The following is a 56580-nucleotide window of genomic DNA, read 5'->3' on the forward strand; positions in this document are numbered from 1 at the left end:
TAGGAAAACAAGATCTTGAAGACAAGATTGCCAAATTAGAAGCAAAATTAAGTGAACTTTCTACTAAGTTAGAGGAAAAGCCAGCTGAGGTAAAGCCAGCTGAGGTAAAGCCAGCTGAGGTAAAGCCTGCAACAACAAAACCAAAAGGTGTTCTACCAAAAGGATTTGAAAAATCAGCAGAAGCTCCTAAACCACAGGAGGCACCAAAGCCAGCAGAAAAACCAGCTGAGGTAAAGCCTGCAACAACAAAACCAAAAGGTGTTCTACCAAAAGGATTTGAAAAATCAGCAGAAGCTCCTAAACCACAGGAGGCACCAAAGCCAGCAGAAAAACCAGCTGAGGTAAAGCCTGCAACAACAAAACCAAAAGGTGTTCTACCAAAAGGATTTGAAAAATCAGCAGAAGCTCCTAAACCACAGGAGGCACCAAAGCCAGCTGAGACTACGTCACAACTTCCCGTAACAGTACAAGCAGCATTAGAAAATGCATACATGAATGCTCCAATGACTTCTTTCCATGATTACAGAGCAAAAGTAACTGGTTATTCTCCAGCTCCTAACAGATACTTTGTTAGATTACATGCTCCTGTAGGAAAAGTTCCAACTAAAAATTGGAATGATCAAAAAGTAACAGTAACTGGTTACACAGCAGCATCAAACCAATACTTTGCAACAAGAGCTAGAATGGCATATCATCCTGCTGACAAAAGATTTGGAAGTTTTAGTGGGGTAAACATGAGTGTTGAAGGGGTTGCTGCACAAGCACAACAGGCACCAGAACCACCAAAGCCACAGGAAGCACCAAAGCCTAAAAAAGGAACACTTCCAAAAGGTTTCTAATTCAATTATATTCTTTATTTTCTATTTTTAGTAATACTATTTTATGATATTTTTTTACATTGTTTATGCCACCAAAAATTCCATGTCCTAACTGTATGCAAAAAGAATGGCTTGAAAATCCTGAATTGAATTACCTCCCAAGAGTAACTAGATTAGAAAATGGCAAATATGTGGCCGATACAGACAACGGGATTCACGTTAAATTGTGGAGATGTAATAATTGCATGTATGTAATGCAATTTTGGGAACATGACTAATTCAAAATGTACTAGTTTAGAGAGTAATTTAAAAATTCAAATTTTTACAGATTCCGCTTTAATTTTATGAATTATTTTAATTTGGAATTTGTTTTGAACAAAATGTAAATAAACAATGCAATATCAACTCTAAAGAGATGGTAGAAAAACGAAAAGCAAATACAAAGAAAGATCTTGAAGACAAGATTGCCAAATTAGAAGCAAAACTAAATCAACTTTCTACTAAGTTAGCGGAAAAGCCTGCGGAGGTAAAGCCAGCTGAGGTAAAGCCAGCTGAGGTAAAGCCAGCTGAGGTAAAGCCAGCTGAGGTAAAGCCTGCGGAGGTAAAGCCTGCAACAACAAAACCAAAAGGTGTTCTACCAAAAGGATTTGAAAAATCAGCAGAAGCTCCTAAACCACAGGAGGCACCAAAGCCAGCTGAGACTACGTCACAACTTCCCGTAACAGTACAAGCAGCATTAGAAAATGCATACATGAATGCTCCAATGACTTCTTTCCATGATTACAGAGCAAAAGTAACTGGTTATTCTCCAGCTCCTAACAGATACTTTGTTAGATTACATGCTCCTGTAGGAAAAGTTCCAACTAAAAATTGGAATGATCAAAAAGTAACAGTAACTGGTTACACAGCAGCATCAAACCAATACTTTGCAACAAGAGCTAGAATGGCATATCATCCTGCTGACAAAAGATTTGGAAGTTTTAGTGGGGTAAACATGAGTGTTGAAGGGGTTGCTGCACAAGCACAACAGGCACCAGAACCACCAAAGCCACAGGAAGCACCAAAGCCTAAAAAAGGAACACTTCCAAAAAATACAGAACAAACACCACCTCCACAACAAAATACATCCAGTAAAGATGAAGGCAAATCAAGAAAACAACAACTCGAAGAATATGAAAAGGAATATTTGCAAAGAATTGAACAACAACAGACTGAAGAAGAGGAAGCATATCAAGAAGTTATTGAAGCAGAAGCAAAACCTAGATCTCAGCAAACCCGTGGTAGTTTACCAAAAGGGTTTGAACCAAAACCAAAACCTGAGCAACCAAAACAATCTAGAGGTACACTGCCAAAAGGTTTCTAATTTTTCAACAATCTTTTTCTTATTTTTAATTTGAATTTAAAAAATCATTTAGCACTTCTTGTGAATGTCCCTTAGGTTTTACTTTTGGATATATTTTGAAAATTTTTCCTTTCTCATTTACTAAGAATGTAGATCTATTCACTCCCATGTATTCTCGACCCATGAATTTTTTTTTACCCCAAACCCCAAACATTTTTGAGATTTCTTTATCAGTATCTGCTAATAAAGGGAATGTGATTCCCATTTTATCACAGAATTTCTTATGAGATTCAACATCATCGGGACTAATACCAATAATTTCAATTCCTTCCTTTTGGAATTTTTTGTAATCTTTTGAAAATTCATCAGCTTCTGTAGTACATCCAGGTGTGAAGTCTTTCGGATAAAAGTAAATCACATGTTTTTTACCCTTAAAGTCATTAGATTTTACTTTGTTACCATTAGCATCATGTACCTCAAATTTTGGAACAGAGTCACCTTCAGAAACCATATACAAACAAATGGTTTTACCTATAATTAATTACTTTTTGAGATCTTTTGAGCCAAAATATAGTTCGAATCTTTTATATGGATACAGGATTGGTTTTGCTTAATGGTTAATCCACGAGCATACCTTGCTGAAGCAATTGCAACTTATGGATTAGTATTCTTTGGTCCACTTTCAGTGATTTTGGCAATTGCATCATTTGGAGAAGAATTAACAACACAATCAGTATTGTTTATTTCTCTTGGACATGGAGGGGCCATCGCTTTGATGGTTTATGCATTTGGACATGTCTCAGGTGCTCATATCAACCCTGCAGTTACTATTCCAATGATGATTACAAAGAAAATTGGAATTGTTGATGGAATTGGATATATCGTTTCACAGCTTATTGGTGCTGTAGCAGCAGCAGCAACACTTTGGGTAATTTTACCTGATCTTGGAGCTAAAGTTAACTTTGCAACTCAAGGTGGTCCAAGTGATTTAATCAATAATAGTATTGCATCTGGATTTGCAATAGAGGCAATTTTGACATTCTTCTTAGTTACAGTAATTTTTATGACTGCAGTTCACAAAAAAGCATCTCCTGGATGGCATGGTTTTACAATTGGAGGAATGGTTTTCCTAATTCACCTAATCGCAGTGCCTCTAACTGGTGCATCAGTTAATCCTGCAAGAACATTTGGTCCGGCATTAATCTCTGGGTTCTGGGAATTCCATTGGATGTATTGGGCAGCACCAATTTTGGGTGGTATTATTGCAGGTCTAATCATGAACTATGTCTTTGTCAAAAAGGCAGAGCAAGAAGCATAATCCTAACATTTTTAAAAATTTGAATTTTAGTTTTTCAGTATGAGTTCAGATAAAGATATTTCGCAAATGTTTCATTCTGAATCTCTCAAACTTCATAACCTAATTGATATTGCAAATACCAAAACAGATATGGATATTCATGAGATTGTTGAAACATATTATCAAGTCATGAATGTTTCTTCTATTGCAACTATGCTAAAACAACAGACTGAATCTGAAGAATTATTAAACAAAATCCGAGAAACTGAAAAAATAATTTCTGAAAAATTTAACTCTAATATTCATCCTAAAATTCTGACAAGTTTATCTACCTCAATTCAAGAAACAACTAAAACTTTACAATCTGAAAACGTTAATAAAAAATCAAAAGAACAAATTGAAAATGATGCGAAACTGTTTGAAGAATTACGCCAAAAAATGAGCACTAAAGAATTTGTTCAACAATATGATACTGGAATTACTCATGATTGAAGAACTTGCAAAAAAAATAGTTGAACTAAAAAATGAATTTGCAAAATCTTATGACGGAAAAAGCCAAATTCAGGAAATTATTCCAAAATCAAGTTCAGAGACATTCCCAATTATGGACCATCATTTGGAATTACTGCATCAATTTGCGACAAAAAATCCAATCTATTATAATTTTTTTGAGAAAAAAATAGGTTCAGTGGATTGTATTGTGTATGAAGGAGACATTAACAAATTTTGGCTCAACAGCATTCAACATAGCTCAAGTAAAGCTCCTTTTTCACCCACATGGATAGTGTCAGGATACATTATCACATTACTTGCAAAAGAATTGGGGTATTCTGAAGTAATCGATATTGGTTCAGGTGATGGCCGTATCGCATTTTGTGCAAAAATATTGGATATGGAATCTTACAGTATCGAATTAGATGAAATACTAGTAGACTTGCAAAAACTTTTGAGCGACAAACTTGATTTTCACCCATACTGCTCTGACGCTTTAAAGTTTGATTATGATTCATTAAATTTTAAACATCCAATTTTTTTCATCGGAGGTCTTGCTCAAATGGGAGGGACTGCTTTAGCTGCAGGAGTATTACAAAAGATAAATTCAATTTCTCATCTTAAGAACAATTCTGGTTGGGTCTTTGCAGGTACATTTTCTCAAAAATATGCATCAGATCCAAAGAATGAAGGTGGGTGGGGGACATTTATTGAAAAAAATAATCTTAGATCAATTAAGATTATTTCTTTGCCTACTGCATGGACTTTTCACGAATCTGATCCAACTCCCTACATATTTTCTCAATCAATTTGACTGATAGCAATCCAAATTAAGCGGAAATCTCCCAAACTTTTTGGACTCGTTGCATAGCTTGGATAGTGCGAACGCTTGCGGAGCGTTAGGTCGCCGGTTCAAGTCCGGTCGGGTCCGTTTTAATACTGTTCATTTATTGTTCCATGGATTTTTTTTTGAATTAAACTTGTAATGGCATTATAATCTTCAAAACAATTGGTTACTTTGTTGTTAATTTACAAGAAATTTCTGTATTGAGATACAAACCATAACAGATTCGAACCATGATTTAATTTATTGTCAAAGATACTTGGGGATTATTTGAAACCGTGAAAAATGTAGTCATAGTAGATCTAACAATAAAAAGAAGTTCAAATTAAGTAGGAGCACAATGTGTATGGGGATATAGTTAAGACATTAGAAACAATACCCACGTGTAAATATGAATCTCAGAAAATAGAAGTTCTATGATATGATGATGTTTCTTAATTCATCTAGCGAGTTAACCAAAAAATCAGGATTTTCTTCTATCAGTGCATCTTTAGTGTTATACCCCACAATGTAACTATGATCAATACGAGATAGACTATTTCAAAATGTTAATCAAATATTTGTAAATTATTTTCCAATTTCTCGGGCACATTGTGATGAGCACGTTGAGTTATTATACAAACTTTCATATTCTCTATTGCAATGAATGCAGGTTCTAAAAGTCATGTATTCTTTACACATTCATGGTATAAAAGATAAATCATTAGTAAATGAATATGTCTATTTGTATTTCCATAAGAATAAGCAAAAATACTGTTGTTATTATATTATATTCCAATTGAATTTCTTAAATTCATTATTAAAATTTGTAGAGGCAATAAAATTATTTTTAATTAAATGAATTCATCGATAATATAATACAGAACAATTTAGAAAAACATTAATTCTTAAAATTGGAAAAATATATTTTTAATTTTGACATTATGTTAAGTAAGATTACATTTAATCCCTGTAAAAAGAGGGGTTGTTAGCCTATTTCTCTGTTTTAGATGCTTCTTCTTTTTTAGGTTCTTCTTTTTTATCGTCGTTAGCGACTATTGTTGTTTTTGTTTCTTTATTTTCCATACTATATAGTATATCATAGTGAATATATACTAACGTATTCAAATTTATAGTTAATCAAAAAATATATAGAAATTTAGGCGTAAAATTACGCAATTAAGCCGGTATATATCCATGTCAAGTCCAGTAGAACCATGTTCGAAAAAATAATTAAAAAATTGAAAGGTGGTTCTTGTGAAACCAAAGTAGCAGATGATGTAAATGCATTCGGAGAATCTGAAAAGACAAAAGAGGATACAACAAAATGAAATACCAATGCAGAGATTGCAGTTTTAACTGGCAAGGTTACTCAGATACTTTTGATAAAGTACTCATACATGAAAAAACTCATTTGAAAAAATAAGTGAGCATTCACTTTGATATTTGCATAATTCTAAATAAAATGTCATGTAGATGTGAAGTTTGCAGTACTCCAAAGGCTACAAATATTGATCAAATAAATTGTGATGACAAGTTAAAATCTAAAACATATAGTAATTTACTGTGTGCATAAAGTTGGGTCATCTAATCATAAATAATTTAACAATCATCATGATTCTAAATGATGATGATCAGGATGATACTTAGTGTATACTAATTTTACGTATCTTTAATACAAAGAATGCTTCAGTACACACATGAGAAATAACTCTTGCAGAAAATGCGGTTATAAAATGGACGTACATCAGAATTGCCATGAATGTAAAAAACCAATTGAGTTTATTTGCCACAAATGCAACACCCATACAGATAAAGAAATTCATTCTGATTGCATAATTCAAAAGGTACTTGTAAAGGCGTAAGAAAGTTTTTGACAATTTTACAAAATATTGAAGAGATAAAATTAATCTGCCGTAATTGCAATGCATTAAGATTTGTAACTGATGAGATAACAGGTGAAATCACTTGTTCTAGATGCGGTTGTGTATTTACAGAAAATTCTGAAGATAGAGGAATGGAACGCAGAAACTTTTCAGACATTACTGACAATACAAGAACAGGGCCAGGCATATCACTAAAAAGACATGACAAGGGTCTTTTTACAATAATCGGGGCACAAAACAAGGATTCTGTTGTAAAATCACTTTCAGCAAAGACATCTCAAACATTTGGAAGATTGCGAAAATGGGACAGTAGGTCACAGACAAAAAATTCCGCAGACAGGAACCTGTTACTTGCACTTCAAGAACTAGACAAAACACAATCAAAATTAGCCCTTTCAGATACGGTGATTGAAAGAGCAGCCCTCTTTTACAGAAAGGCCTCTGAGAAGAATCTCATTCGTGGAAGAACTGTAAAATCAATTACTGCAGCATGCCTGTATGCGTCATGCAGGGATTTAGAACATAATAGAACCCTTACAGAAATTGCCGAAATGTTTGCAGTATCTAGAAAAGAGATTGCAAGATCATATCGTATACTGTTTAGAGAACTAGGCTTTGTGACATCCATAGCAGATCCAATAAAATCCATCACCAAGATAGCAAGCAAGATTGGAATAAAGGAAAAAACAATACGAAAAGCAGTACAGATTTTAGATGCAGCCCAAGATGCAGGAATCGTAGCCGGTAAAAATCCTGAAATTATTGCGGCAACTGCAATTTATGCTGCATGTGTCATAACAGGAGATGCAAAATCACAAATTGCAATATCTGAAGCTGCAGGTACTAGTACAGTTTCAATTAGAACCAGAGTTTCAGAATTTAAAACAAAACTAGGTCTGTTTTCCACGCTAAACTAATAGTCAAAAATTATGATGAAAAAATTTACAGTGCACCGTAATAATTTCCAGAAAATCATATCATACACAAAATGACTAGTATGAGAATATCCCCCAATGGTACTAACATTCCAGGTCACTATCGAGAATGTGAAGAAGGAAGTTGTTCGCGGTTGATACCATGTCCACATATTAGATGCCAGGAGCATCGAACTGATATGGCAATAAAAGATTGGACTGTACAACATATTGAATCATGAAAAATATGTCAATTAATGATCAATTAATGAAAAAGGATTCTAAAATAAAATTATCAGAAGATGATTTTGTTTTGGTTGGAATGAACTACAATTATTATATGATTCCAAGACTTGCATATCACAAAGATGATCTTGTAGGCCTAAAAGAGCAGATCCTCAAAAATCAAAAATTGAATGAGGAACTAAGGGCAGTTTGGAATGATGGAATGCATGGGATATTTGCTGATGAAATTGCAGTGATAATGGAGAAATATTTTGGCAAAAGAACAGAATAGTGATAAATCTAGTACATCAAAAGATGCAGAATTTAAGATATCTCTCTCAAGTGAAGATATTGATAAAATTGATGAAAAAATCAGGAACGGAGATGATGATGATGAAACACAAAAGTGTAGCCTTGTTAGTGGAGTGGTTTTGATTAATACATGTACAAATTGCGGCAATAAATTCAAACCCGTAAACAGTATGATTTGGGAATCATTATGTGATTTGTGTCTGGGAAAAAAATAAAACCTGATTGAGAATGAGACACTTATCTCAGAATTAAGGTAACTTTTGATTTGATTTTAAATAAAATATATCTAATTTTTAAAAAAATTATATTTGTGTGCTTGATGAACCTGAAAAATGAACGCTATTGTAACAAGTCTGATCGAATCAGTCTAAGTCTATTAGTCCTAAAATAATTTCGGCACATAAATCCCAAGATAACTTAATCCAGAACAACAATAGATTTTTTGTAGAGAAAAGTTAGCAATATAATCAGGTTAGGGTATTTTTTAAAATATCATAGTTTAAAAAAAACTAGTAGCCTTCTTCCCCAGGAAAAAGAAGACACCAATAGTTTGCATTAGTTTTTGCAGATTTCTTTTGGCCCACTTTGCAGGGTCCAAAGACATTTCCACTATCTAATTCTGATTGATAGTTGGGAACTCTTTGAATCTGTTTGACTATTGCAGGTGTTACAAAAAAGGAATGTACTTGTTGATTGTTCACATCAAATGTCTCTACAGTATCTATGACATTATAGTCTGTCATTCCGTCTTCTCCAATTGCATCCTTTGGAGTGTATGGTGACGGCTTGCCTCTGTTAGTTCGAAAGTCCTTGATGTTGATGATTTTGCCTAAAATCTTTCCGATTCCTATTGCTTTGGTTTGTTCCTGTGGTTTGTTGTAATCACCCAAGTTGATTTGAGTTTGTGTCGTTTTGTTCATTTGTGATTCTACTTGTAATGTGAAGAAATTCTAAATGAGTTATCTCTTTCATGAATTGATGACGTCAGGTCAATGACAATTCCACATATTACTATGACTTTACAATTGCTCTACCAGTACGAGAGTGACTGCCAATAATACTAGAATAGAAGAGACAGTTAATTGTTATCGCAAACACTTGTTTCTTTGATTTTCATTCATGAAAATTGCCTTGTTTTTTTTATTACTGAGAGAATAAGCAGAATTATGAAAATTGCCAAAGACTATCTTAATACCCCACGAACTATCAAATCTAATTCAAATCTGGATGAGGTTTTAAAAAAGATCATAGATGAGAAAAAAAGTCGTCTTTTAATCACCGATAATGGAAAAATCACGGGGATTGTAACTGAAAAGGATTTAGGGTTATTCCTACTCAGCGACAACAGTGAACGAAGACTAGATGAAATTCCTTTATCTGAAATTGCGATAAAAATAATTTCAGTGGACGAAAAAACAGAGCTTGATGAATGTGCTAGTGTTATGTTGAAAAAGGGAATCGGTTCATTGGTTATTACATCAAATAATAATATTGTTGGAATTTTGACAAAAACAGATCTCGTAAGATATTTCACTAAAACTCATTCTGGAAAAAAAATTGTAGGTGAATACATGTCTCCATACTATGCTTGGCAATATTCTGACACTCCTTTGTATAAAGTAGTGTTGAAAATGATCAATGAAAAAATTTCACGAGTTATAATACGAAATCATGATGAAATACCAGTTGGAATCGTAACGTTTAGAGATTTATTCAAACTTGCACTTAGATTAGGTGAACAAGACGACATACTTGATAACACTGATCCTGTAATCTCGGTAATTTTTCCAAGAAAGGGTTTCATATCTAATTCTGGTTTTGGTGGAGCTACCAAGATTGATGAAATAATGAATACTGACATTATTTCAGTAGATTACGATGATGATTTAGCAAAAACAGGTAAATTAATGTTAGAGAAAAATATCAATGGTGTTGGTGTTTTATCTGGACATGGAAATATCATTGGAATTATCAGTAAAACAGATATTATGAAAGCTCTAGCTTTTCTAAAATGATCATATTTTGGTTTTTATGCTAAATGGAATTAGCATATTTAAAATAATATTTTAAGTGTGCCTAACTTGTCTGCTAAAAATCACAAAACTATCTAAAACTCTAATAATTCCACATATAGTAAGGAAGCATTGGATTACGAAAAATTTTGTTCGCAAATTTTAGAGGCAGAACCTAAAATTCGATTTGCGACTGTTTATGATGAATGGGCCGCTCATGTAGGTGGAGGTATGCGAAAAGGTTTAAAGAATTTACTTTCAGAGCATGCAGAAAATGAATTAGTCAATCTATCTGTTCTAGATTGGAAGGCAAGAAAGGACATGGCAAAATGGCTTGGTAAAACCATCTACACTTTGGCAGAATATGATAAGGTAAAGCGATTTTCATTTTATTTGGGAGATGAACATTTACTTCTTGTTAGTACTGAAAGAGATTGTAATACCAACGACATAGTTGAGAAAGTGATTCAACTATATTATGAAAACCAAGAATAACTAATTAATTTTTAGTTGATTTTAATTGATGTTCCATCAATTTTTTTTGGAATTTTAATTTCTAATCTTCCTTTTTCAAACTTGGAGGTGATTTTTTTACTGTCTATTTTGCCAGGTAACGAAACTGATTTTTTAAAATACTCAAATTTTGTAATTTTACCTAGTTTTTCTTCTGAATATGTCTCTTTTAGCTTTGCCTCTACGGTGATAGTATTTTGATTAAAAATAACATTAATGTTTTCGCTACCAACCATCGGAAGATCAAATTCCACCATCCAGTAATTCTCATACTCCCTTAGAGATGAAAGTGGTGAAAGACTTCTTTGTTCAATATCATCTAGTATTGGCGTCATAAATGGTAGTGTCATTTTAAATTCAAAATCATTGTTCCTCATATTATCACCTGTAGATTTGAGGGGCCCTCGTACCTTGTTCTTGATTATGCTGTAGTGTTCTAATTGTTTCTTCCATTAAATTCCTATATTGAATTCGAAGCTTGTCCATGCGGTTTTGAATATCTTGTGTTTCTATTTGTACATCTAAAATTTTTGCAAGTGTTTCTATTGCAATAATTGATGCTTCCGGATCTGGAAAGAATGGATGGCATTCTGCATAGAGTATTAGTACGGGGATCTTTAACTTTCTGAAAACTGAAATTATGGCAGCATCCACTCCAAAAATATTCCCTTCTAAAAATTTTGGAATTTCGTTGTTGTATAGGATATTTTCCAGTATTTGATCAGTAACAAGACCGTATAGTTTCAGAGTCTCTTTTGATTGATTTATTGAACCCATTCCACTAACAATTATTATTTTTTTTATTCCATTTTTTTGGCAAAACTTATGAGCAGCATAAGCAAATCCTTCTGCTAAATATTGATTAAATGGTACTTCTGATATGACAATGAAGATATTTTTCTTATTGTAAACTCTTATGGGTCCAAGAATCTTTCCTTCCTCTACAAACAAAGCTGCCGGAAGATCTTTGACGTCAATTTCTCCAACATACTTCATTTTTAGATGATGAATAAGATAAGATATTGAAAAAGTGCCAACTAGGCCATTACTTGGAAAACCTACAAGTAACGTATTTTCTTGAGGATCCGGTTTTGTAATATTCATTAGATTTTCCTCAACAGATGTTGGTAATAAAAAAGACATCCATTCTCAAAAATGAGATCAACTAAAACAATATAATTAATTCTATAATAATTAGGTAATATCATGATAAATCCAGAGTTGATAAAACTACTTGAAACAAATAATATTTTAGACATTCTTAGAGAATCTGTTGTATATCAATTACAAAAAATTCACAGTGTTGAAAAAACAAATGAGGGGCGTGATTGGTATCAAGAACTACCTGCAATCGTAAGAACAAAATTTGATTGCTACAAAGCCGATTATGAGAATCTTTCAAGAATTCTCAACTCAGAATATGATCAAATGATGACTGAAATGAACAAGGGGTACTATTATTGGAGATTAGTACGTTCAGCATGTAATACATATCAAAATGATTTGGTAGAATACGATCAACAATTAAATCAAGAATTCAACATGCAAAAGACTGAGGCAATTTCAGACAACACTGTACTTCATGAATGCATTGGTGTTTTAGATCAACATGCAATTGATAAATAGAATTATCTTAAATGAATTCTGCATAGTCAGTGGATTAATTCACGGTTGAATCTTTTTATGAGATTATATTAAATGAAACATGTGGAAGTAAAATCAGAAAAATCAATCAAGGAGTATCTAAGAGCCCTTCCTGATGATACCATAATCAAATACTATCTTGATGTAGAGTATAGTCCATTTCCTATTTTACTAATGGAAGAATATACAAGAAGATTCAAGCGTAAGACTAAAGGTCAGATCATCAAGGATCTAAAGTTACAAACACGTCTTGCACAAAAGAAAACCCAGGATTTAGGCAAAATGGCAAAAAAATACAAGATTTTAGATGATATTACTAGAGAAAAGTCTGAAGAAGTAATTCAACATGCAAAAAAAAGTGGGTATCACATTAGCAAAACAATTGCCAAAAAGGGTTCTATCATAGGATCAAAACTAAAAAAGAAAACAAGATCTGGTATAAGATCTGGCATAAATGCCGGAAAGAATCTTCAAGATTCTTCACAAAAGGAATTGGATTTATTAAAAAAACTCGGAGATTTGAAAAAATCTGGAATTATAACAAATAAAGAGTTCCAAGAAAAAAAGAAAAAAATTCTTGCCAAGGTATAGACTTGCAAATCCTTCCGGGTGACAGGTTCTACTGATGAATCAAAAGACGAATAGAATGAAATTAGTAAATTTAGAATATACTTGAGTGGATTAAATGAATATTTTACAAATTTCTTAAATATCATTATTTTGAAGGTAAACAATGAGTCGTGAAGATTTCAATAAATCCTCTATCCTAGTCAAAGACATTATGACAAAGGCTTTGATCTCAGTGAATTTGAGTACTATCTCATTTCAAATTGCTAAAATGATGCAACAAGGAGGAATAGGAGCAATAATTGTCAAGGAAAATGAAAATCCTGTTGGCGTTGTAACAGATAGAGATTTTGCTACAAGAATTGCAGCAAACAAGCTCCCCTTTGAAACTCCAGCAGAAAAGATAATGTCTTCGCCGCTAATTTCAATTAATCATGATAGTACAATATCTGAAGCAGCGGAAATGATGAATAGTAAGAAAATCAGAAAACTTGCAGTTACTGAAAATAATAAAATCATTGGAATTATCACATCAACTGACTTGGTAAATCAGCTTGCAAAATAACTAAAATGTTCTAGTCTTTCTAAGAAACACGGTTACTGACACCATATAGCAAACTGTTGCAATTATTTCAGAAATTATTGATGCAAGATACGGTTCTATTCCAATTTCAAGAAAATAATACAGTGTTGGCCATCTTATCACAAGATATACTATCTCACCTAGCCCAAAAGATGAGATTAATGCAAATAATTCTTTTTTGATTAAATTAGATTTCATTCCCCTGTATCGTTCAATATTATCCCAATAAAACAAACTAGAGAAAATTCCAAAGTATACGACATAACCAACAATGATGGTAATTGTTGCAGTAAGATAATTATCGTAATCAGATAATAATTGCGCAGTTACTGCGGATATAGATGCCGATACAACAAAGCAAATTAGAAAATTCCTATTAATTTTGAGTAAGTGTTGATTTAATTTCATGAATATTTTTTGAAAGTACTAATATTTTGTGTTAACGATGAGGTTAGTAATGAAAAATAGATGTGAATGGGCAAAAGATGAGCCTAACATAACATACCACGACAAAGAATGGGGTGTACCGCAACATGATGATACAAAACTCTTTGAATTTCTAATTCTAGAAGGAGCCCAAGCTGGTCTGTCTTGGAGTACTATTCTTAAGCGAAGAGATGGTTATAGAAAGGCATTTTCTAATTTTGATATACTCAAAGTTTCAAAATACAATAAAACACAGGTGGAAAAACTACTCAAAAATGAATCAATTATTCGAAATAAACTGAAAATTAATTCTGCTATTAATAATGCAAAACAGTTTCTCAAGATTCAAAAAGAATATGGCTCATTTGATAATTATCTATGGAGTTTTGTAAATCACAGACCAATCAAAAATAAATACAAAAAACTCTCAGATATTCCTGCATCTAATGAAATTTCAGAGAAGATAAGTAAGGATCTTAAAAAAAATGGGTTTAGTTTTGTTGGACCTACCATTTGTTATGCATTAATGCAGGCAATAGGAATGGTAGATGATCATATTGTTAGCTGTTTTAGGTACCAAAAATAATTTAACCCAGATAAATTACTCTATTTCATGGTAAACGGAAAATTTGCTACATCCATTACATGTATGGATGGACGAATACAGATTCCAATTATTGAATGGATTAAAAAAAACTATGATGTAGATTTTGTTGATACAATTACTGAGCCGGGGGTTGACAAGAAAATCTCAGAAGATTCTGTTTTTAAATCCATAAAAACAAAAGCTGAAATTTCAATTAATGCCCACAAATCTAGCATGATTTTTATCTCAGGACATTATGATTGCGCAGGAAATCCAGTATCTAATGACGAACATAAATTGCATATCAAAAAAGGTGTTGAAATGATCAAAAAATGGAATTCTGAAATTTCAGTGGTAGGTCTCTGGATAAATGACAAGTGGGCTGTTGAAACTGTATGATCTTCTAATTGTTTGTATTACTTTAATTTGTTTTCCAAGAACTAGTAACGTAATGGCATGTCAATTTGAAAAATTTTAGATTATATGCACGAATTTTGCGTGCTTTTTGAGTATGATTAATGAAAGATTATCTGCATTTTCAAAGACTGCAGGGCCAGGAATTTTATTTGCCTGCACTGCAATTGGTGTCTCTCATTTGGTACAGTCAACTAGGGCAGGTGCTGATTTTGGTTTAATGATAGTAGGATTTGTAATCTTGGTAAATTTGTTGAAATATCCTTTCTTTGAATATGGTTCTCGTTATGCAAACGCTACACAAACAAGTATCATTGACGGTTACAGTCAACTTGGCAAACCTGCACTATGGTTATATTTTCTATTAACAATTCTTTCAATGTTTTTTGTAACAGGAGCTGTAGGATTTGTTACTGCAGGGTTTTTTGAGAATCTTTTTGGCATTGATTTTCTTGGAGAGTGGACCATAGTAATTTTGTTTGTAGTTTGTGTAGGAATATTGATAATTGGAAAATACAATATTCTTGATAGTTTAATTAAAGTAATTGCAATTGTATTATTGGTTTCTACAGTTGCTGCTTTTCTGTTTTCCATATACAATGGTCCAATAGAACAGGTGTCAGGATTTGAACCAAAACAACTATTAGATATTTCTGGAATATTTTTTCTGCTTGCCTTAATGGGATGGATGCCTACTGCAGTTGATCTTTCAAGTTGGAATAGTCTGTGGACCTTGGAGCGAATGAAACAAACAAAATACAAACCACATCTAAAAGAAACTCTTTTTGAATTTAGATTGGGTTATTTTATAACAAGTGTTCTTGCAGTAATGTTTGTCATACTTGGAACTTTTATCTTCTATGGTTCAGGCGAGGAATTACCAAACAATAATTCAGATTTTGCACATAAAGTAGTAACGCTATACACTAAGACAATTGGTGATTGGAGTTACATCATAATTGCAGCTTCAGCATTTTCCGTAATGTTTGGAACAATCATTGCGGTATTTGATGGATACTCCAGGTCCTTGCAACGAACTATTGAATTAATTTTTTTCAAAAAAGGGGATAAAATACGCATGAAATTTCGTACATTTTACACTGCATTATTAATAATTATTGCATCTGGTTCTTTTTTGGTAATATCTCAATTTGGAGATAATCTCAAAGAACTAGTTGACTTTGCAACTGTTTTATCATTTGTAATTGCTCCTATAATTGCCATTTTTAATGTTAAACTCGTAAATGGCAAGTTTCTTGATAAAAAGTACCAACCATCAGTTTTCTTAAAAATTTTAAGTTATACAGGAATTATCTTTCTAAGCGGATTTGCCATATTATTTTTAATTATAAAATTTTTTTCAGGACTTTAAATGCAGCATCATAGTAATTATTATCTGAAATTTGTTACAAAGAGTTAGTCATATGTTAAGGCATACCTCAAAACTACTGTCCAAAATTTTAGTAAGTTATTTTAATGGAAAAAACTTAGTCATACAAAGTAATGAAAATTTCTAAAACCATGCAAAATGCACTTAACAATCAGATTGCCTTAGAGGCAAATGCATCTAATAGCTATTTGGCAATGGCATCCTGGTGTGAGGTCACAGGGTATCAAGGAGGCGCTAGTTTCTTTTATGCCCAGGCTGAAGAAGAGAGGACACATATGCTAAAGATCGTTCACTATATGAACAACTTAGGTGTCGCAGCAACAATTCCTGCAACAAAGATTCCTGCAAGCAATTACAAATCTTTGGAATCTATTTTGAAGACTGCCTTAAGTAGTGAGCAGGCTGTTACTAGCGCAATCCACAAAATGGTTGAAATTGCACAAAAAGAAAAAGATCATTCTACATATGCATTTCTAGAATGGTTTGTCAATGAGCAAGTACAAGAAGAAGCAAAGTTTGAAACTTTGATACAAAAGTTTGAACTTATTGGAAGAGACAAACTTGCAATAAATGAAATTGATAAAATTCTTGCAGCCGATGCCGCCGCAGCTCCTGCTGACACTCCTGCTGTTTAGAATATTTTTTTTTCTAAAATAATTAATACTTCATTATTTCTAGCCATTTCATGACAGTCACAGTAACTAGAAAACCTGGAGGAATCACACAATTATTCAACACTGAAACTGGACGGGTTACCTACAAGTGTAAGGCAGAATCGGCATTTATGTTAATTGAGGCATTTGGAGGTATCGTCAGATTTAACAAAAAAGGAGCGATAGCAACCGTAACTGGACACATCACATCCATTGAATCATGTGATGTAATCAAGAAAGGTCACTCAGATTACAAAGATGCGCTAAATAATATTATCTCTGCACATAAGGAATTTGCACAAAATATATCTAATTCTTACCAAAAAGAGATTCAAGATCTTGAAAACAAGTTATCGGCTCTTTAATTTTTGAATTCTTTACAATTACATCCAGTTACTATGCATTTTCCTTTTCCATCCAAATGAATGGAATGATCATGATAGCATCCTATATCTTTATTATTACATTTCAAGTTGTGATTTTGATTGGAGCCTACATCTTTTTAATTTAACCATAAATCATACAGTGCTCACATTCACAAACTTCTTGCTGCTTTGCTTTTTTTAGACATTTTTTATGTTGGCCTGCTTGGCATTGAACACAGATCTCATCAATGTTATCCACACTTGTATATTTTTTAGATTGATCAAATCCAAATCCTCCATCTTTTGGTCCTACCATATTCTAACTACATTTATGTTCTATTTTTACCTCACTAATGGATTGTAGTTCTAATAGTGTCTTGTAATTCTTTTTTATGAGTTTCAATAATTCCTCTTATTTCAAATGTATCTATGTAACCACCAGCTGATGCTCGTGTTGCTTTAAGTAAATAATGTAATGATCCCTCCTCAATCTTTCCAACATAATATCCATATAGAAAATCTACTTCATCCACACATTTCCAAATTTTTTTGATATTTGGAAATGTTTGCTTAATTTCAGTAGGAATCTCTCTAATTCTTCTTTTTATGTATTCATCAAGTGATCTTCGGATTGTAGAGTTTTGTAGCATCAGATCTATTTTACCTGTACTTACTTTTAGTCCTTGTTTTCTTTGTCTGATTTTTTGCTTTCAGGTTTATCCCACATGTGCATGGTTCCTCGTATCATAAATGAACCTACTACTATAGCTACCAATCCCCCAACTATGAATAAAAAAAATTTACCGATATCTCTGATGTTCATCACAATCACCATTACCACATTTGTCTAGTTATAACTATCTACAAAAACTCAATTAGATTCAATAGTGAGTTTAAAACTCCCACTTCATATGTCTAAAATTAAACAAATTGTTGCTTGGGTTGCAATTATTGGAGGAGGGATCGCATTTTTCTTCTTTTCTCAATTCATGGCTGAAGTTATGCGATAATTTTGAAAATTAATACATCCTATTAATTTTAAATAATCATATTGCTGATAACACAAGAAATTAAAGATTTTTTGAATATACATAAACTATCTTACGTTGCAACGGTTTCACCTGACGGAAAACCGAATCTTTCTCCAAAAGGAACGCTAATTGGATGGACACCTAACACATTAGCTTTTGCAGATATCCGCTCACCAGATACAATGAATAATATTCAAAGTAATCCTAATGTTGAGATCAATACAGTTGATCCTTTTTCACGCAAGGGGTATTTGTTCAAAGGCAAAGCTAGGATTCTTGAAAAGAACTCACTATACGAGGACATCTTAAATTACTATAGAACACACAAGGTCAAGAGTCCAATTAATTCAATTGTTTTGGTGGCTGTATCAGAAGTATCTAAGGTAACTTCACCATTATATGATATGGGAATATCAGAGCAAGAAATTAAATTAAGATGGAAAAAACATTTTGAAAATTTATGATTACTTTATGGATTTTGCATTTCTTTTAGTTTTTCCAATTCTTGCTTAGTTTTTTCATAGTCTTGTTTAGTTTTTTCATGTTCTTCTCTTTCTTTTTCTAATAGTGATTGGATGGTTTCAAGTTCTTTTTGTGTCATGTTAAGTTTTGATTTTAATGATCCAACTACTGCACTTGCTGCTTCTATTATTCCTGCAGAACTTTTTTTATCATTACTTTCACCTTCAATGAACTTTTTCTCTGAAGGTGTGAGTATACCTGTATTATCATTATCATCAGCATCTTGTAATTGATCTTTTTTAGCCAATTCATCCTTTGCGTTGTATAGCCTTGAATTTGCTTCTTCTAACTCCTTTTCTACTTCAATTTGCTGCTTTCGGATATTGTGTAATGTGGATTGTTCTTGTGTTATTTGTTCTTTAATCTCATCATATTTTTTTGTAAGTTCTTCCAACTCTTGTGTTTTCTTTACTAGGTCTTCGCTTGTTTTCTTAAATTGTTCAATTTTTTGTGAATCAATAATTTTATTGGAGTTTTTTATCTTTTCATTGGTCTCTCTGTATTCTCTTTGGGCAATATCTAGTTCCATTTTTTTTTGATTGAATTCTTTTTTTACTAACATCAGACTGCTAACTGTAGAATCATATTCTTCTTTTACAGCCTTGATCTTTTCTGTAATGTTATTAAGATCTTCTTGTTTTGTTCTGAACTCTTTTTGTAGGTTTTCTACTTCTGCTTCAAGTTCATTTTTTAGTATAAACTCTTCACTTTTTTCAGATACCTTTTCTTCCTCTTTCTTCTTTCCAAATAATCCCATATTTTTAATCACATTTTTCCAAAAGATGAACCTTTCTTTATTCTTGCTTTACACGTGCTCTGAAAAATTTCAAATAAAATCCAATTCCACCTATTATAATTCCACCAAACAACGCTATTGTGCCTAATTCACGCATATCTTGGTAGATGTTAGGGGCAAGAAACAGCAATAATGCTCCAAAAATTATCATTGCAAAACCTCCATTGTTTTTTCCTTTGTTGTGTTCTCCGTGAACCATTGTTATGTGTACTCTGATAGTTTTTTTGCTACTTGTTTTCTTCCAATATCAGATATGAATGGCCCAATCTTTGGTCCTCTCAATGTGCCAAGAATAATTTGGTATAAGATCTTAAAGAAATTTTTTGGTTCAATATTATTTGATTTAGCAATTTGATATATTGTATTCTGAATATCTTCTAGTTCTCCATCTGTATTTAGTGCATCGACCAGAATTTTCAAGGCTTTTTTTTCATTTTCCTGTAAATTTATTTGTATTTTTTCTTGTTGATCAAATTCATCGGAAAAATTTCCTGCAAGTCTTATTAATTCTTCAATTTCAGGTTCAGGTTTTTTTATTACTCCATAATCTAATAATTTTTTTATTACTCTTTCAGTTCTGTTTTCTTTGAATATTTTTGTCAATTCTATTAAAAGTCTGTAATTAACATGTGTGTTTGGTTGTTTTGGAGGGTTTAACAGATTAACATACTCGTAAAGTCCTTTTGATTTTGTTAATTTTGCTTGATTATCTACTTTGATTTTTCCAAAGTAAATATCCTCAAGTTCATTATATTCCGTAATTAGTGATGGGATATCTTCGAATCCTAATTCTCTTGCACCTGTAATTCTTTTGTATAATAATAATAGAATGGATTTTGGGGTGCCAAACTCGAGCCATTTTTGAGCAGTAATTACATTTCCTAAGGATTTTGAAATCTTTTTTCCACCTTTGTCTAAAAACATTTCATATTTTACATGATGTGGGTGTGGAGATTGTAAAATTTCGTCTGCTACCCAGTCATTGACCTTTACAGAGTCCATGATATCTTTTCCATATGCTTCAAATCGGATATCAAATGCAGACCATCTTGCAGCAAACTCTACCTTCCAGGCAAGTTTTCCAAGGTCTTTTGTGATATCTGCCTCACCTTCATGACCGCATCCCTTGATTATTTTTGAGCCGATTTCTGTGTCATGACATCTGTACTTTACTTTCTTTTCATCTGCAATGTATTCAGTGGCTTCAGCTGTGTAAAGTCGATTACAATTTGCACAAACTGGAAAATAAGGTAGATATTTTTGGTATTTTTCTTGTCCTACCAATTCTGAAATTTTTTCACCTATTTTTGCACTGTTTAGTAATATGGTGTGGATTTGCTCTTTTAGCAACCCATTTTTATAAGTGTCAATGGCTCTTCTGAATTCAAATTTTATCCCTACTTTATCTAATCCATCTAGAAGAATACTACTCATATGCATACCGTATGAATCATGACATCCATATGGATCAGGGATTAATGAAACTGGTTTTGCCAAATGTTCTTCTAATGAACTAGGGAATCCTTCTGGAATTTTTCGTAATCCATCAAGATCATCAGAATAGGCAATTAGTTCTGATTTGTAACCAAAGTTCTCTAATGCTAATTTAACACCATACGCCCTTACTGCATCACCAAGACTTCCAATATGTGGCACTCCTGATGCACCAAGACCGCTTTCAACCCTTAGTAGATTCAGACTTCTTCCAAGAACTTTTTCTCTTTCAAGTAATTCTGAAGCTAACTTGTCAATCCAGGTTCCTTTACCAAGAATTTCTTGCTCTGACATCTTACTAGTTCAATGTCTTGCTCATATATGGGCCATATAACGAATACCCTAATTTTTGGTAATATTCCCTTGTCCCAACTGCACTGATTACTAGAATTTCTTTGGCATCAAACTCTTCTTTTGATATCTTCTCAGCTTCTTTCATCAAACTTTTTCCTAATCCTGAATGCTGTATTTCACTTTCTTCTTTTTCTCCCAGTCTTAAGGATTTTCCATAAACATGAATCTCTCTTACGATACAGGTGTTCTCATTAATTTCATCTCTATGTGCATCAACACTTGGTTTTCTTAATCTCAAGAATCCATAAATTGATTCATTTTTGTCTTCATAAGAGAGAAATACTTCTTTGCCTCCTGATGAATCATAATCTATTCTGTTTAATTTGATAGATTCCATATCTGATTTTTTCTTTGATAGGCCTGCTTCTCTGCATCGTATACATTTACATGAAAATCCTTTTTTTGCTAGGTTTTGATGAACAATCTGCCTAAGATTACCTGATTTAGGACCTGCAATAATCTCGTTTGGGGAAATTTCTCTTTGCACTCGCATTATTCGTACCCATTTTGGAACATTTCTTTTTGCTTCGGTTAGAACTTTGATCATATCTTCATCAGAATATGGAGTGTACTTTCCTGCTTTGTATTCTTCATAAAGTGGAGTATTTGCAATAACTAATGAAGGATAAATCTTTAGCATGTCTGGACGTAACTGTGGATCTGAGAATAATTTTTTAAAATCTGCAATGTCTCCTTCAGGTGTCATTGTAGGCAATCCGGGCATCATGTGTGCAACAATCTTGTATCCTGCATCTTTTGAAATCTGAAACGAGTCTACCACATCATTGTAATTGTGACCTCTGTTGACTAATTCATATACTCGTTCCTGTAATGATTGCACTCCAATCTCTATTCTAGTAATTCCATAACTCAACATCAAGTCAACATGTTCTTTTTTACAATAGTCAGGTTTTGTTTCAATTGTAAATCCTACATTTCTTATTGATGCGTGTTCGTTATTTGATTTGGCTTCTTCTAGATCTTTTGAGTCTATTCCATTTAGAGCATCATAACACGATTTGATAAAATTAATCTGATAATCTTTTGGCATAAATAGAAATGTACCACCAACAATCACAATCTCCATTTTAGAGGGGTCATGTCCAAACGCAATTAATTTTTCAATTTTTGAGACGATTTGTAATTTAGGATCAAATTCATTTTCAATTGCGTTAAGTGAAGATGGTTCTTTTCCAGTGTAACTGTTTGGAGAGTTGAATTCAATTCCTCCTGGACAATAAGTACATCTCCCATGTGGACATGCATACGGTTTTGGCATTAAAGCAATAACTGCAACTCCGGATGCGGTTTTTGCTGGTTTTCTAACCAACACTTTTCTTAGTTTATCAAAATCCTCTTTTTTAACCACGGATAATATCTCATAATTTTTAGGAATTCTATCTAGAGCATATTTTGTACAAATTTTTATTATTTCTTCTTTTACTTGTTTTTTACTTGGTTCGTTAATTGTTAGAAGGCTTTGAGTGATTTCATTACATGCCTTAGAAAAAATTGGATTTAGTTTATTCATGTTTTATCATCATGATTTAGACATAAATTCGTTAAATAACTTGAGTATTATTTTGATTTTCTAGAAATCATTTGCAATAAACAAGAAATCATGGCCAATATGACAATAGTGAACGGTTTACATGATTACAATAATTCTTTTTTACGTATGAGATAATTGTGTTATTTAAGTTCAGATCCAAAAACTTTCTTTTGATTACAGAAAATATGATTTTAGTTTTTAGAGTGATTCATATCAATTTGGATAAAATCATCAGCGTCACCATGAATACAGTCGGTTCCAACAGATTTTACGGGTGAAAAACTAATTTTACCATCATGAATCTTACCCTCATTTTGCAAAATTCCGATTTTGCCAGATACAATTTGTTTGTGTTTATGGCATGTTACTCCAACCATATACTCATCCTTATCAGAAACAATAGAGACGATAAATTCAGGAGGATTAACACATTGTTTTCCTTCCTCTAAAACAGAGCATTGATCAGGTAGCACGCTTGAGTTGAAGTCTTATTAGATATTAATCTTGATTACCAAACATTCAATTTAATATCAACTAAAACGAAATGATATTGAAATATTTTGGCACGTAACTTTGATGTTGTGATTATTGGAGGAGGTATTCTTGGAACTTCAATCTCATACTATTTGTCATGTATGAACAAATCAAAGAAAATAGTTGTCATAGAGCAAGCACATAAAGTTGCATTTCACACCAGTGGACGAAATACAGGAAAAGTTCACGCCCCGTACCTATACAACCCTGAAAAGAAAAAATTGTTTGCAAAAGCTGCATTTCATGGTTATGAAATGTGGGAGGAATATGCTGCTTTACGAAAGTTGCCTTTTAAAAAAGATGGAGTAATTGAAGTTGCACTTGATCAAAAAAGTATCAAAGTTCTTGAGAAATATCTTAAATGGGGAAAACAAAATGGGCTTGAGGATAAGGATATAAAATTAATGAGCGATACCGAATTGAAAAAAATAGAACCTGAAATAAAGTGTGAAGCCGCACTGTATGTTTACAAAGACGGATCTACAGACTATTCAATATTTACAAATTCGGTTATGAAAGACAGTGAGAATAGAGGTACAAAGTTTATCTTAGACACAAGAGTTACTAAAATAAAAAAAGAAGATGACAAATGGGAAATCACATTAGATGGAGAACACAAAATATTTGCAAAATTTCTAATTAATGCTGCAGGTGGAGAAGCAGTAAATATTGCACATGATGCAGGAGTTGCAAAAGAATTCACAGATGTGCATTTCAGAGGAGAGTATTGGAGGGCACCAAAAGAATATCATGACTTGACTAAAACAAGTGTATACTCTGTTCCTGAATTTCCAGACTATCCATTTTTGGATCCACATTGGATTATCAGAGTAGATGGTAGTTGTGAGATTGGTCCAAATGCAGTTCCAGTGTTTAGTCCATATGGATATGATAAAACAGAAAACATCAAGGAGTTTATTCCAAAGATGTTAGAAATGCTTGGCTCTGGTGCAAGAAAAGCAATTTTTGATAAACAATTTCAGCAACTTGCAATAAATGAGATGCAATCATCAATGTCAAAATCAGCAATGATTGATAGAGTAAAAAGATTCTTACCAAAAATTAATGCAGATAAAATTACTCAAAAAGGTACTGCTGGAATCAGATCATCAGTTATTGATGATAATGGGAAGTTTGTTCCAGATGTAATTTTAATTGATGACTCTATGTCATTTCATATTTTAAATTACAATTCACCTGGAGCAACTGGGGCATTACCATTTTCAGCACACATTGTAAACCATCTAAACACAACAGGACTGCTAAAGAGCGAAGATCTAAATGCACAATGTGGACCGTGGAGATTTGCAAGCATTATAGATAAATTATAAAAATCAGATGACTTGAGAAAACTCAATTTTTTGGCTTTATTGAATCAGGATATTTTGCCAGGTAATGACACATGCATAATCTATTGGTATTGCATTGACATTTCATAAATCTGCAGGATAATACTGTTATAAAAGATTTTCACATAACAGATTCTGATCTCATAATCTGCAACCATATTCCAATTTTTTAGCCAAGTTTGGATTCTAACAAAAACATCTACAGTGAAAACAACATCATTTACCCATTCTCATTGAATAAGAAGCACTTTTCATCATATACGTCATTTTTGAGGATTATCAAGCAGGCATTAAAGGAATACAACTACACCACCAATGAAAACGCCTATTGATAGATTGGCGTATTAATTCTAGTGGAGTTTAGGCCCAGATAAACAGCAAACAATGCACCATTTCATGATACTTTTCAATTCCAACTCAGACAGTTACATTTAACAAATCTATTGAAGATATATCAGAATCTTCAGGTAGCGGGGGATGTCTTATTGCAACTGCAGCGTTTGGAAGCGAGCTTGTAACACAGGTGCAGCAGTTACGAGAAACTAGAGACAACAAACTAATGACTACAGATGTAGGAAATGCATTCATGAATTTTTTTAACAAGTATTATTATTCATTTAGTCCTATAATAGCAGACTATGAAAGAGAAAATCCGTTATTTAGAGAGGCAGTAAGGATGTTCATTACTCCAATGATTTCAACATTATCGATTATGACATTGGCAGAAGATGGTTCAGAAGTTGAAGTTTTAGGACTTGGAATATCTATAATTGCTCTTAACTTGGGAATTTATGTTGCAACACCAGCAGTATCTATCTTTACAGTTAGTAAACATCTAAGATCACGAAAATAGAATAAAATCAAAGAAAGTTATTGAGTCATATCACGATTAATCCTATTAAGTGATCTCATCTCCAACATAGACATATGCAAAAAGTTCCTGATTTCCAGTAGAGTCTCTATAGTCATCCATCCGGTAGAACCAAGTCCTTCTAAAGCATATAGATTGTATTTATCTTACCGGTATTCCTATCCATTACCTTGACTCTTGTCCTCTGTATGATTATCTCTTCAGAATGAGAAAAAATTTGAATTGGTTTTTGCTTTCCATCTCTGTAAATTTTGACCAGTTCTCTATTTTCTTGTAATTTTTTATCTGTAAGATTCGTATGACAGAACCAGAATAATTTTCAATTCTACCATAAGACATGTTACCTAGTCGTAGTTTGTCAAGGAATCTGCATGCAGTATCTGTATTTTCTTGTGAGAATCGTTTTGCTATTCTTATCTTAGCAATCTCAACTCTCTTCTGAGAATTATGCCAATCGATTGCTTTTTTGTATTTCATAGTTCTATGAATATGACTTGAATTTAAAGTGGGTAAATTTTGTTCATTGGGTCTATACATTATAGTATTAGGCGCCGGGAGGGAGATTTGAACTCCCGTTCCCTTGCGAGAACGCGCTTTATGGTTAATAATTTCCAGGCGCGCGCCCTACCAGGCTAGGCGACCCCGGCACAAGTCTTGCGACAAATGTAATTGGCGAAATGTGATTATATATTGTATCATTTAAGAAATAAAAAATTACTTCCAGATTGTAATAGTTGTGGATCTTTCTACAGTATTTTGTTCTGCATCCATTCCTTTTACAGAGATTTTGTAAAGACCTTCCAATGCAGCATCACCATCATTTTTAATTTGATTCCATAAAAATTCAACTTCAACTCCAGGTTCTAAATTAGATCTTATTTGTGTAGAAGCAGGAGTATACATTAGTATTCCAGATAATCCAGTAATCCTAAGACCATAGGAAGTATCAGTAAAAATCAACGGAACAGTACCTGAATTTACAATTCGAATTTTAATTTCTTCGCCTTTTTTAAAATCAGATTTTTCAGTAACTATTGAAATCGAAGATCCTTCAACATAGATTAATTGACTAGTACTTTTTACATCAATTAAATAAATTCCAAATGCAAATCCTGCAATTACACCAACACCAACAAAAATTACAAGACTTTTAGATAACAATTATTTTAGAATAGTTTCTTTATTTTTAATCCTTCGGAGTGGTTGGTTTGGTTCTCCATTTTTTAGGATACGTGTTTGGAGCCATAATGATTCTGTTTGTAACAAATGCGTACCCCTTTGTTGCTTCACGAATATCTTCTTCAGACATAGAAGCTTCAGCTAATGCTACTGCCTCTCCTTTTTGAGTATAAATTCCAACAATATCACCCTTTTTGAGATTTGGTGAAATTTTCAATATACCAGGAATTGCAAGTTGTGCACCATGACACATAGCATCTACTGCAGAATCACGAATAATTACGGATTTTAACTCACTAAGAGCATATTCTACTGGCTTGATCATCGTCATTAATTTACTGAAATCTTTTTTCTCTTCCCACAAAGCAAAGGCGTTTGCAAGTTCATGTAAAGTTACTAGTCCATCCTTTTCAGAAAACTGATCAACTCTAGTACGTCTGAGCTCAACCATTGTTGCGCCAGGACCTAGAATCTCTCCAATATCATAGTATAATTTTCGTACATATGTTCCTGCCTCACACAGGATTCTTGTTAAGAGTAGTCTCTCTTTTTGTTCTAGCAATTCAAATTCATAAATAGTTCTAGTTCTTGTTTGTCTTACAACTGCTGAACGTTGTGGTGGTTTTTGAAAGATTTCCCCTTGAAACATAGCAATTACTTCATTTAGTTTTTCTTTAGATGGTAGTGAATGAATTCGTCCTAGCGCATGATACTCTTTTGGACCATAAAGTAAAACTCCCAGGGCCTTAGTTGCCTCTCCTAGTCCAAGAGGCAATACTCCTGAAACTTGCGGATCTAGTGTTCCACTGTGACCAATTTTTGGAATCTTCAAAAGACGTTTTGTCCATGCAACAGTTTCATGACTTGTAGGACCTGGTGGTTTGTCCAGTAGAATTATTCCATAGTTTAGCAGCTGCTCAATTGTTCGTTTATCATAATATGTTCCATAGGCATCATCAGTAATATCCTGATCAATTTCAATTAAATTTTCAAGTTGTTTTAGTGTCATAGTAGTTTTCTCACAGTTTCTTTTGCCATATCAATTACTTGTTGTGCAGAAAGATTGTCAGTGTTAATTATTAAATCAAACACAGATTCATCATAGCCAAAATTAAAATCATAAAGTTTTTTGTATAATGCTTTATTCTTATCAAAACGCTTTTTTGTTATTTCATAAGCTTCATTTTGGCTCATATTATCTCTTGTTTGCATTCTTTTGGAGCTGCTTTCATGTGAGCCATCTAACCAGATTTTAATCCCATCTTTTATCAGCCACGGAAGAGTGTAGCTGGTAATTACCATTCCACCTTCATTGAAAAGCAGAATTAATTTTTGATCCAATTTTTTATCAAATTCTGAATTTTGTTCACGTTGACTTAGAAATTTCATACCTTCATCAGTATCCCACCAATCTTCACTATCAGAATCAAAGCCTTGCTCTTTTGCCATTTCCTTTAACACATCCCCTCCACTAAGGTATTGTAGTTGAAATTCTTCTGCTAATCCTTTAGCAACAGTTGTTTTGCCTACTGCAGGAGGACCAGAAATGACAATAGATTTCATCAACCGAGATCCATCGATGTCTTTGTTAATTTCATTATAATTCCACTAAATGAAATTGATGCAAGGAAGTACCATGCCCAAAGATACAATGCATTTTCTTGACCAAAGCAAACATGACCTTCTTCTAATGCTTGTTCAGCAGTACATGTTAGTTGAAAGAAATCTCCTGGAATAACATTTAATGGTATTGGAGAAAGGGCAACAGTATAAGAAAATAGTTGTGGCAACACAAGATAGAATATTAGAATTAAAGGAACAAATGTAATTAACATTGGTCGCATATTCATCTGCATCATCTCCATTGACATTTTGTTCATGTATGATGACTTTTTTCCTAGTTCGCTTATCTTTGCTTGATCTTTAGCCCTCATTGCAGCCATTCTTTCTTTTTGCCATCCTCGTGTCTCTTTCATAATACGTTTGAGTTTTACTTGATCAACCATCTTTCTTCTAACTGCAGCATTAAAGAGATTAAGCACAATACCAAATCCAGCTACTGCAAACATGCCAAGAATCAACCCTTTGATTATAGGATCATCACTTCCAAGCGCATGACTTCCTTGACCAAGAAAATCCAGTTGGAGGTGTATTGAGTCGATAAAGAGTAGAATAAAGTTAAAGTCCATTTTTTTACAGTCCTATTGCCTTAATTATTTTATTTGCTGCTTCATCAACCTTTCCCTCACCATTTAGAATATGCTTTACTGGGGAGCCAGTAATTACAGCACATGCAGAAATCATGCCTGATTGAACATCTAGCTCTTTTTTAATGTTAGATAAGGTGATCTTGTCTCTATTACGGGTATCATCAGTCATTCGTCTATTGTAGATTTCTTCAGGTTTTGCAGAGATCGAGATGAAATTTGTGGGTTTTATGATTTTTAGAACATGTTCAGGCAATCCAGGATAGTATCCCTCAGGAGAATTGATAAATGCATGAGTATCAATGATCATAATTTCTTCATTTTGAGATGCAATTTTTTCTGCAGTGAGTTTCTGAATTCGTTGTTGTTCTGCAACTGGTAATTTTCTAAGTTCATCTCTATCAATTAGTCCATTTTCTTTTGCAACTTCAAACATTAAGGTTCCAAAACTTATTCGTGTAATTTTTTTTTTATTATCAGTTAGTATTTTTACAATTTTTGATAACAATGTTGTTTTTCCAACACCTGGAATGCCTATCATTACAATTCTTTTATTTTCTACCAAGTAAAGCACCCAAACGTGGCATGACAACTTCCACTCGTTCTCTAACTAACTGCGTATAGTAATTGATGAGAATATCTACCATTAATAAAATTCCAATTCCAGAACCAAATACACCAAGAACATCAGAGACACCTGCTAATAGACCTAAAATTGCAGAGCCAATAATTGTAACTGATGGGATGTATTTGTTCAGCAAGGCTTCAACTGGTTTGTTTGATCTTCTAAATCCAGGGATTTGTACATCTGCGTCAAGTAAATTCTGAGCCGCACTCTTTGGAGACAAACCTCCAAGCTCAACCCACAATCTACCAAACAGAATAACAATTCCGACCATAAATAAGACATATCCTACTGCACGCATTGGATCTAAAGCAGCAACATCTAATCCTCTTGGAGGGGTGACATAATAGATAAGACCACCAATCGGTGTAGACGGGCTTGTCGGGTCAAATTGCGCAATAAAGTTTACAAAGAAATTATTATTTCGCGGGTTAAGATTTGCCCATAACATTTGGAATATGAATACAGCATTTGCAGTTAATGCAGATGCCAAGATAACTGGAATGTTAGAAACATACATCAATTTGATTGGATAAACAGCAGAAAAACCTCTATACTTTGTAGAGACAATTGGAATTTCAATTTTCATACCTTGAGTGAATACAAGAATTAACAATACGCCAGCAGTCAAAAATATACCAAATATGCTCGGGAGACTATTAGCACGAAATATTGTATTTGTAATATCACCGGCCATAATAGATTGTCCTAAATATGGAATGATACCTATCGACCCACCATCTCCTGCAGGCAGAGGACTAAACAAACTCCAAAGAATTTGCTGAGCAACACCGGCCATAATGAATAAACTGATTCCACTGCCTAGACCCCATCCCTTTTGAATTAATTCATCTAAGAACATGATGAGAATAGATGCCGCCATTAATTGGCCAATCATTACATACAAGAAATACGGCTCACTTACACCAGGACCATAAACGGCTATAGCATATACAATAGATTCAGCTACAATTACAACATATGTTACCAACTTGGTAGCAGTCTGAAAGATTCCTCGTTCTTCAGGTTTTTTGAAATCAAATTTAAGAATTTCTGAACCTCTCAATAATTGCATCAAGAGTCCAGCCGTTACTATCGGGCCAATCCCCAATTCAACCAAAGTACCCTGTTGTGATGCAAAAATTACTCTAGCAAAGGCTAGAAAGTCAAACTGCGGTGCTGTTGCACCAAACAATGGGGTCTGACCCATTATCATATAGATTAGTAATGCAATGCCACACCAAAGTAATCTAGTTGGTAGTGAGATTTTCTTTTTTGGTTTTGGAACCTGAGGAATGTAAGGTTCTGCTTTGAAAACAACTTTTCGGATAATAGCAGTAATACTACCTTCAGCCATTGTTAAGTAACACTTCTCCCCCAACAGATTTTAGTTTCTCTTCTGCAGATGCGGTAAATTGTTGTACTTTGACGGAATACGTGTTAACAAGTTTTCCGCCACCAAGGAGTTTATCATATCCTGCACTTTCAAGGTCTATGATTTTCTTCCCCCCTTCTTCTTTACCGAACTTTGTGTACAAGTCATCAAGATCTCTGACGCTAGTCCATTTTTTTATAATATTTGGGTGAGGTGTTTTAGGGATATCATGACCATAATGATCTGGATCTTCTTTTAGCATAGTGCTTCTATGATGTTTCTTCATACCAGTAACTCCAAGACCACCTTTATGACCACTGGCACGATGTTGACCTACTTGTCCCCATCCCATATGTCGTCCGCCTCTTAGTCTTCGAGTCTTTCTTAATCTTGTTGCCATATTATATCATATTCCTTACTAAATTGCCAAGTTCTTTGTTTTGTCCAAGAACACCTTTCTCTCCATACAATCTCTTTGTACTTCTTTTGAATCCAAATCTTGGTGGTGAAAGAGCAAACCAAGGTTTTAGAGGTTTTAATTTTGATAGGGTTGCTTTTCCTTCAGACAAAGCTTTTGCCAGTGCTTCAGAACTTTCAAAACCAAGTTCTTTTAGGTCATCTGCAGTGATCTTTTGATAGCCACCTTTTCTTGCTTTTTTGTCAATCAACTCTTTTGCCAAAGAGGCATCAAGTTCAACCCAGGCAATGTAATGTTGTACTTTTCTTAGCATTCCTAAAGTATTATCTTTTGCAGGCAAAATTGTTGCACGATATTTTTTATCCAATTTTAATAAAGTCATAGTAGTTGTGGCCCAGTATGGACAATCAGCTTGACCCTTTATTCTAACTACAAGATATGCATTTACCATTTTTCATCAACCTTGACTAAATGTCTGCCTAAGACAATCCAATATAGCCTTTGAAGTAGAATTCATGGTAGGAGTAGAACCTTTTGCTGTAGTCCATGCATCCTTTAGACCTGCTAATTCCAATAATCGTTTAATTTTACCACCTGCAACTAGACCCAATCCACGGGGTGCAGGAATAATTTCAATTGTAACGCTACCACCTTTTCCTCTAACTTTAAACGGTACCGAATGTTTTTGATCACATCTACATTCCCAACTACCGCATCCCATTTTGATTGGGTTGACATTAAGATAAGCTTGATTTGTTGCTTTTTCAATAGCAATTCTCATTTGTTTTGATTTTCCTTGACCAATTCCTAAGTAACCATTTTCATTTCCAGTTGCAACAATGGCTTTGAATCTAGTTGATTGTCCATTAGAAGTCATTTTTTGAATAATTCCAACATCTACAACTTCACTTTTCAAATCAGGAAGTAATTTCTTAATTATTCCTGCTTCTTGAATTCTTAATCCTAATTCTATAATTTCTTCTAATGATTCGATTTCACCTGATGCAACTTTTTGGCCTAATATGGTTTTTGGAACCCAAGCTTCTTCTTCTGGTTCTCTTCTTGGTCTTCTTGGTCGGTCGCCACCTTTTGCTCCACCTGGAGGACCTCTTCCATATACAGGTGGACCTCTACCTCGTTGACCCCCTTTAGATTGTGTTGTCTGGCTCATTTCTACTTGACCTCACTTTCAATTGAGGATTTTATTTTTGAAATTTCATTTTTAACAGTAAGATGTTCGCCGTTTATTCGCTCATCGGCTGGAAATGTTTTTTCATCTGTTGGAACCTTAATGCCTGCATCAACTACCCCTTTGAGAGCAGCTGCAACTCTTTGAGTATATCTTTTAGTTCCGGTGTATAGAATTGCATCTTTTGCTCCTTTACCTAATGCTTTCTTGCCAGCCAAAAATCCTGTAAGATATGCTGCAGGGATACTTTTTCTGGAACCTTTCCATCCTTTCTCAAGTAAAGATCTAGAATGTGCAGACGCAATTACTGTGTCACCAGTCATTCCAGGCTTGAGAATTTGAACTTGAGTATTTTCATTAGTAATGTTTACAGTGATAAAATCACGTTTACCCATCAACATGGTTCCACGTTTCTTATAATTGGTCTTTTCCTCCCTTAATCTGCGTAATATTTTCGAATAAGCCATCTATAGAAACCGAGTTTGAAACTGCTCTTATATACGTTAAGCGTGAATTATGGAAGCAAGTAAAGCCTTTTGAGTATGAAGACGATTTTCTGCTTCATCCCAGACAACAGATTGAGGTCCATCAATTACAGATGATGTAACTTCTTGTTCCCTCTTTGCAGGAAGGCAATGCAAAAAGATCGCATTGTTCTTTGCACTGTTCATTAATTTAGAGTTGACTTGAAATTTTGGAAGAAATTTTTTGATTCGTTTTGGATCACTGTTATGAATTGAAGAATAAGTGTCAGTTACAACCACATCAGCATTTTTAGTTGCAATAAATGGATATGTAGTTAGTTCAATGTTAGTTGATTTTTTAGATTCTTTGATTACTATCTTGTCAGGTTCAAAACCTTTTGGAGTTGCAATTGACATTTCAATTCCAGATAAGGCAGCACCATAAATCATAGAGTTACACACATTGTTACCATCTCCAATCCAGGCAATTTTTAATTTTTTGAGATTTTTCTTTTTTTCTTTTATTGTCATAAAATCAGCCAAGATTTGACAAGGATGAAAAGAATCAGATAATCCATTTATCACAGGAATGCTTGAGTGTTTTGATAAATTAATTAGTAATTCATGATCGTAAACTCGTGCCATTATACAATCAGAATATCGTGAAAGAGTTTTTGCAGTGTCTTCAACGGATTCACCTCTAGATAGTTGCATGTCATTAGATGACAAATTAATTGCATGTCCACCTAATTGGAACATTCCTGTTTCAAAACTTACACGTGTTCGAGTAGACGGTTTTTGAAAGATCATTGCCAGTGTCTTATTCTTTAAAAGAGATTTACATTTGCCTTCTTTGAATTCTTTTTTAAGTTTAAGGGAAAGATCAATTAATCCTGAAAATTCCTTTGGGGTCAGTTCACCTAAAGTGAGTAAATCTTTTGTTTTGAGTTTCATTTCTTAAAGAATCCAAATATGCCTCGTTTCTTTTTAGGTTTTTCTTCTTTATCATGTTTTTGAATCTCTTCATCAGAGTCAAGTGTATCATCAACTTTTTCAACTTTAGATTCTCCAGGCTTTTGTCTGCCATTCTTAATCCACTCACGAATTTTATGTCCTAATTGTATTGCATCATTGTCATTATCAGGTGGAGGTATATCAAATAGATCTGAATAAGTTGCAATATCATCATCATTGATTCCTTCAAAGGGATCATCTGAGGAAACAACGGGTTCTGGTTCTGGTTTTGGTTCTGGTTTTGGTTCTGGTTTTGGTTCTGGTTTTGGTTCTGGTTTTGGTTCTGGTTTTGGTTCTGGTTTTGGTTCTGGTTCTGGTTTTGGTTCTGGTTTTGGTTCTGGTTTTGGTTCTGGTTTTGGTTCTGGTTCTGGTTTTGGTTCTGGTTTTGGTTCTGGTTTTGGTTCTGGTTTTGGTTCTGGTTTTGGTTCTGGTTTTGGTTCTGGTTTTGGTTCTGGTGCTAACCCAACGGACTTGGTTATGTCTATACCATCAAATGAACCAAAAACAGTTTTCAAAAATATTTCCTTGTCAAATGGAATTAGATCAGGATATTCCTGTCCAACACCTACAAAAAGAATAGGAGTCGAAGTAATTTTTACTATCGATAACGCTGCACCACCTTTTGCATCAGCATCACCTTTAGTTAGAATAGAGCCATTGAATTTTACATGTTCATAAAATTCACGTGCTTGATTTACAGTATCGTTTCCAGCTAAAGAATCACCAACAAAAATCTTCATGTCAGGGTTTACGACTTTGGTAATCTTTCCAATTTGTTCCATCAGGTTTTTGCTCGTTTGCATCCTTCCTGCAGTATCAATTAAAACACAGTCTGTTTTGTGAGATTTTGCATATAGTACTGCATCTCGAGCTACTGCAGCTGGATCTGATTCATAATTTTGAGCAACAAGTTTTAGATTAAGACGGTTTGTGTGTTCTCGTAATTGTTCTATTGCACCAGCACGAAAAGTATCTGCAGCAGCTACTACTACTGAATATTTTGCTTGTTGTAAAAGATATGCAATTTTTGCTAAAGACGTGGTTTTACCAGTTCCATTAATTCCAACAAACAAAATCAAAAAAGGTTGTCCTAATTTCTTTTTTTCATTAATTTTTTCAAAGAGATTAATTTTTCCTGCACTATCAAACAAAACAGAGATACTTGAAATTAAACTATCTTTAACAAATTTTTCAATTTGATTCTTTTCTACTTTTGAGCCAATTAATTTTTCTTTTAGATCTGATTTAATGGAATCTATTATTTCAGTTGCTACATCCGATTCTAAGAGTGCTATTTCTAAGTCAAATAGAATGTTCTCAACATCTTTTTCATTGAGCTCTTTTTCTCCAAGACTTTTCGCCGCATTAGAAAATGCTTTACGAAGTTTATCAAACATATTTTATCCTGAATTTGGAGGAGATATAGATTGCATTAATTGATTAATTTGAATTCGTCCTTGTTCTAAACGCCCTGCGGCATCTTGTTTTTTTGCAGAAGTGTCATTGATAGCAATCTCAATTTCTTTTACTCGTGCTTCAAGAAAATTAATCGCTGAAGGAAAATCTTTTTCCACTGCAACACCTGCACCAATATTCAAAATAATTTTGGAGTTTGATGAAATTTTTGTAGGAAGATATGCACCCATTCCAATTGGAACAAGGGTTTCAGATTCAGGTTTCTGACTAAGAGATTTAATTGATTCAATGGCAGCAACTGTTTCTCTGAAGATATTCACAAAAGATGCTTCTCTTTGAGACAAATCAGAAAAATAGGTTTCAAGCATTTGCATTTGTTGCATCAATTGTTCAGCCTGTTCTTCACTCATTTACAACAAAGATTTTACAGATGGTTATAAATTCATTCTTTGGTAAAATGAAAAATTTACAACCAATAGATAGGTAGATAGATTTAAAAAAAATAAAAATTAGAAATTTATTTTGCTTGTGAGAATCTCTTTTCTACTTCATCCCAATTAACCACATTCCACCATGCCTTGATGTAATCTGGTCTTTTGTTTTGGTAATGAAGATAGTATGCATGCTCCCAAACATCACAGCCCAACAAAGGAATAAGACCTTCAGTTCTTGGACTTGTTTGGTTTGGCATTGATTTGTATTCAACCTTTTTTGAAGAAGGATTGTATACTAACCATCCCCAACCACTACCTTGAATTACTGCTGTAGTGGATGAAAATTTCTCTTTGAAGTCAGAAAAGCTTCCAAAGGAATCTTTAATTGCATCTGCAATTGAACCTCCAGGTTCTCCGCCTCCACTTGGTTTCATGTTATTCCAAAATAGCCTGTGGTTATCAAATCCACCACCATTGAAATTAACTGCACCTCTTTGGGCATCTGGAACTGTTGAGATATTAGACAAAATGTCAAGTATATCTTTTTCTTGAATCTCAGATGGACATGCTTCAAGAGCTGCATTTAGTTTGTCAGTGTATGCTTGATGGTGTTTTGTATGATGAATCTCCATAGTTTTTGCATCAATGTGAGGTTCTAGGTCACCATAAGCATATGGCATTTTAGGAAGAGTGTATTTTCCCATTAACCTATTCAGAGATTTATTCAATTTATTGCTTTATGAAACAATTCGTTTTTACTTGCTAAACTTGAGAGGTAATCTGTGAAATCATTAGTATTTTTTTTTCTAGCGATAGTATTATCAGGAGTTTTTGCTTTATCTCATACTTTTCAGTCTGAAAATGAAATTCGTACATATTTACAGCAAAGTGTACCATTTGTTGGAACAGATATCCCCAGAATAGATGGGATAGATGGATCTGGAGTCAAAATCGCAGTAATAGATACAGGTGTAGACTTTAATCATCCAGATTTGTTCGGGTGGGGTCCTGATGGTAAAGTTATCGGGGGTTTCAACTTTATCCATGAAAATGATCTACCAATAGATACAAACGGTCATGGTACTCAAGTGGCAGGAGTAATTGCAGCTGATGGTGAAATTAAAGGGATAGCACCTAAGGCAAAGATTCTTGCGTATAAAGTTTCAGAAAATGGTGAAGGTGTATCTGCAGATTTAATCATAAAAGCAATCATGAGAGCAATAGAAGATGATGCAGACATCATCAATATTAGTTTGGGAGTAAACAAAACTAATGCGTCAATTGATCGTGCAGTTAATCATGCACTGCAAAAAGAAATTTTTGTTGTAACTGCAGCAGGAAATGATGGACCAGCATTAAAAACAATTGGCAGTCCAGGTAAAAATTTTGGTTCAATTACAGTTGGCGCTTCATATAACAATCTTACTTCTAGTATGGTTGCAACATTGGAAATTGATGAAAAACCATATACTGTGATTCCTTTGGTTGGCTCTCCAAAACTAGAAGAACCAGTTACTGGAAAATTGATTTTTGCAAATTATGGAAAGATAAATGACTTTAAAGACATGGATGTAAAAGACGCAGTAGTAATTGTTGAAAGAGGTAGTGATGTAAAAGGAGAGTTATTGTATTTTTCAATCAAAGAAAACAATGCTGCAAATGCAGGTGCAAAAGCATTGATAGTGTATAATAATGAACCAGGATTTTTTTTGGGTGAATTAATTCATGAATTTATTGAGCCAGAATACAAACCACGAATTCCTGTAGTATCAATAGACAGAGATGATGGATTAGAAATTAAAGAATCAATCGACAATACAACTAATGCTACATTGAATTTGTTTTATAATCCAGATTTTGTAACTCACTTTAGTTCAAGAGGATCGGTTTCACCATTTTACATAAAGCCGGATTTGGTAGCACCTGGCGCATACATTAACACTACACAAAACAATGGCGGATATAACTTCACAAGCGGTACAAGTTATGCAGCTCCACATGTTAGTGGTGCTGCAGCATTATTAATACAAAAAAACCCTCAATTGCATCATCATGAACTCAAATCCATACTTTTGACGACCAGTAAGCCAGTTTCAGATGCCTATGAAAATGAATTCTCAATTAACGATGCAGGATCTGGAAGATTAGATATTGGAAATGCATATACTGCAAAACTAATCATCATGCCACCAAACTTTGTGGTCAATATGTCATCTGACAAATTGGTTGCAGAGCAACAATTGGAATTAAAATTGATTGGTGGTACACTGGATAATTTAGAAGTAGGATTTGAGGGACCAGAATTTATCAAATTCGCACACTTTCTTGAAGCAAATACATTACAAATTAAGATGAACATGATTGGAGAAAATTTTGGAGATCATGAGGGTAAAATAATAATCAAGCATGAAAATACAAGATACACAATTCCATTTTTACTTCACTACACACCAGGTTCAGTGTCAGTGACTCAACAAGATCAAAAACTATTCTTTGAGATCAATCATCCAGAAAAATGGAACTTTGCAAAAATTTCAGTCATAAACAGCAAAGATGGAAAAACAGAAACTACAACTACAACACCATTCAAAAAAACTTCAATTAAGATACATGAAAATGCAGAATACTGGATTGATGCCAAAATTAGAGTTGGTGAGAACTCATCAGATGCATACAATACAATTGAGATTAGTTCTATTTTAGAAAATCATAACCCATTAAACATGATCAGTCTTCCAGAAAAACAGATCACCATCATTGCAGGTATTATAGGTGTAATAGGAATAATTGGATTAGTTAAAAGAAGATAAAATCTATTTTGGAAGTTTAGGACCTGCAGCAATTACTTCAGGTGATACGTTTTCAAATTTCTTAAAGTTTTCAATAAACATCTGAGCTAATTTTTTTGCAGAAAGATCATACGAATCTTTATCAATCCAAGTATTTTTTGGATCTAAAATTTCAGATGGGACATTTTCCACCTGAGTGGGAATATCAAGATTAAACAGATCATCGTGACGATATTTTACAATATCCAATGCACCTGAAAGAGCAGATGTAACCATACTACGACTATACATAATCTTGACTCGCTTTCCAACCCCATAGGGACCACCAGACCAACCAGTATTGATAAGATAAACTACAGTATTGTGTTGATTGATTTTTTCTCCTAATAACTTGGCATAAACTGATGCAGGTCTAGGCATGAAAGGTGCTCCAAAACACTCTGAAAATACGGTCTTGGGTTCCTTGATCCCTCTTTCAGTTCCTGCTAACTTACTGGTGTAACCAGACATGAAATGATACATTGCGCCTTCTTTGGTGAGTCTAGAAACTGGAGGTAAGACACCCAATGCATCAGCAGTCAAAAATATTATCACTCTTGGATTACCACCAACACTTGGGAATACTGCACCTGGGATAAAGTCCAAGGGGTAAGCAACACGAGTATTTTCTGTTAAGCTATTATCATCATAATCTGGAACATTATCTTTTAGAACTACATTTTCTAAAACTGCACCTGGCCTGATTGCATTCCAAATTTCTGGTTCTGCCTCTTGGCTAAGATTAATACATTTTGCATAACAGCCACCTTCGAAATTAAAAGTACCATTATCAGACCAGCCATGTTCATCATCACCAATTAATTTTCTGTTAGGATCTGCAGAGAGAGTAGTTTTACCAGTGCCTGATAATCCAAAGAACAATACAGTGTCATCTTTCTCACCAATGTTTGCAGAGCAATGCATTGGGAAAATACCGCGTTCAGGCATCAGGAAGTTCATTACACCAAACATTGACTTTTTCATTTCACCGGCATATTCTGTACCACCGATTAAAACAATTTTTTTAGTCAAGTCAATTATAATAAATACATCAGTACGCGTCCCATCAATTTCCGGAACTGCATGAAAGTCATTAATACATAAAATCGTAAACTCTGGTTCATGTTTTTCTAGCTCTTCAGTAGTTGGTCTGATAAACAGATTTCTTGAAAACATACTTTGCCAAACATGATCATTGATTACTCTTATAGGTAAACGGTTTTCTGGGTCAGCACCAACAAAACCATCAAAGACAAAAAGTTCCTTGTCAGTTACAAATTGTTTCATTTTTTCAAGCAATTTTTCAAATTTACCAGTTGGGAATTGGTGGTTGATCTTACCCCAATCAATTGTATCGTGAGTTTTATCATCATATACAATAAAGCGATCATCAGGGGATCTGCCTGTATATGTTCCAGTATTGACAGATAAAGAGCCTGTAGAGTTTACTACACCCTCTTTTTTATCTACTGCCAATTTGACCATTTCATCTACACTTAGATTTCGGTGGACTTTGGATGGTTTGATTCCAAATCGAGTTAATTGAGACAGAAATTTTTCAGTTGCTGCAGTACCTAGCGCTTGAGTCAGATGGGTATACCCCCAAAAATAATTTTATCGATCCCAGTCATGGTCATTGAGATACAGAAACTGATTCAAGTTTCCTTATTATGTTTTATTATCAAAAAGTTATTGGTCATCATCTAGGAACGTATTTATTTCAAAATTCAAGAGTGAATTTAATGGTCATCAACAAAGAATTGGTTGCAAAGAGGAAGGAAATCAAAGGACATAATCCTGATTTTGCCAGACCAGAGAGTTGGCGTTATGTAAGGCTTCAAACAAACTGGAGAAAGCCAAAAGGAATTGATCATCATCAAAGAAAACAAAAGAGTAGAGGCCGCCCAGGTCTTGTCAAAATAGGATTTGGAGGACCAAAAGAGTCTAGAGGATTGCATCCATCAGGATATACAGATAACCTAGTTTACAACTTAAGTGATTTAGAAAAACTAGATCCAAAAAAAGACGGCGTCAGATTTGGACATAGTGTTGGTACTAGAAAGAGAAAAGAGATTATCGTTAAAGCAATTGAAAGCAAGTTTAAAATTTTTAATGCAAGAGTGAGTGCAATTGGTAGTAAATCTTAGAGCTAAGAAAAGATTGGCATCCAGAGTTGCCGGGGTTGGAATTCATAGAATAAAATTTGACACTGATCATTTAGATGATGTTGCAGATGCAATTACTAGACAAAACATTAGAAGTCTAATTACTGCTAACACTATCAAAATTAAACCAATTGTTGGAACATCCAAAGGCAGGGCACATAAAAAGAAAGCTCAGAAGAACAAGAGAGGAACAACTCAGGGATCTAAACAAGGCAGAAAAGGTGCAAGAGTTGGCAAGAAGGAAGTATATGTTGCAAAGGTTCGTGCATTAAGACGATTATTGAAAATTGCAAAAGATAGAAAAGATTTGACTAATCCAGAATTCTGGGCATTATACAAAAAGGTTGGAGGAAATACTGTTAGAAACAAAGCTCACCTTAGAATGCTCATGGATGAGATTAAAGAGAAAAGGCAAAATTAGAATCTGTAAAGAGTATTTTTCAAGTTTACAATCTTGCCGTTTTCAATTTGTATTCCTTCATCATTTAGCATCTTTGTCTTAACATGTTCTCCATATGCATATCCACCGATTTTACCAGTAGACATTACAACTCTATGACATGGGATGATCACAGGGTATGGATTTTTGTTCATTATTTGTCCGACAACTCGCTGTCCATTTTTCAATCCAACAGCTTTTGCAAGATCACCATAAGTTGTGATTTGGCCTTTTGGTACTTTAAGTAGTTTTTTGTAAATTTTTTGTTGGAGATTCAAATCTTGATTACCTCAAGATTCGTGGGTTCAAGAAGTTCAAGAATCTTTTGTTTGTAAGAGCCTAGCCCTCGCCAATCTAAAAGAGCAGCTTTTGCCAATTTGTTTTGTTCAAGAATATGCAAGAATAACGTTTTATCAACCTCACTTAACGCATGTTTTGGAATTACTGTTCCAAGGGCATATGGGCCATTAAGTAGCATATCAGTGAATTTTGAAGGATAATGGGTTCCACCAAAACAAATTGCAACAGGATTTTTTTTAATTGGATTGGACATCACTTCATGTACCAAGGCTGCAACTGAATTACATAGCGATACATCATTCCATTGTTTTTCAGTTGTGCCTATCTCGATAAATAATGAACGCTTGCTTAGGGCAGTAGGTCCATGATGAGTTGCCTCTATTGTGATTTGAAATTCTGGAAACTGTGATTGGTTTTTCTGTAGAGTTTGAAGATATGTTTTTTGAAGATCAGGGTATGGTATTGCAACTTGTCTTTTATTTCCACCAAATTTTGCATCAGAAAAATTTCCAGTACTGTGGCAGGTCAAGGCCAATACTCCTGACTCTGCAGCATGTTTTGACAAAAAAATAAAACCATCATAATCATCATATTTTTCCTCCAGCCAATCAGCGCAAATAGCAGGGGTTGGAATAATCAACAAATCATAATATTTTCCACGAAAAACATCGCCGTCTTTAGTCATCTCTTTTGAAAGATATTTTGCCATGTTATGACCTGCAGGGTCATCTCGATATGCAATAAGTAGTTCCATGAAACAAGAGATATTACATATCCAATAAATATGTCATAAAAGACCAAAATAAAAAATAGATTTCAAGCCAAAAATTGGGTTAAATTCTCTTCATTTACCATAAAAAATCAATTAGCAGTTCCATGACTTTTTGGCTAACTCATATTACGTCTGATAGGCTAAATGAGATTATAAAATTTGGTGGAATCAATTGGAGGTTTTTTTTGATTAGTACTACAACATGATATATCTCAAAAATCATGGAACAAGATTGATTATTGATATCTCTGGTGGATTTAGCAGTCTTGGCGCTGGTGCAAGACCACATGTTGTGTACACATGTGCACCATCATCTAAGACATAGTACCCCTTGTCATATTCTCCTGAAAAGCCAAAAATCTTTGGAATAGAACCCAAAACAGGCAACCTCATCTGTCCGCAATGAGTATGCCCAAACAGGTAGAGATCTGCAGTCTCCTTTTTGATGTCAAGTTCTTCTTGATTATGTGAAAGTAAAATTTTGTATCCTGTACTTTTATCTGCATATGCCTTTGACTCGTCTCTTAGATTGGCCCACAGATCATCTAGACCTATCAAGGTAACCTTGTCAGATATGACCACCTTCTCATTACGCAGAATTTTGATTCTGTCATTTTGGCTATCATTGATAGGATTTGGAGTCTCAAAGAATTGGAGTATTTGTTGTGCCAAAACTGCATCACCTCCCACATTCCTTGCAAAGCCAAATGCCAAATAGTCATGATTTCCCATCACTCCATAAACACCATACTTTGATTTGAGGTCCTTTAACGGCTCAATTGAGGGCAATTCATCAATACTATTTTCAACATAATCGCCTCCAAGCAATATCAGATCTGGGTTTTTAGAATTGACCATATCTACTGCTCTTTGAACAAATGTAGGATCTGCATCTCTTCGCTGAAAGTCAGACAGAAAAGCAATAGTCATGTTTATGCCAGTACCTTCTATCTCTACTGTATCAGTTTCTATTATTGCAGGCTCTACAAGAATCATATTTACAGACAAGACTGCAACAAACAATCCAAACATTGCAAGTACCTTTCTCTTTTTTGTAGAGTTCAATTATCAATCCATAAGCTGTCTATATGATGAAAACATTTTCTGCAGTGTCATAAGGTATAGTGTCATGATAAATTTTGTTGTCTTGAGCATATACTTGAAAACAAATAGTCTTGAGAGATTGTCAGTTTCCTTGCGTCTTTTGTATTGAATCGACTGGTGTAAATGACTTACATCAAGAATCCATTCCGAATTTGAATCAGAAAATATATTTTCAATTTCTTTTATTTCAGACTCTGTGTCAGATAGAGGCTTTTCAAGTGCAAACAAGGAATTGTTGCATGCCCAAAAATTTGCCTTTACAGCATGTTGGAATGCAAAGTAGTAGTCAATTGGAAAAATTATAAAACTCATCATCAGTAAAAGCAATGCATTAAGGGATGCCTTGAACTTTTCAAGATGTGGAATCTTTGTAGGAAACTCCTTTGTAATGTCTTTTCCATACAGTACCTTTCCTGTACTTTTTATTCTGTGAAAGAACAAATTGATGGAAGCAAAAATATGTGTTCCAACATAGATCTTAAGATCATCAATTGTAATGATTCTGGCATTTGCAATATCAATCTGATCTTCAGACAAGACATAAAATGGTCTCCCAAACATGGAGAATTTTTCTGCCCGCAAAATCAGGTTTAGCATGTGATTCTGGGTTTTTTTGTAAGTGGTGCATGTCTCAGAAAGTTTTAGGTCATATTTTTTATCAAGCTCAAGTAATGTGTCACAGAAAAATCGCTCTATCTCTTTTGTGTGAGTTTTGTCTTTTACCAAGACAATACAATCAATGTCGGATTTGCCCTTTACCCATTCAGACGTGGTGGCAGAACCAAACAATACAATTGATGTAATCTGATTTTTGTATCGAGAAGTTACTACTCCTACAAACTCATCAAGTAGATTGTGCAGTCTTTTGATGTCATCGATCTTTGAGTATGTCAAGATTACACCTATTGTGATTCATATCACTAGTGATATTTTAATGATTAGTGCGCAGATGATTTAATCATTATCAAAGTCATCCATTCCAATAATGATTTGCTCAGAATCATGGAGATGTGTTTTTGATTTGTAGGGTGGAAAATGTATTCATCCTACTAAATCAAAACCTAAATCAATATCCAAAACAGCGTTAATACAATAGTCTCATCTCAAAACATTTTTTGATAATGTTAAAAGACGTTTCTTTTTTGATAGTTAGTCAGTCTTCTGATTTTTCATATTCTTCGTCTTGCCCATAGCCTTCCATGAGCTCAATCTGATATTCTTCTTCTTTAATCTCACCTTGTTCTAGTTTCTTCCATTCTTTTTCCAGCTCTTCTTTGTTTGCTCTCTTGGACACGAAATACAATAAGAGACAGAACATATTAACAGAATCATAATTTCCAATTCTGATATTCTGGTTTTGGTCATAATTAGTATGAATTTAGATGGTTATTTGCTGACATGATAAAAAATAAGATTCAAAAAATCCTAGTTGCATTGGATGGCTCAAAAAACTCATTCAGAGGGTTGGATGAAGCAATCATTATTGCCAGAAATAGTAAGTCTGTTATCAGTGGGACATATGTCACACCGCTTAGTCCACCTGCATCATCTGAGCAAAAAGCATACGTCAAAAATGTCCTTTTAAAAAATGCAAATGAGTTCATGGAAAAAGCAAAGACACGTTGTGCACAAAATGGAATCTTGTTTTATGAGAAAATATTGTACGGGAAGGAAGGCCCAAAAATAGTAAAATTTGCACATGATAAAAAATTTGATCTAATTGTTATCGGTTCAAGAGGAATGAGTTCACTAAAAGAGGCATTCCTTGGAAGCACATCAAATTATGTTCTTCATAAATCAAAAATACCTGTTTTGATAGTAAAGTGATTTAGCATTTGGTTACTGAATTCGATATTATTCCGACAATAATAGGCATACTGTTTTTGGTGTTGCCTGCCATGTTGTTAGGCCGAGTATGCAAACATTTCAAAATATCAGAGATTGTAGGGTTTGTTTTAGCTGGAGTTTTTTTGGGACCGTTTGCACTAGGTGGCATAGTTCCGTTCTTTGAGAAGCCCATAGTGGAATTAAATGAAGTCATGTTATCTTTCTGGCAGGTTTCTGGAATTATTATCTTATTTTCAGCAGGATTACACTTTACGTTTCATGATTTGATCAAAGCAGGATACAAGTCTGCCACAGTTGGAATCATGGGGGTTGTCACTCCATTGGTCTTAGGATATTTTGTATCTGGTCTATTCGGGTTTGACTGGATGGTGTGTGTCATTATTGGAGCAACGCTGAGTGCAACAAGCATTGCAATTACAGTAACCATCCTTGAAGAATTAAAAAAAGAAAAATCAAAGGAAGGAAATATTCTGGTAAACGCAGCAGTATTAGATGACATACTAGGATTAGCTGTACTCTCAGCAATAATTTCTCTAGTTACACTTCATGTCATGCCAAGTGCTGAATCGGTAGCCATTGTAGTTACAAAAGAGATCGGATTTTGGCTTTTGATTTTGATTGGTGCCGTATTCTTGCTTCCAAAAATTGTTCACGGCATAGCATCTGCAAAACCATCCTCTTTGGAAACTAGGGGAATCAAGCAGGCAGCCTCATTGGGTTCTGCATTTGGTTTTGCTGCAGTTGCATCAATTGCAGGACTTAATCCCATTGTCGGGGCATTTGCTGCAGGAATGGGTCTTGCAGGATCAAAACTGGTAGGACAGGTAAGAGAATTTGTTGGAAGACTAAAAGTAATCATGGAACCACTGTTTTTTGCAATAATTGGAGCACATGTAAACATCAGTCAAATTGCAGAAATCGATTTGGTTTTCTTTGCCGTAATTACAGGAGTTGCAATATTTAGTAAGATTCTTGGATGTGGAATTCCATCAATTATCATGCTAAAAAACAGAGTCAAGGGATTACGAATTGGATATGGGATGATTGGAAGAGGTGAGGTGGCATTAATCACTGCAGGAATTGGACTGTCAAGTGGAGTAATCAGTTATACGGTTTTTTCTACAATAGTCCTGGTTGTTTTAGCAACCATATTCATATCTCCTACTTTACTTCGGAATTCATATAAGAAAAAACAAGACAGAAAAGTATAGCGAGAAAATAGCATTACAGAAGAATAACTAGTTTTTAATGAATTTGATATTTTGTCCCATCAACATGAATACATTACCCATTCTCATTTTTATGGATGTCTTTATCTCCACTGCATTTGCCATGAGTATATTCACATTATGCCAGAGTAATCATAAATGTACATGTATTAATCAGTGATCGGTATTTTCAACAATAATTCCTAATCTTCAATTTTGATAATCTCTATTACTGTTAATAATAATTAAAAAAATACCATCTATAATGAATAATATAATTTTGAAAAAATATGTCTGAAATTGAACTAAAAATTGAAGAGATGCCACAAACCTATGTGGGAAAAGGTGTAGCAATAGTAGATCCTAAAGTACTTGAAGAAAATAGTTGGAAACCGGGAGAAATTCTAGAACTGTCTGCAAAGAAAAAAAGCCACGTTAAATTATGGTCGGGATTTCCAGAAGATTATGGCAGTAACATCATTCGCATAGATGGCCTTACCAGATATAACATAGGGGCAAGCATTGGAGAGAATCTTTTGATCAATGCAGTTAAAGGAGCAGAAGCAGAACAAATTGTATTATCCCCTATTGAAAAGATTCATGCTGAGGGATTACATGAGTACATGTCATCTCTTTATCAAGGACATGTGTTTACAACAGGAGATACGGTAATTGTCAACACACAGATGGGAAGTAAAATCCAGCTGGTTGTAACTAGTACAAAACCATCAAAACCAGTATTTGTCACTGAGGATACTATATTCAAGCTTGGCACGATTACAAAATTAGATGATCCTTCCATACCAAGAATAACTTATGATGAACTTGGTGGATTGAAAAATGAAATTCAAAAGATACGTGAGATGGTAGAACTACCAATGAGACATCCAGAATTGTTTGAGAAAATTGGGATAGCATCACCAAAAGGAGTCTTGCTTTATGGTCCTCCTGGAACTGGAAAGACGCTGTTGGCAAAGGCAGTAGCTGGTGAAACAAATTCTCACTTTACCTCACTTAGCGGTCCAGAAATCATGGCAAAGCATTACGGAGAAAGCGAAGAGAAATTGCGAGAGATTTTCAATAAAGCTGAAGAGAATGCACCTAGCATAATATTTATCGATGAGATTGATTCCATTGCTCCAAAAAGAGAAGAAGTTTCAGGAGAGCTTGAAAAAAGAATTGTCTCTCAACTGTTGACATTGATGGATGGTATGAAATCTAGAGGAAAAGTCGTAGTGATTGCAGCAACTAACAGACCTGATAGCATAGATCCTGCACTTCGAAGGCCAGGAAGATTTGACAGAGAGATTGAGATTGGAATTCCCGATGATGAGGGAAGATTGGAAATCCTAAACATTCACACTCGAGGGATGCCATTGGATAAAAATGTAAAACTTGATAAAATATCCAAGACAACTCACGGGTTTGTGGGGGCCGACTTGGAAGTACTGTGTAAAGAAGCGGCAATGAGATCCCTTAGAAGGATATTGCCTGAAATCAATCTTGATGAAGAAAAAGTCTCAAAGGATGTACTGCAAAAAATAAAGATAACCGGAGAAGACTTTGCAGACGCACTAAAAGAAGTCAGGCCTTCTGCACTTAGAGAGGTTCTGGTTCAAATTCCAAATGTCAGTTGGGATGATGTAGGGGGTCTGGACAAACTAAAGGAAGAATTACGTGAAGCAATAGAGTGGCCATTAAAACACAAAGAGGCTTTTGAATACGCCCATGTAAAGCCACCCAAAGGGGTCTTGCTTTATGGTCCTCCTGGAACTGGAAAGACACTGATTGCAAAGGCAGTTGCAACAACAACTGAATCCAACTTTATCAGTATCAAGGGACCTGAACTATTATCAAAGTGGGTTGGCGAATCAGAAAAAGGTGTGCGGGAGATATTTCGAAAGGCTCGCATGGCAGCACCATGTATCATCTTCTTTGATGAGATTGATGCCCTAGTTCCAAAAAGAGGTAGCGGAGGTTCTGAGTCACATGTTACAGAAAATGTTGTATCTCAAATACTCACTGAGATTGATGGACTTGAAGAACTACACAATGTCTTGATAATTGGTGCAACAAATAGACTAGACATTGTAGATCCTGCATTGCTCAGACCAGGTAGATTTGATAGGGTAATTGAAGTTCCAAATCCAGATGTTGCAGGAATAGAGATGATCCTCAAGATCCACACCAAAGACAAACCGCTTGCAGAGGACGTCAATCTAAAAACATTGGCAGAAATGGCAAAGGGATTCAGTGGGGCAGAGATTGAAGAGGCATGCAACCGTGCAGCACTCTTAGGTGTAAAACGATTTGTTGAAAACAAGGAAAAAGATGTCAAATCCATCAAGATAACACGAAAAGATCTAGAGTTTTCCATAGATGAAATAAAGAAGACAAAAACATCATCATCATCTTAGATTTTCATATCTCCCTTAATTGATAAAATAACATTAATTTCATTTGTACACTATGTAAGACAGTGTGTAAAGTCATCATATCCAATTTCATTTAAGCTGTATGTTTGGTGAGTGATATTTTCATCAAAAAAGTTGAAGTATTTTTGAAGGATTGTTCACATAATGGATTGTAGTACATTTAGGAATATCGTTGATTCTTTTTGGATCATAATAATAATTAAAAATCACGATTGTTCAAATCGCTCACATGCTCCACCTACTTTTCTCCAGCTCTTGCCACCCATCTTCTTGCATTGTGTCTTGGTGACGTCTTTTGCTAGAACACTCCTGCATCCAGATTGGAGATAGCATGTACCTGTATTTCTTTTGATAGTTTTCTTTTTGTCTTTGTTTTGTGACGGTACTTGGTTTTGACAATCTTGGTTTTAAAGAGACACCTGATGGTTTTAGTCTGAGACGTTTTGATTTTGATATTGAAGGTTTTTTTATTTTAGGGATTTTTGGTCTAGGCATTCTTGGTGGTCTTACACTGGACATCCATAAAGATTATTTTTTTTTATCAATATTAAATATAGCTGATCTTATTGATGTCTAATCTGGTATTATTATCAGATCAGTACCTTTTTGGATAAAGTCAAGATATTTGGTAAAATTAGATATGAAGACAATTCTTGTAGTATATCATAAAGACACTACACCAGAAATTCTTGTAGAAATTATGAGACGAGAATTTATTTAACACATTTAGATCACATGGAAATAAAAATAATTAAAAAAGTCTTGATATACAACAAGAAAAACAAATTCAAGAAAGATTCAATTTCATATACGTATAAATTCTATTTTTAGGATAAGCAATAACACATGAATATAGATTCTCATATTGAAAATGCAGCAAGAGCAATTCATAATGCAAAAATGGTTAGAGATGCATCAAAAAAAATCCTAGCAAAAAAATCCAATATCCATCCTGAACATATCCAAGAATTAAGTAAGATTATGCAAGGAGTGATTTCAAGTACAGATAAAGCAATGAAAGGAGCTCAACTAGCTGAATCTAGAGCAAAATCAAGATTGGCTGCAGTCAAAAAAGAAACATCAAAAATCATCACTCATACCAGAAATGCAAAATATGCTGCAATTGCAGCAAGAAAATCAGCTAATGCAGCATTGACTACATCAAAGAAAATGACAAATCCACAACTTGGAAAAAAATATCAAAGAACATATGATATTCAAATAACAGCAGCCATCCGTGCTGCCAAAGTTGCAGAGAAGGAGACACAAAAAGCTACGTTGGCATCAAAAACTGCTAGAATTGCTGCAAGAATGGCCTTAAAAAAACTACAAATTTAATTTAAAACAACTTCAAATCTAGAATAGTCCTGATTACTGAGGAACTTACTTGTTTATTTGTACCAATTTTAGGATTGAATCATAGTTAAGAGAATTTCTGATGAATTGAAAACACACATGGAGTTTTTGGTTTAATTATCATCTAAGGAAATTCTTAATTAATCATTCATCTAATACAAGGTATGCCCCAAAATGAATACATCGTAAATGATGATATCTCTCAGGCAACTCCAGATGAAAATGAGGAAAAATGTACCTGTGAGAAAAAGCAGTGTATGCTTGGAATTGCAAGCATTGCAATAGGTCTTGGTGGATTAGCGTTGGCATTATTGCTTTAAGAAAAACACTTCACATATTCAATAAAAGATCAGAAGAACTTGTGAATATCAAATTGAGCATGCAAGATAGAATAAGTAGTGTGTTCTGTCAGACGACTTATCCTTGAGATGACTTGCAAAGAACATTCAAGAGAAACAGTCTTTTTGCTATTTGTATTTCAAATGATAAGAGTTAGAGTTTACTTACATCAATCACACTAAAAATGCTAGAATAGCATGTTTAGGAAATATGCTCTTTGATTACAGAACTTGGGCACTTTTTCCAAAGTATGCCTTGACATGAGGTCTAAACAAGTAATACAAGATCACAACATCAATGATTAGTCCAATGATATTCATTGAAGGCAAGTCAAATATCAAACTGATTATTGTCAGAATTAGAGTGATAGTCCATGCCCACGGCTTTCCTTTGAGCAATCCCCATGCCATCAAAAATGAAATAGCACCAAGCGCAACAATGATACTGCTGATTAGCCCCATAATGGCGCTACCGCCAAAATCCATCATCATACCCATTCCCGTCGAGCCCCATAATGCACTAAAGAATATACCAATTCCAATTGCAATCACACCGGAGATTATCTCAAGTATTGCAAGAATTGTTACTCCTGTTGGCATGACCTTGGAGGACATGAGATTTTGCAGAATACATTGTGTAATAAGTGATTCATAGTTTCACAAGTTAAAATCAATCAGATATAGAAAAACCGTTTCCAATTATCGTAACAGTATTTGTAGAATTGTCAATCATGAGCCCAAGAACTCTGTGAGATGGAGTCTTGATTCTCTCCCATGCATAAGCATCATCATCATCAGAGAGTTTCCCATCAAAGAGCAGTCCAAATCTATCCTCATTTAACATTTCATCATGAAATTTTGGATATAGTAATTCATTGGGGATGGAGACAGTAAGCAAGTCACCATATTTGTTATTGTTTTTTTCAATGCTTATTGATAATTGGTCATTATCATTACTATTATTATCAAGATGGATGTCTTGAATTTGAATGGCATCTGAATAGTAATTTACATCAAATCCATTTACTGTCTTTGCATCAAAGTATCCTCTGTTTAGAATCTTAAAGAATGTCGATTCCTGAATACACATCAAATCTCCATTTGGTTTAAGATATCGTCCCAAATCAGGACCACATCCCATGTGCATTGGCATAACTCCCAGCATACGTTGTTCAGTAAGGGAAAGATCTTTTTTATGAATCAAAATGTATGTGGGATTTGTTTTATCATCCAGACTCAAGATTATTGGCCTTACCGGAAGGTCATGGTTAGTAGTAGAGCTAAAATAAGGATGTAGTGTTTCTTTGTCTTCTGTGTTCAGATATGCCATGGGGGGATGCACGAATATGTCTTCTTCTGCTCCATTAGGGAATGTCATCTTGACTCTAGTTATCGTACCAAGGTTTGGCTCATCAGAGTGTTTTTCATAGAATTGGAAATTTATCCCATGAAATGCGCGAGTTATTTTCTGACCTCCCAACACACCAAGATCATCTGTCAACGGCAATGCATGAAATTGCTTTCCTGTAAAAATCACATCACCATCATTGTGAAACTTTATCCATTCAGTTTCATATGACCATCCTGCAAAACCTGAATACTCTGAATCTGAACCAGAATTTATTGCAATTGAGATTCTTGTCTCAAAAGGAATCCAGTCTTCAAGTTTTTTGTGATAGTATGTTCCAGGAGTCTCATCTGTAAACTTGTCTGCAGACATGCCAACAATGACTTGTTTCCTGCCAAAGTCTAAGAACACATCTTTGAGATCAACTTGTGTATGACCTAGTTTCTTGAGTATCTTTTCAGTTATCTCCATTCTTTGGTCAATGTTATCAAAAGTTATCTCATTTGATTGCACTACAGCAATAATTCCGGCCATTTTTGTAAAATCAGCATCTGATGTAAATTCGTAGATGCCAGTTGCATTAAATTTCACAGATCCTGATTTGCCTGGACTTATTTTGCCAGTAGTCCAGCTACCGTCTTTTCCATTTATTGTAAAGGGATACTTGTCTTGATTTATCCATGTTATCGTATCTTTCTGGTCTAGAATTAATCCAATAAGAGTAGGTTCAAAATTCAGAGTGGTAGTATTATCTAATCTTAATGGGCTAAAAAGAATCACATGTTGATTTTCTTTTGATGTCTGTTTGATGTGATCATCTGCCAACACATTGTATGGCATCATAACAAGCATCATTGCTGCAAAAACATACAAAATCATGTTCATTTTTTCTTCAGCGATACTAACATTACAGGATTATTAATGAATTAGTTAGTCAGAAGAAAAGATTACAGGTGGTACTCTTTAGAATTATTTTAGAATCGTACTGAAATAAAATGATCACACCATTTTAGGAATTTTGCATTGTAATGGTTGTGCTGACCTTTTAGTGTCATCTACCACATAGTCTCATTTTTCCAGACAAATACAACAATTCTAGATTTTGTATGGCATCAAAATGCAATCCCAAATTTGCAAGACGATTTTCTTCAGTATACACTTGTGATTCTGACCAGTTACCATGTAATGCGTGCAATAATTCATGAATTAAAACCACAGTTACCATCTTGTATGATTCTACAGAATTTTTCTCTAAAGACCTGTGAATTCCAATTCGATAAAAAGGATATGTTCCATCAATGTATCCATATGCATTTTCTCTGTCATATTGAATGAATATGCTAAATTTGGCATCATGAAATAATTCAGAAATGCCTTCAAACTTGTGATGTTCCTCTATGATCTTCTTGGCATCTTGCAGACATCCGTACATCCAAGTATTTCCTTGTTCAGTAGGGTATGTCTTTCTGATAAATTCATCATCTGCTTTTCTGTCTTCTTCATGTTGACGAAGTTGAACCGTCTCTGATTTACAGTGATAGGCACGAATGTGTTCAATTCTGATCTGGTTCATCTTTTCAATGTCACTATAATCTGACGAAAACCCGCAGCTCTTGCATATTACTGCAAATCTAGCAGTAGTGATGTTGACTCCTTTTTTTCGGACATAGTCTTTTTCAATATGCTTTGCTGCCATAACTTTTGGACATTCATGATTTTCAGCAAGACGGTGGTCACCACAATAATTTTTTTGACAATAATAGCATGAATTGATGTCAGGCCATACCAATTTCTTTTGGCAAGAGTAACAAAATTTTTCATTAGGTTCGTCATCTTTTTTGTTTAATGTCTCAGAATCACGATTAAGTGTTACTTGTTCTTGTTCCAAGTGCGTTTCATTCTCTTTTTTCTCTCTTCGCTCTATCTGTTTTTTTAGTTGAAGGTCTACCTCAAAGGCGTTCATTTCAGATAATCGTTTTATATCATTATCTTTCTTCTCCAGTTGTTCTTTTGTTTTTCTTAACTCCTCTCGTGCTTTTTCAAGTTCCTTATGCTGCTCTTTTGTTAATCTTTTTTTGAATCTGTCAAAAAAGTTCATTTTTTTACATCCTTTTCAATAATGTGGATTTCCATATATGTAACAATTTCTGTGTTTACTTGCATAATGAATATAATATCACATAATGCAAATTAGACTCACCAACAAATCAACTTCCGTTATGATTTTAGGTTGTATCAGAATTATGTACCTAAGGCCACCTTGTTTTGAGAAAAGTTTCATTTGTGCATAAAATTCACAGAAGATAACTTTTTTATCTAAAATGATTTCTTGATTTTGCCTATTACTTTTAACTGCTCAAAGTATTCCTTTTGTGAATCAGCCCTAACATCACATACCAGATGAGCCAATCCAACTTCTCGATATTTTTGTATTTGTGAGATTATCTCATCAACACTTCCTACTAATCGCAGTCTAGGATGACCATCTGCCCCAGTGTATTGAGATTCAATTTTTTGATTTGCAGCAAAATTAATTCGTAAAGACCAGATAAAATTACTTTTTTTCATTTGTGTTATCTTTTGTATTCCCAAATCATACTCTTGAACAGATATTCCAACTGGATGCCATCCATCACCAATTGATGCAACTCGCTTTAATGCCCCATCAGATTGCCCTCCAATCAATATTGGTGGTCCATTGTCAGATACTGGCATTGGTTCACAAGAATAACCTAGTTTTGCATAATTGCCAGCCCACATCTTTCTCATAATGTCGATATTTTCTGCAACAGTCTTTGATCTATTTTTAAAATCATAGCCAAGCAAATCAAACTCTTTTTTGTTCCATCCTATTCCAACTCCAATCATCACCCTTCCATTTGACAACGAGTCTAAAGTTGCAATCTGTTTTGCCAGAACAAGGGGTTCCCTAAGTGGAACCAAAAGTACCGAAGAGCCTAGTTGAACAGATTCAGTAATTGATGATAAAAACCCCAGTGTCGTAATACTCTCAAATACTCTGTTCCAAGGAGCATCATTCTTTGGAACGATAATATGATCAGAGACCCATATGGAATCAAGCTCAAGTCGTTCAATCTCCAAGGCAGCATCTTTTAAAAAAGACCGAGAAGGAAGCAATCCATAATTTGAAAGAGAGACACCAATCTTCATGGCTAAACCAATAGTTACCTAGATTTTAGATTTTTGAGCAAATTGATTGATTGATTTTGGTTTGAAGGTATTGGAAAGATCAATTTGATTCCATACCAGAGAATCACGTTGATGGCATATAGGTAGACCAGATAGGATACAACTACCGCACAGTAGTAAAAAAATATACACAATATTATTTATGATTAGATCTAAAAGATAGATTCTAAGTTCTTTTTTGATTTAAGACTGATTTACGAAATTTAGCCTTTCGTTTGAGCCTGAGAAGAGAGTTACAGCAAGGACATGCTATTCCCTCATACCACAAATAGACATTGCAAGATGTGCATCGCTTGGCATTGTCTGAATACATTCTCTTCTCAGACCTGTATCTCTCACAAATTCCTCTACAAGTCATGCTGGATGATAATCAGATACAAAAAGACGTCTACAATCTGGACACAATTTTGAATTTTTTAGAATATAGTATGAAAATGCTTTACTGCAACCAATGCAACATCTAATGGAAACTCCAAGAGACACAAATCTATTTTATTTGTACAAAAATTAAAACAAGATCCTCATTCTTTGATTTTATTCTAATGTCTTGGAATTATTATGATTGTGTAGAGTTCTAGTACCGATGCTAACAATATCACACTAACATCAAAAAATACTGTACATTGTTATACTAGCATCCAAAATTCATTTAAAATAAAATTTTCATTTAAAAATAATCATGAATTCTATATTGTAAAAATATAGAAAATGAGAAATTACTTTCTCAATCTTATTGCCATTTTAGCTGCTAATCCCCATGAGAACAAAGTAAATCCAATTGGAAATACTCCACTCGTAAGTATTTGAGGTACCTGTTCTAGGCCCATACTTTCTGAGGAATACATTGCAGCAGCTATAGGCAAGGCAACCAAGCCTACTACTCCGAGTTTTGTCTTTGTGTTCTCAGAGACTGTTTTTTGTATGCTGTATGTGCTCATGATAGTATAAGAGGGCTACAAGTATTTGGAATGGATCTAACTTTTTGCTATGGTTTTGTTCTGATATGGAATAGAGAGATGAGTAGTTTGTTCAGTTGTTGAACTGGGATGCTCTCATCTAACAACCCCTTGATTTAAGATATATCATCGTACAGAATATCCATTTTTTGCATATCTTCTTTGATTATCGATACGTTTGTCTCAG

The 56580-nt window shown here is 34.1% G+C and carries 70 protein-coding genes, 2 tRNA genes and 1 pseudogene (1 of these 73 only partly in view); 31 read left to right on the top strand and 42 right to left on the bottom strand.

All coding sequences use genetic code 11. From position 1 onward, the window contains the following. The 3 genes from OEM44_04885 to OEM44_04895 all read left to right on the top strand — a co-directional run. Nucleotides 1-839 (top strand): hypothetical protein (locus OEM44_04885; GenBank protein MDH3516135.1); only part of this gene is annotated, 839 nt, incomplete at its 5' end. A 65-nt stretch (nucleotides 840-904) separates the two neighbouring features. Then, nucleotides 905-1096 carry a hypothetical protein gene (locus OEM44_04890; GenBank protein MDH3516136.1) on the top strand — a complete coding sequence of 64 codons (192 nt, stop codon included), beginning with the start codon at nucleotides 905-907 and terminating at the stop codon, nucleotides 1094-1096. A gap of 137 nt (nucleotides 1097-1233) precedes the next feature. Further along, nucleotides 1234-2181 carry a trans-sialidase gene (locus OEM44_04895; protein MDH3516137.1) on the top strand — a complete coding sequence of 316 codons (948 nt, stop codon included), beginning with the start codon at nucleotides 1234-1236 and terminating at the stop codon, nucleotides 2179-2181. Nucleotides 2182-2206: 25 nt separating this feature from the next. Here the strand turns inward: OEM44_04895 and bcp are convergent, their stop codons facing one another. Next, the gene (gene bcp, locus OEM44_04900; protein MDH3516138.1) at nucleotides 2207-2671 is read right to left on the bottom strand and encodes a thioredoxin-dependent thiol peroxidase; all 465 of its coding nucleotides are present in this window, start codon (nucleotides 2669-2671) and stop codon (nucleotides 2207-2209) included. Nucleotides 2672-2773: 102 nt separating this feature from the next. Here bcp and OEM44_04905 point away from each other — a divergent pair, with 102 nt between their 5' ends. From OEM44_04905 to OEM44_04935, 7 genes are all read left to right on the top strand, one after another. Then, nucleotides 2774-3478, top strand: a complete 705-nt coding sequence (locus OEM44_04905; GenBank protein ID MDH3516139.1) for an aquaporin — start codon at nucleotides 2774-2776, stop codon at nucleotides 3476-3478. 39 nt (nucleotides 3479-3517) lie between these two features. Further along, entirely contained in the window at nucleotides 3518-3949 is a 432-nt protein-coding gene (locus OEM44_04910; GenBank protein ID MDH3516140.1) for a hypothetical protein, read from the top strand. Further along, complete coding sequence (locus OEM44_04915) at nucleotides 3942-4763, top strand: hypothetical protein (protein MDH3516141.1); 822 nt, start codon at nucleotides 3942-3944, stop codon at nucleotides 4761-4763. Before OEM44_04910 ends, OEM44_04915 begins: the two co-directional genes overlap by 8 nt. A 42-nt stretch (nucleotides 4764-4805) precedes the next feature. Then, a tRNA-Arg gene (locus OEM44_04920) sits at nucleotides 4806-4880 on the top strand. A gap of 1765 nt (nucleotides 4881-6645) precedes the next feature. Then, a complete protein-coding gene (gene tfb, locus OEM44_04925) occupies nucleotides 6646-7575 on the top strand; it encodes a transcription initiation factor IIB (GenBank protein ID MDH3516142.1) in 930 nt (309 codons plus the stop codon). Between the two features lie 265 nt (nucleotides 7576-7840). After that, nucleotides 7841-8089 (top strand): hypothetical protein, encoded by a 249-nt coding sequence (locus tag OEM44_04930; protein ID MDH3516143.1) that lies wholly within the window; start codon nucleotides 7841-7843, stop codon nucleotides 8087-8089. Continuing rightward, nucleotides 8070-8324 (top strand): hypothetical protein, encoded by a 255-nt coding sequence (locus OEM44_04935; protein MDH3516144.1) that lies wholly within the window; start codon nucleotides 8070-8072, stop codon nucleotides 8322-8324. The genes OEM44_04930 and OEM44_04935 overlap by 20 nt, the downstream gene beginning before the upstream one ends. A gap of 294 nt (nucleotides 8325-8618) precedes the next feature. Here the strand turns inward: OEM44_04935 and OEM44_04940 are convergent, their stop codons facing one another. Beyond that, nucleotides 8619-9029, bottom strand: a complete 411-nt coding sequence (locus OEM44_04940; GenBank protein MDH3516145.1) for a hypothetical protein — start codon at nucleotides 9027-9029, stop codon at nucleotides 8619-8621. A 246-nt stretch (nucleotides 9030-9275) separates the two neighbouring features. Between OEM44_04940 and OEM44_04945 the strand changes: the two genes are divergently transcribed. Together OEM44_04945 and OEM44_04950 are read left to right on the top strand one after the other, a co-directional pair. After that, the gene (locus OEM44_04945; protein ID MDH3516146.1) at nucleotides 9276-10124 is read left to right on the top strand and encodes a CBS domain-containing protein; all 849 of its coding nucleotides are present in this window, start codon (nucleotides 9276-9278) and stop codon (nucleotides 10122-10124) included. A gap of 129 nt (nucleotides 10125-10253) precedes the next feature. After that, complete coding sequence (locus OEM44_04950) at nucleotides 10254-10616, top strand: hypothetical protein (protein MDH3516147.1); 363 nt, start codon at nucleotides 10254-10256, stop codon at nucleotides 10614-10616. Nucleotides 10617-10627: 11 nt separating this feature from the next. Here the strand turns inward: OEM44_04950 and OEM44_04955 are convergent, their stop codons facing one another. Both OEM44_04955 and OEM44_04960 read right to left on the bottom strand, forming a co-directional pair. Further along, complete coding sequence (locus OEM44_04955; protein MDH3516148.1) at nucleotides 10628-11011, bottom strand: Hsp20/alpha crystallin family protein; 384 nt, start codon at nucleotides 11009-11011, stop codon at nucleotides 10628-10630. A gap of 4 nt (nucleotides 11012-11015) precedes the next feature. Further along, the gene (locus OEM44_04960) at nucleotides 11016-11738 is read right to left on the bottom strand and encodes a PAC2 family protein (protein MDH3516149.1); all 723 of its coding nucleotides are present in this window, start codon (nucleotides 11736-11738) and stop codon (nucleotides 11016-11018) included. Between the two features lie 102 nt (nucleotides 11739-11840). On the opposite strand from OEM44_04960, the gene OEM44_04965 reads away from it, so the two are divergent. The 3 genes from OEM44_04965 to OEM44_04975 all read left to right on the top strand — a co-directional run bounded on the left by OEM44_04965 (nucleotide 11841) and on the right by OEM44_04975 (nucleotide 13410). Beyond that, the gene (locus OEM44_04965; GenBank protein ID MDH3516150.1) at nucleotides 11841-12260 is read left to right on the top strand and encodes a hypothetical protein; all 420 of its coding nucleotides are present in this window, start codon (nucleotides 11841-11843) and stop codon (nucleotides 12258-12260) included. A gap of 72 nt (nucleotides 12261-12332) precedes the next feature. Beyond that, nucleotides 12333-12869 (top strand): SHOCT domain-containing protein, encoded by a 537-nt coding sequence (locus OEM44_04970; protein ID MDH3516151.1) that lies wholly within the window; start codon nucleotides 12333-12335, stop codon nucleotides 12867-12869. Nucleotides 12870-13011: 142 nt separating this feature from the next. Beyond that, the gene (locus tag OEM44_04975) at nucleotides 13012-13410 is read left to right on the top strand and encodes a CBS domain-containing protein (GenBank protein MDH3516152.1); all 399 of its coding nucleotides are present in this window, start codon (nucleotides 13012-13014) and stop codon (nucleotides 13408-13410) included. Here the strand turns inward: OEM44_04975 and OEM44_04980 are convergent, their stop codons facing one another. Continuing rightward, entirely contained in the window at nucleotides 13411-13836 is a 426-nt protein-coding gene (locus OEM44_04980) for a hypothetical protein (GenBank protein MDH3516153.1), read from the bottom strand. It lies immediately after the preceding gene. Between the two features lie 49 nt (nucleotides 13837-13885). Between OEM44_04980 and OEM44_04985 the strand changes: the two genes are divergently transcribed. The 5 genes from OEM44_04985 to OEM44_05005 all read left to right on the top strand — a co-directional run bounded on the left by OEM44_04985 (nucleotide 13886) and on the right by OEM44_05005 (nucleotide 17262). Beyond that, entirely contained in the window at nucleotides 13886-14440 is a 555-nt protein-coding gene (locus tag OEM44_04985; protein MDH3516154.1) for a DNA-3-methyladenine glycosylase I, read from the top strand. A gap of 27 nt (nucleotides 14441-14467) precedes the next feature. Further along, on the top strand, nucleotides 14468-14839 hold the full coding sequence (locus OEM44_04990) for a hypothetical protein (GenBank protein ID MDH3516155.1): 372 nt from the start codon (nucleotides 14468-14470) through the stop codon (nucleotides 14837-14839). Nucleotides 14840-14951: 112 nt separating this feature from the next. Next, nucleotides 14952-16226 (top strand): divalent metal cation transporter, encoded by a 1275-nt coding sequence (locus OEM44_04995; protein MDH3516156.1) that lies wholly within the window; start codon nucleotides 14952-14954, stop codon nucleotides 16224-16226. 131 nt (nucleotides 16227-16357) lie between these two features. Continuing rightward, the gene (locus tag OEM44_05000; protein ID MDH3516157.1) at nucleotides 16358-16879 is read left to right on the top strand and encodes a ferritin; all 522 of its coding nucleotides are present in this window, start codon (nucleotides 16358-16360) and stop codon (nucleotides 16877-16879) included. Nucleotides 16880-16929: 50 nt separating this feature from the next. Next, the gene (locus OEM44_05005) at nucleotides 16930-17262 is read left to right on the top strand and encodes a hypothetical protein (protein MDH3516158.1); all 333 of its coding nucleotides are present in this window, start codon (nucleotides 16930-16932) and stop codon (nucleotides 17260-17262) included. A 142-nt stretch (nucleotides 17263-17404) separates the two neighbouring features. On the opposite strand, the gene OEM44_05010 is transcribed toward OEM44_05005, so the two are convergent. Genes OEM44_05010 through OEM44_05020 form a run of 3 tightly spaced genes read right to left on the bottom strand, consistent with a single transcriptional unit; the run spans nucleotide 17405 to nucleotide 18085 of the window. Further along, nucleotides 17405-17578 carry a hypothetical protein gene (locus tag OEM44_05010; protein MDH3516159.1) on the bottom strand — a complete coding sequence of 58 codons (174 nt, stop codon included), beginning with the start codon at nucleotides 17576-17578 and terminating at the stop codon, nucleotides 17405-17407. A 34-nt stretch (nucleotides 17579-17612) separates the two neighbouring features. Further along, nucleotides 17613-17912: a hypothetical protein gene (locus tag OEM44_05015; protein ID MDH3516160.1), complete on the bottom strand. Its 300-nt coding sequence runs from the start codon at nucleotides 17910-17912 to the stop codon at nucleotides 17613-17615. A 26-nt stretch (nucleotides 17913-17938) separates the two neighbouring features. Continuing rightward, entirely contained in the window at nucleotides 17939-18085 is a 147-nt protein-coding gene (locus OEM44_05020; protein MDH3516161.1) for a hypothetical protein, read from the bottom strand. A gap of 228 nt (nucleotides 18086-18313) precedes the next feature. Between OEM44_05020 and OEM44_05025 the strand changes: the two genes are divergently transcribed. Continuing rightward, on the top strand, nucleotides 18314-18757 hold the full coding sequence (locus tag OEM44_05025; protein ID MDH3516162.1) for a pyridoxamine 5'-phosphate oxidase family protein: 444 nt from the start codon (nucleotides 18314-18316) through the stop codon (nucleotides 18755-18757). A gap of 5 nt (nucleotides 18758-18762) precedes the next feature. On the opposite strand, the gene OEM44_05030 is transcribed toward OEM44_05025, so the two are convergent. The 5 genes from OEM44_05030 to OEM44_05050 all read right to left on the bottom strand — a co-directional run bounded on the left by OEM44_05030 (nucleotide 18763) and on the right by OEM44_05050 (nucleotide 23484). Continuing rightward, nucleotides 18763-19572 (bottom strand): DNA repair protein, encoded by an 810-nt coding sequence (locus tag OEM44_05030; GenBank protein ID MDH3516163.1) that lies wholly within the window; start codon nucleotides 19570-19572, stop codon nucleotides 18763-18765. A 37-nt stretch (nucleotides 19573-19609) separates the two neighbouring features. Then, nucleotides 19610-19810: a hypothetical protein gene (locus tag OEM44_05035; protein MDH3516164.1), complete on the bottom strand. Its 201-nt coding sequence runs from the start codon at nucleotides 19808-19810 to the stop codon at nucleotides 19610-19612. Between the two features lie 2 nt (nucleotides 19811-19812). After that, nucleotides 19813-21399, bottom strand: coding sequence for a lysine--tRNA ligase (lysS, locus tag OEM44_05040; protein MDH3516165.1), 1587 nt, complete (start codon nucleotides 21397-21399; stop codon nucleotides 19813-19815). Nucleotides 21400-21403: 4 nt separating this feature from the next. Further along, nucleotides 21404-22990 carry a tRNA uridine(34) 5-carboxymethylaminomethyl modification radical SAM/GNAT enzyme Elp3 gene (locus tag OEM44_05045; protein MDH3516166.1) on the bottom strand — a complete coding sequence of 529 codons (1587 nt, stop codon included), beginning with the start codon at nucleotides 22988-22990 and terminating at the stop codon, nucleotides 21404-21406. Between the two features lie 212 nt (nucleotides 22991-23202). Further along, the gene (locus tag OEM44_05050) at nucleotides 23203-23484 is read right to left on the bottom strand and encodes a hypothetical protein (GenBank protein ID MDH3516167.1); all 282 of its coding nucleotides are present in this window, start codon (nucleotides 23482-23484) and stop codon (nucleotides 23203-23205) included. Between the two features lie 87 nt (nucleotides 23485-23571). Here OEM44_05050 and OEM44_05055 point away from each other — a divergent pair, with 87 nt between their 5' ends. Then, complete coding sequence (locus OEM44_05055) at nucleotides 23572-24876, top strand: FAD-dependent oxidoreductase (GenBank protein MDH3516168.1); 1305 nt, start codon at nucleotides 23572-23574, stop codon at nucleotides 24874-24876. 490 nt (nucleotides 24877-25366) lie between these two features. Continuing rightward, nucleotides 25367-25747 (top strand): annotated as a pseudogene (locus tag OEM44_05060) (hypothetical protein). 210 nt (nucleotides 25748-25957) lie between these two features. Here the strand turns inward: OEM44_05060 and OEM44_05065 are convergent. From OEM44_05065 to OEM44_05140, 16 genes are all read right to left on the bottom strand, one after another. After that, the gene (locus OEM44_05065) at nucleotides 25958-26242 is read right to left on the bottom strand and encodes a hypothetical protein (protein MDH3516169.1); all 285 of its coding nucleotides are present in this window, start codon (nucleotides 26240-26242) and stop codon (nucleotides 25958-25960) included. Between the two features lie 72 nt (nucleotides 26243-26314). Beyond that, nucleotides 26315-26412: transfer RNA gene (locus OEM44_05070), tRNA-Ser, on the bottom strand. A 67-nt stretch (nucleotides 26413-26479) separates the two neighbouring features. Next, on the bottom strand, nucleotides 26480-26926 hold the full coding sequence (locus tag OEM44_05075; protein MDH3516170.1) for a hypothetical protein: 447 nt from the start codon (nucleotides 26924-26926) through the stop codon (nucleotides 26480-26482). A 25-nt stretch (nucleotides 26927-26951) separates the two neighbouring features. After that, complete coding sequence (locus OEM44_05080; protein ID MDH3516171.1) at nucleotides 26952-27953, bottom strand: RNA-guided pseudouridylation complex pseudouridine synthase subunit Cbf5; 1002 nt, start codon at nucleotides 27951-27953, stop codon at nucleotides 26952-26954. Further along, nucleotides 27950-28507, bottom strand: coding sequence for a cytidylate kinase family protein (locus tag OEM44_05085; protein ID MDH3516172.1), 558 nt, complete (start codon nucleotides 28505-28507; stop codon nucleotides 27950-27952). The genes OEM44_05080 and OEM44_05085 overlap by 4 nt, the downstream gene beginning before the upstream one ends. Next, complete coding sequence (locus OEM44_05090) at nucleotides 28507-29133, bottom strand: EMC3/TMCO1 family protein (protein MDH3516173.1); 627 nt, start codon at nucleotides 29131-29133, stop codon at nucleotides 28507-28509. Before OEM44_05090 ends, OEM44_05085 begins: the two co-directional genes overlap by 1 nt. A gap of 4 nt (nucleotides 29134-29137) precedes the next feature. Then, on the bottom strand, nucleotides 29138-29725 hold the full coding sequence (locus tag OEM44_05095) for an adenylate kinase (protein MDH3516174.1): 588 nt from the start codon (nucleotides 29723-29725) through the stop codon (nucleotides 29138-29140). Next, complete coding sequence (secY, locus tag OEM44_05100) at nucleotides 29703-31133, bottom strand: preprotein translocase subunit SecY (protein MDH3516175.1); 1431 nt, start codon at nucleotides 31131-31133, stop codon at nucleotides 29703-29705. Before secY ends, OEM44_05095 begins: the two co-directional genes overlap by 23 nt. After that, nucleotides 31126-31551 carry a 50S ribosomal protein L15 gene (locus OEM44_05105; GenBank protein ID MDH3516176.1) on the bottom strand — a complete coding sequence of 142 codons (426 nt, stop codon included), beginning with the start codon at nucleotides 31549-31551 and terminating at the stop codon, nucleotides 31126-31128. The genes secY and OEM44_05105 overlap by 8 nt, the downstream gene beginning before the upstream one ends. 1 nt (nucleotide 31552) lies before the next feature. Continuing rightward, nucleotides 31553-32020, bottom strand: a complete 468-nt coding sequence (locus OEM44_05110; protein ID MDH3516177.1) for a 50S ribosomal protein L30 — start codon at nucleotides 32018-32020, stop codon at nucleotides 31553-31555. Nucleotides 32021-32026: 6 nt separating this feature from the next. Then, a complete protein-coding gene (locus OEM44_05115) occupies nucleotides 32027-32740 on the bottom strand; it encodes a 30S ribosomal protein S5 (GenBank protein ID MDH3516178.1) in 714 nt (237 codons plus the stop codon). A 2-nt stretch (nucleotides 32741-32742) separates the two neighbouring features. Then, nucleotides 32743-33225, bottom strand: coding sequence for a 50S ribosomal protein L18 (locus tag OEM44_05120; protein MDH3516179.1), 483 nt, complete (start codon nucleotides 33223-33225; stop codon nucleotides 32743-32745). 36 nt (nucleotides 33226-33261) lie between these two features. Further along, nucleotides 33262-34176 carry an ornithine carbamoyltransferase gene (gene argF / locus OEM44_05125; protein MDH3516180.1) on the bottom strand — a complete coding sequence of 305 codons (915 nt, stop codon included), beginning with the start codon at nucleotides 34174-34176 and terminating at the stop codon, nucleotides 33262-33264. Next, a complete protein-coding gene (ftsY, locus tag OEM44_05130; GenBank protein MDH3516181.1) occupies nucleotides 34173-35633 on the bottom strand; it encodes a signal recognition particle-docking protein FtsY in 1461 nt (486 codons plus the stop codon). Before ftsY ends, argF begins: the two co-directional genes overlap by 4 nt. Nucleotides 35634-35636: 3 nt before the next feature. Continuing rightward, nucleotides 35637-36062 (bottom strand): prefoldin subunit alpha, encoded by a 426-nt coding sequence (pfdA, locus tag OEM44_05135; GenBank protein ID MDH3516182.1) that lies wholly within the window; start codon nucleotides 36060-36062, stop codon nucleotides 35637-35639. 107 nt (nucleotides 36063-36169) lie between these two features. After that, complete coding sequence (locus OEM44_05140; protein ID MDH3516183.1) at nucleotides 36170-36790, bottom strand: superoxide dismutase; 621 nt, start codon at nucleotides 36788-36790, stop codon at nucleotides 36170-36172. A 78-nt stretch (nucleotides 36791-36868) separates the two neighbouring features. On the opposite strand from OEM44_05140, the gene OEM44_05145 reads away from it, so the two are divergent. Further along, nucleotides 36869-38896, top strand: coding sequence for a S8 family serine peptidase (locus OEM44_05145; GenBank protein MDH3516184.1), 2028 nt, complete (start codon nucleotides 36869-36871; stop codon nucleotides 38894-38896). A gap of 3 nt (nucleotides 38897-38899) precedes the next feature. On the opposite strand, the gene pckA is transcribed toward OEM44_05145, so the two are convergent. Continuing rightward, a complete protein-coding gene (gene pckA / locus OEM44_05150; GenBank protein ID MDH3516185.1) occupies nucleotides 38900-40465 on the bottom strand; it encodes a phosphoenolpyruvate carboxykinase (ATP) in 1566 nt (521 codons plus the stop codon). A gap of 191 nt (nucleotides 40466-40656) precedes the next feature. On the opposite strand from pckA, the gene OEM44_05155 reads away from it, so the two are divergent. Both OEM44_05155 and OEM44_05160 read left to right on the top strand, forming a co-directional pair. Further along, on the top strand, nucleotides 40657-41061 hold the full coding sequence (locus OEM44_05155; GenBank protein MDH3516186.1) for a 50S ribosomal protein L32e: 405 nt from the start codon (nucleotides 40657-40659) through the stop codon (nucleotides 41059-41061). Further along, on the top strand, nucleotides 41045-41500 hold the full coding sequence (locus OEM44_05160; GenBank protein ID MDH3516187.1) for a 50S ribosomal protein L19e: 456 nt from the start codon (nucleotides 41045-41047) through the stop codon (nucleotides 41498-41500). Before OEM44_05155 ends, OEM44_05160 begins: the two co-directional genes overlap by 17 nt. Here the strand turns inward: OEM44_05160 and OEM44_05165 are convergent. From OEM44_05165 to OEM44_05185, 5 genes are all read right to left on the bottom strand, one after another. Beyond that, nucleotides 41497-41796, bottom strand: coding sequence for an MGMT family protein (locus tag OEM44_05165; GenBank protein MDH3516188.1), 300 nt, complete (start codon nucleotides 41794-41796; stop codon nucleotides 41497-41499). The two genes, OEM44_05160 and OEM44_05165, sit on opposite strands and share 4 nt — an antisense overlap. Then, complete coding sequence (locus OEM44_05170) at nucleotides 41793-42572, bottom strand: D-aminoacyl-tRNA deacylase (protein ID MDH3516189.1); 780 nt, start codon at nucleotides 42570-42572, stop codon at nucleotides 41793-41795. The genes OEM44_05165 and OEM44_05170 overlap by 4 nt, the downstream gene beginning before the upstream one ends. A 237-nt stretch (nucleotides 42573-42809) precedes the next feature. Further along, entirely contained in the window at nucleotides 42810-43655 is an 846-nt protein-coding gene (locus OEM44_05175; protein ID MDH3516190.1) for a metallophosphoesterase, read from the bottom strand. Nucleotides 43656-43658: 3 nt separating this feature from the next. After that, a complete protein-coding gene (locus OEM44_05180) occupies nucleotides 43659-44588 on the bottom strand; it encodes a nucleotidyltransferase domain-containing protein (GenBank protein MDH3516191.1) in 930 nt (309 codons plus the stop codon). A gap of 259 nt (nucleotides 44589-44847) precedes the next feature. Then, nucleotides 44848-44988, bottom strand: coding sequence for a hypothetical protein (locus OEM44_05185; GenBank protein MDH3516192.1), 141 nt, complete (start codon nucleotides 44986-44988; stop codon nucleotides 44848-44850). A gap of 104 nt (nucleotides 44989-45092) precedes the next feature. Between OEM44_05185 and OEM44_05190 the strand changes: the two genes are divergently transcribed. The 3 genes from OEM44_05190 (at nucleotide 45093) to OEM44_05200 (ending at nucleotide 49167) form a co-directional block, all read left to right on the top strand. After that, a complete protein-coding gene (locus OEM44_05190) occupies nucleotides 45093-45521 on the top strand; it encodes a universal stress protein (GenBank protein MDH3516193.1) in 429 nt (142 codons plus the stop codon). An 8-nt stretch (nucleotides 45522-45529) separates the two neighbouring features. Next, complete coding sequence (locus tag OEM44_05195; GenBank protein ID MDH3516194.1) at nucleotides 45530-46753, top strand: cation:proton antiporter; 1224 nt, start codon at nucleotides 45530-45532, stop codon at nucleotides 46751-46753. Nucleotides 46754-47040: 287 nt separating this feature from the next. Then, a complete protein-coding gene (locus OEM44_05200) occupies nucleotides 47041-49167 on the top strand; it encodes a CDC48 family AAA ATPase (GenBank protein ID MDH3516195.1) in 2127 nt (708 codons plus the stop codon). A 243-nt stretch (nucleotides 49168-49410) separates the two neighbouring features. Here the strand turns inward: OEM44_05200 and OEM44_05205 are convergent, their stop codons facing one another. Next, nucleotides 49411-49704 (bottom strand): hypothetical protein, encoded by a 294-nt coding sequence (locus OEM44_05205; GenBank protein ID MDH3516196.1) that lies wholly within the window; start codon nucleotides 49702-49704, stop codon nucleotides 49411-49413. Nucleotides 49705-50031: 327 nt separating this feature from the next. Between OEM44_05205 and OEM44_05210 the strand changes: the two genes are divergently transcribed. Then, on the top strand, nucleotides 50032-50523 hold the full coding sequence (locus tag OEM44_05210; protein MDH3516197.1) for a hypothetical protein: 492 nt from the start codon (nucleotides 50032-50034) through the stop codon (nucleotides 50521-50523). Between the two features lie 182 nt (nucleotides 50524-50705). After that, nucleotides 50706-50861 carry a hypothetical protein gene (locus OEM44_05215; protein ID MDH3516198.1) on the top strand — a complete coding sequence of 52 codons (156 nt, stop codon included), beginning with the start codon at nucleotides 50706-50708 and terminating at the stop codon, nucleotides 50859-50861. A gap of 240 nt (nucleotides 50862-51101) precedes the next feature. Here the strand turns inward: OEM44_05215 and OEM44_05220 are convergent, their stop codons facing one another. From OEM44_05220 to OEM44_05245, 6 genes are all read right to left on the bottom strand, one after another. Continuing rightward, nucleotides 51102-51494, bottom strand: coding sequence for a hypothetical protein (locus OEM44_05220; GenBank protein MDH3516199.1), 393 nt, complete (start codon nucleotides 51492-51494; stop codon nucleotides 51102-51104). Between the two features lie 55 nt (nucleotides 51495-51549). Next, the gene (locus OEM44_05225; GenBank protein ID MDH3516200.1) at nucleotides 51550-53112 is read right to left on the bottom strand and encodes a hypothetical protein; all 1563 of its coding nucleotides are present in this window, start codon (nucleotides 53110-53112) and stop codon (nucleotides 51550-51552) included. A gap of 166 nt (nucleotides 53113-53278) precedes the next feature. Then, a complete protein-coding gene (locus OEM44_05230; GenBank protein ID MDH3516201.1) occupies nucleotides 53279-54325 on the bottom strand; it encodes a hypothetical protein in 1047 nt (348 codons plus the stop codon). 218 nt (nucleotides 54326-54543) lie between these two features. After that, on the bottom strand, nucleotides 54544-55398 hold the full coding sequence (locus tag OEM44_05235; protein MDH3516202.1) for a TIGR03619 family F420-dependent LLM class oxidoreductase: 855 nt from the start codon (nucleotides 55396-55398) through the stop codon (nucleotides 54544-54546). 755 nt (nucleotides 55399-56153) lie between these two features. After that, nucleotides 56154-56375 carry a hypothetical protein gene (locus tag OEM44_05240; GenBank protein ID MDH3516203.1) on the bottom strand — a complete coding sequence of 74 codons (222 nt, stop codon included), beginning with the start codon at nucleotides 56373-56375 and terminating at the stop codon, nucleotides 56154-56156. Between the two features lie 134 nt (nucleotides 56376-56509). Beyond that, nucleotides 56510-56580, bottom strand: partial view of a hypothetical protein gene (locus OEM44_05245; protein ID MDH3516204.1) — the final stretch only. Its footprint extends 97 nt past the window's final position; the window shows 71 of its 168 coding nt (coding positions 98-168); its start codon lies off the right edge, out of view; it ends in the stop codon at nucleotides 56510-56512.

This window comes from Nitrosopumilus sp., from assembly GCA_029862745.1.
Classification (GTDB): Archaea; Thermoproteota; Nitrososphaeria; order Nitrososphaerales; family Nitrosopumilaceae; genus Nitrosopumilus.

Excerpts from the sequence above, each read along its gene's own strand:
- OEM44_05065 (MDH3516169.1), bottom strand. The coding sequence starts at position 26,242 with ATGAAATACAAAAAAGCAATCGATTGGCATAATTCTCAGAAGAGAGTT.
- OEM44_05140 (MDH3516183.1), bottom strand. The coding sequence starts at position 36,790 with ATGGGAAAATACACTCTTCCTAAAATGCCATATGCTTATGGTGACCTA.
- OEM44_05240 (MDH3516203.1), bottom strand. The coding sequence starts at position 56,375 with ATGAGCACATACAGCATACAAAAAACAGTCTCTGAGAACACAAAGACA.
- OEM44_04995 (MDH3516156.1), top strand. The coding sequence starts at position 14,952 with ATGATTAATGAAAGATTATCTGCATTTTCAAAGACTGCAGGGCCAGGA.
- OEM44_05090 (MDH3516173.1), bottom strand. The coding sequence starts at position 29,133 with ATGGACTTTAACTTTATTCTACTCTTTATCGACTCAATACACCTCCAA.
- OEM44_04955 (MDH3516148.1), bottom strand. The coding sequence starts at position 11,011 with ATGAGGAACAATGATTTTGAATTTAAAATGACACTACCATTTATGACG.
- OEM44_05005 (MDH3516158.1), top strand. The coding sequence starts at position 16,930 with ATGACAGTCACAGTAACTAGAAAACCTGGAGGAATCACACAATTATTC.
- OEM44_05155 (MDH3516186.1), top strand. The coding sequence starts at position 40,657 with ATGGTCATCAACAAAGAATTGGTTGCAAAGAGGAAGGAAATCAAAGGA.
- OEM44_05210 (MDH3516197.1), top strand. The coding sequence starts at position 50,032 with ATGAATATAGATTCTCATATTGAAAATGCAGCAAGAGCAATTCATAAT.
- OEM44_05000 (MDH3516157.1), top strand. The coding sequence starts at position 16,358 with ATGAAAATTTCTAAAACCATGCAAAATGCACTTAACAATCAGATTGCC.
- secY (MDH3516175.1), bottom strand. The coding sequence starts at position 31,133 with ATGGCTGAAGGTAGTATTACTGCTATTATCCGAAAAGTTGTTTTCAAA.
- OEM44_04910 (MDH3516140.1), top strand. The coding sequence starts at position 3,518 with ATGAGTTCAGATAAAGATATTTCGCAAATGTTTCATTCTGAATCTCTC.
- OEM44_04905 (MDH3516139.1), top strand. The coding sequence starts at position 2,774 with ATGGTTAATCCACGAGCATACCTTGCTGAAGCAATTGCAACTTATGGA.
- OEM44_05080 (MDH3516171.1), bottom strand. The coding sequence starts at position 27,953 with ATGACACTAAAACAACTTGAAAATTTAATTGAAATTGATCAGGATATT.
- OEM44_05045 (MDH3516166.1), bottom strand. The coding sequence starts at position 22,990 with ATGAATAAACTAAATCCAATTTTTTCTAAGGCATGTAATGAAATCACT.
- ftsY (MDH3516181.1), bottom strand. The coding sequence starts at position 35,633 with ATGTTTGATAAACTTCGTAAAGCATTTTCTAATGCGGCGAAAAGTCTT.
- OEM44_04940 (MDH3516145.1), bottom strand. The coding sequence starts at position 9,029 with ATGAACAAAACGACACAAACTCAAATCAACTTGGGTGATTACAACAAA.
- OEM44_04960 (MDH3516149.1), bottom strand. The coding sequence starts at position 11,738 with ATGAATATTACAAAACCGGATCCTCAAGAAAATACGTTACTTGTAGGT.
- OEM44_04895 (MDH3516137.1), top strand. The coding sequence starts at position 1,234 with ATGGTAGAAAAACGAAAAGCAAATACAAAGAAAGATCTTGAAGACAAG.
- lysS (MDH3516165.1), bottom strand. The coding sequence starts at position 21,399 with ATGTCAGAGCAAGAAATTCTTGGTAAAGGAACCTGGATTGACAAGTTA.
- OEM44_05225 (MDH3516200.1), bottom strand. The coding sequence starts at position 53,112 with ATGAACATGATTTTGTATGTTTTTGCAGCAATGATGCTTGTTATGATG.
- bcp (MDH3516138.1), bottom strand. The coding sequence starts at position 2,671 with ATGGTTTCTGAAGGTGACTCTGTTCCAAAATTTGAGGTACATGATGCT.
- OEM44_05190 (MDH3516193.1), top strand. The coding sequence starts at position 45,093 with ATGATAAAAAATAAGATTCAAAAAATCCTAGTTGCATTGGATGGCTCA.
- OEM44_05170 (MDH3516189.1), bottom strand. The coding sequence starts at position 42,572 with ATGGAACTACTTATTGCATATCGAGATGACCCTGCAGGTCATAACATG.
- OEM44_05200 (MDH3516195.1), top strand. The coding sequence starts at position 47,041 with ATGTCTGAAATTGAACTAAAAATTGAAGAGATGCCACAAACCTATGTG.
- OEM44_04915 (MDH3516141.1), top strand. The coding sequence starts at position 3,942 with ATGATTGAAGAACTTGCAAAAAAAATAGTTGAACTAAAAAATGAATTT.
- OEM44_05115 (MDH3516178.1), bottom strand. The coding sequence starts at position 32,740 with ATGAGCCAGACAACACAATCTAAAGGGGGTCAACGAGGTAGAGGTCCA.
- OEM44_05030 (MDH3516163.1), bottom strand. The coding sequence starts at position 19,572 with ATGGGATTATTTGGAAAGAAGAAAGAGGAAGAAAAGGTATCTGAAAAA.
- OEM44_05010 (MDH3516159.1), bottom strand. The coding sequence starts at position 17,578 with ATGGTAGGACCAAAAGATGGAGGATTTGGATTTGATCAATCTAAAAAA.
- OEM44_05020 (MDH3516161.1), bottom strand. The coding sequence starts at position 18,085 with ATGAACATCAGAGATATCGGTAAATTTTTTTTATTCATAGTTGGGGGA.
- OEM44_04975 (MDH3516152.1), top strand. The coding sequence starts at position 13,012 with ATGAGTCGTGAAGATTTCAATAAATCCTCTATCCTAGTCAAAGACATT.
- OEM44_05230 (MDH3516201.1), bottom strand. The coding sequence starts at position 54,325 with ATGAACTTTTTTGACAGATTCAAAAAAAGATTAACAAAAGAGCAGCAT.
- OEM44_04965 (MDH3516150.1), top strand. The coding sequence starts at position 11,841 with ATGATAAATCCAGAGTTGATAAAACTACTTGAAACAAATAATATTTTA.
- pfdA (MDH3516182.1), bottom strand. The coding sequence starts at position 36,062 with ATGAGTGAAGAACAGGCTGAACAATTGATGCAACAAATGCAAATGCTT.
- OEM44_04890 (MDH3516136.1), top strand. The coding sequence starts at position 905 with ATGCCACCAAAAATTCCATGTCCTAACTGTATGCAAAAAGAATGGCTT.
- OEM44_04990 (MDH3516155.1), top strand. The coding sequence starts at position 14,468 with ATGGTAAACGGAAAATTTGCTACATCCATTACATGTATGGATGGACGA.
- OEM44_05205 (MDH3516196.1), bottom strand. The coding sequence starts at position 49,704 with ATGTCCAGTGTAAGACCACCAAGAATGCCTAGACCAAAAATCCCTAAA.
- OEM44_04945 (MDH3516146.1), top strand. The coding sequence starts at position 9,276 with ATGAAAATTGCCAAAGACTATCTTAATACCCCACGAACTATCAAATCT.
- OEM44_05220 (MDH3516199.1), bottom strand. The coding sequence starts at position 51,494 with ATGTCCTCCAAGGTCATGCCAACAGGAGTAACAATTCTTGCAATACTT.
- OEM44_05215 (MDH3516198.1), top strand. The coding sequence starts at position 50,706 with ATGCCCCAAAATGAATACATCGTAAATGATGATATCTCTCAGGCAACT.
- OEM44_04985 (MDH3516154.1), top strand. The coding sequence starts at position 13,886 with ATGAAAAATAGATGTGAATGGGCAAAAGATGAGCCTAACATAACATAC.
- OEM44_05235 (MDH3516202.1), bottom strand. The coding sequence starts at position 55,398 with ATGAAGATTGGTGTCTCTCTTTCAAATTATGGATTGCTTCCTTCTCGG.
- OEM44_05015 (MDH3516160.1), bottom strand. The coding sequence starts at position 17,912 with ATGCTACAAAACTCTACAATCCGAAGATCACTTGATGAATACATAAAA.
- OEM44_04980 (MDH3516153.1), bottom strand. The coding sequence starts at position 13,836 with ATGAAATTAAATCAACACTTACTCAAAATTAATAGGAATTTTCTAATT.
- OEM44_05120 (MDH3516179.1), bottom strand. The coding sequence starts at position 33,225 with ATGGCTTATTCGAAAATATTACGCAGATTAAGGGAGGAAAAGACCAAT.
- OEM44_05110 (MDH3516177.1), bottom strand. The coding sequence starts at position 32,020 with ATGGTAAATGCATATCTTGTAGTTAGAATAAAGGGTCAAGCTGATTGT.
- argF (MDH3516180.1), bottom strand. The coding sequence starts at position 34,176 with ATGAAACTCAAAACAAAAGATTTACTCACTTTAGGTGAACTGACCCCA.
- OEM44_04930 (MDH3516143.1), top strand. The coding sequence starts at position 7,841 with ATGAAAAAGGATTCTAAAATAAAATTATCAGAAGATGATTTTGTTTTG.
- OEM44_05035 (MDH3516164.1), bottom strand. The coding sequence starts at position 19,810 with ATGGTTCACGGAGAACACAACAAAGGAAAAAACAATGGAGGTTTTGCA.
- OEM44_04970 (MDH3516151.1), top strand. The coding sequence starts at position 12,333 with ATGAAACATGTGGAAGTAAAATCAGAAAAATCAATCAAGGAGTATCTA.
- OEM44_05105 (MDH3516176.1), bottom strand. The coding sequence starts at position 31,551 with ATGGCAACAAGATTAAGAAAGACTCGAAGACTAAGAGGCGGACGACAT.
- OEM44_05085 (MDH3516172.1), bottom strand. The coding sequence starts at position 28,507 with ATGAAATCTATTGTCATTTCTGGTCCTCCTGCAGTAGGCAAAACAACT.